Below are 57,671 nucleotides of genomic sequence, written 5' to 3'. Positions count from 1 at the left end.
AATAATGTTCGACTTTCCGCAACCGTTAGGACCCACAACACCGATCAATTGACCTGGCATTTCGAAATGGGTTGGGTCGACGAAGGACTTAAAGCCGGAAAGTTTGATGGATTTCAGTTGCACGGCGTACTTTGCAGGGAAAAAAGGGGTTTAAATAAGGGGGTAAAAATTATTATTAAAGTGGGAAGATGATAGCAAGCTTGGGGCTCCTCGCACGGGTTTTTGCCCCACCGATATAATGATTAATCTACATCCCGGGGCAAAACCCCTTAACAATCTGATAGTTAACTGAAAAGCATGAGCAAATCACCACAAAGCATCATCGACCAAGCCTGGGAAAACCGCGCAAACCTGTCTCCTGAGGCCGTTTCTGGGGAAATCCGTAACGCCGTGAACGCCGTACTTGAGGGCCTCAATACAGGCAGTATTCGCGTGGCTGAGCGCCGTAGCGTTGGCAAATGGGAAGTGAACCAGTGGGTTAAAAAGGCAGTTTTGCTATCTTTCCGCCTAGAAGACAACAAGCCAATGGGTGCTGGTGGCTATACACAGTTCTACGACAAGGTACCTAGCAAGTTCGAGAACTACACCGCCGAAGACTTCGCCAATGGCGGTTTCCGCGTAGTTCCCCCTGCAATGGCTCGTCGTGGCTCATTTATTGGCAAAAACGCTGTTTTAATGCCTTCCTATGTCAATATTGGCGCCTATGTTGGTGAAGGCACTATGGTTGACACCTGGGCAACGGTAGGTTCATGTGCCCAAATCGGTAAAAACGTTCATCTTTCTGGTGGCGTTGGCATTGGCGGTGTTTTAGAGCCAATCCAAGCTGGCCCAGTGATTATTGAAGATAACTGCTTTATTGGCGCCCGTTCTGAGGTCGTTGAAGGCGTGGTTATTGAAGAAAATGCCGTTCTCTCGATGGGCGTATACATTGGTCAAAGCACCAAGATTTATGACCGCGAAACCGGTGAGATTCATTACGGTCGCGTACCAGCAGGTTCTGTTGTAGTGCCAGGCTCCCTGCCTTCTGCCTGCGGTAAATATAGCCTGTACGCTGCGATCATCGTAAAGAAGGTTGATGCTCAAACTAGAGCAAAGACTGCAATTAACGAACTCTTGCGCGATTAAGCCAAAGCTATGAGCTCTACCCTTGAGTTAACTGAAGCCCTCATCTCCTGCCGCTCGGTAACCCCAGCGGACGGGGGCTGTCAGGAGCTCATCGCCAAGCGCCTTCAGGCAATTGGTTTTCATACTGAGAGCGTGATTAGTGGCCCGGAGAGTTTTCAGGTCACCAATCTGTGGGCAATCAAAAAAGGTAGTGCCGGAGATCAAGGTGAAGTCTTGATGTTTGCTGGTCACACTGACGTTGTGCCAACTGGCCCACTAGAAAAATGGACCAATGATCCATTCACTCCAACTATTCGAGATGGCATGCTCTACGGTCGTGGCGCTGCGGATATGAAAACCTCGCTTGCAGCATTTGTTGTTGCAACAGAAGAATTCGTCATCACCCATCCCAATCACAAAGGCTCCATTGCCTTTTTGATCACCAGTGATGAAGAAGGTCCAGCCAACGATGGCACTGTCATCATGTGTGAGCGCTTGCAAAAGCAGGGGCAGCGTTTAGATTATTGCGTCATCGGCGAGCCAACTTCAGTCGACCAATTGGGTGACATGATTAAGAACGGTCGCCGAGGATCACTCTCAGGCAAGCTTCGAGTTAAGGGCATACAGGCACATATCGCCTACCCCCACCTCGGCAAGAACCCGATTCATATTTCAGCACCAGCAATTCAAGCGCTAGTTGAGACTGAGTGGGATAAAGGTAACCAGTATTTCCAACCCACCAGCTTCCAGATTTCCAACATTCATGCAGGCACTGGTGCGAATAATGTCATTCCTGGTGAACTGGCAATTGATTTCAACTTCCGCTTCTCTACTGAGAGCAAGCCAGAAGAATTGCGTAGCCGCCTAGAAGGAATTCTCACTGCTGCTGGTCTCGACTTTGAGATTGACTGGGTCTTGGGTGGCAGTCCATTTATTACTGGTGATGGCGCCCTTGCTGGCGCTCTACGCAAAGCCATTAAAGCTGAAACCAAAATTGATACAGAACTCTCCACCACTGGTGGCACAAGTGACGGTCGCTTTATTGCCAAGATCTGCAAAGAGGTTGTGGAGTTCGGCCCACTCAACGCAACAAGTCACAAAATTGATGAGTGCGTGATTGTGGATGATGTTGTGCCACTCAAAAATATCTTTCGTAAGACCCTCGAGCACCTCGTTGCTTAAGACTGTTTAGTCAAACACTTCTTATAAAAAATCCTAATGGACCCTGCGCCCCAGCAATCTCTGACGCTTGATCAATGTATTAATCAAATTGCGCAACGACTAGAAGCTGCGGATTTGCACTATGGTCATGGTGCGATTGATGCCCAAAGCGAAGCGCTGTGGATTGCCAGCAAACAGCTAGATCTCAGCCCTACTGATGCACTAAATCACTTAGAGCAAGTCATCAGTGACAAACAAATCGCCAAAGCGTTTGAGGTTACAGAAACCCGCATCTCCACACGCAAGCCCTTAGCCTATATTTTGGGTGAAGCTTGGTTAATGGGTGTGCCATTCTTCTCCAGCGAACAAAGTATTGTTCCCCGCTCCTGGATTGCCGAGTTAATCGTTGATGGCTCACTGGAGCCTTGGCTACCAGCGGATGGCAAAGCTCTAGACCTTTGTACCGGCAATGGCTCTCTAGCGATTTTGCTAGCCTTAGCTTGCCCCGATATTCATGTCAGCGCTTGTGACATTAGCTTGCCTGCATTAGCGGTGGCATCACGTAATCTTGATCGCCATGGCCTCACTTCGCAAGTAGAGCTTTTTGAGGGTGATCTGTGGGATGCCCTTCCAGAGCCCCATGAAGACAATCTCTTTGATCTCATCATTTGTAACCCGCCTTACGTCAATACCAACTCCATGAATGCCCTTCCCGCTGAATACCATGCAGAGCCTGCTCTTGCATTGGCTGGTGGCTATGACGGCATGGATCTCATCCGCAAGATTATTGCTGGCGCCCCCGACTATCTATCTGAGCGTGGCGCCATTCTGATTGAGATCGGCAATGAGTATGAGCACTTTAAAAAAGCGTTTCCGCAGATTCCTGTTATTTGGATGGAAGTATCTGCAGGTGACGAGCAAGTTCTACTCATTCAAGCAGAAGACTTGCGCTAAGTTTTTATTGCTCTAACTGAGTTCTGCAGCCGCAGAAATAGCTTGATCAATTCGCTCTACTGGTATCACGCTTAATCCCGGAATCTTTGCCTTCGGCATATTGGCCTTCGGAATAATGGCAACAGTAAAGCCTAGCTTGGCTGCTTCTTTCAAACGTTCTTGGCCACGTGGGCATGGACGAATTTCCCCAGCCAAACCAACCTCTCCGAATACGATCAATTCCTTAGGTAGTGCTTTATTCCGAATTGAAGATTGGATTGCCAACAATACTGCTAAGTCAGCTGCTGGCTCTGAGATCTTTACGCCACCTACTGCATTTAGAAAGACATCTTGATCAAAGCAGGCGACACCTGCGTGACGATGCAATACCGCTAGGAGCATCGCTAAACGGGCCTGCTCCAAACCAACGGCTAAACGGCGTGGATTAGGAATATGCGCCGTATCTACCAAAGCCTGAATCTCTACTAGGAGCGGACGAGTACCCTCTTGTGTGACCAGCACGCAGGCACCAGGCACCATCTCGGCATGCTGGGATAGGAAAATGGCTGAGGGATTAGCAACGCCACGTAGACCTTTTTCTGTCATGGCAAATACACCCAATTCATTTACGGCGCCAAAACGGTTTTTAATGGAGCGCACCAATCTAAATGAGGAGTGGGTATCGCCCTCAAAGTAGAGAACGGTATCCACAATATGCTCAAGCACACGAGGTCCAGCTAAGTGGCCATCTTTAGTGACATGTCCCACCATCAAGACGCAGATACCGCTGGATTTAGCAGCCCGAGTTAACTGTGCAGCGCACTCTCGTACTTGCGCCACCGAGCCCGGAGCAGAGCTCAGTACTTCTGAATACAAAGTCTGAATAGAATCAACCACCAAAACCTGTGGTTTCACTGTATCCATGATGGATAGGAGCTTTTCCAACTGTATCTCAGCCAGCACCTCTAATTGGGGAGCATCCAATGCAATACGCTTTGCACGTAAAGCGATTTGCGCAGCAGACTCTTCACCACTACTGTAAAGAACATTCATACCTGCAGCACTCATCTCAGCAAGCGCTTGCAACAATAACGTGGATTTACCAATGCCGGGATCACCACCCAATAAAACAACTCCGCCAGGAACCAATCCACCACCTAGTACGCGATCAAATTCTTCTACGCCAGTACTAAAGCGCGGGAGATCTTCCGCGCTAATAGCGGAGAGCTTTTGACGTGGGAGAGACTGAGCTAGACCTTGAAAACGAGTATTCGAGCTCACCTCAGGCAAGCCCTCCTCCAGCGTATTCCACGCCTGACATGAAGGGCACTGTCCTTGCCACTTGGCAGAGGTTCCACCACATGACTGACAGATATAGATTGTTTTAATCTTGGCCAAAGTATTACCCAGTAAATTAGTGAAGCAGTAAAAATCAGTTAATCGAGCTGAGTGCCCGCTTTATTTTCTTGAGCACGCTTAGGTGCATCTTTGCGGCGCTGCTCCAGATCGGCTGCACGAGCAGCTGCCGCCTTTTGCTTCTCTTCAAATTCTTTTTGATTAGCTGAGCGCTCAGCAGCTTTTTCAGCAGAAGCGCGTTCGGCGATCTTAGCGGCATCACGTTGATCTTTAATGCTGGCACGCAATTTACGCTGGACTTCGTGTAACTCCACTTCCTGCACACGAATTGGGTCAATCTCTTTGCGGTACTCTGCACGAGCATCTTTCAGACAGCTATTCACCCAGTACTTTTGATAGCACTCAGAGTTGCTTTTCTCCCAGCGATATTTAGCCCAATCGCGTTGCAACTCCAGCTCGCCCTCAATCTTGTCGAGTTGTTCTAACTGCGCTTCTTCGGCAGGAGTGGCAAGCACCAAACTACTGAAGGAGCAAATCAGTAGGAATACTCCCAATGAGAACAGAGAGCGCAAGGTGACAGGCTTTCTCAAATCTCTACCTTTGCGCCGAGCTCAACTAAACGATTGGCAGGAATCTTGAAGAAGTCAGATTGGCGACCCGCGTTTTGGTACATCCAACAGAACAGGCGTTCACGCCACATCGCCATACCCGGAATTGCTGATGGGACGATCGTATCGCGCGATAAGAAGAATGAAGTATTCATTAACTCAAACTTCATACCAAAGGTTTTCTCGATCACATCGATGATGGAACCCATATCTGGAGTTTCTTTAAATCCATAAATGGCGCGTACCACATGGATATTGCCGCCAAGATCTTTCATGGTGATGCGCTCTTCATCGCTGACATAGGGCACGTCCCAAATGCTGACCTTCAAAAAGAAGACTCTCTCATGTAGCACATGGTTGTGCTTAAGGTTATGCAAGAAGGAAACTGGCAAGTAATCAACGTGGGCTGTGAGGAACACGGCGGTACCTTCAACCCGATGTGGTGGGTGCTTCAGCAAGGATTCAATGAAGCTGCCCAGCTGAATACCCTCTTCCATTGCGCGCTGACGCAGAATCTGACGGCCTCTGAACCAGGTGATCAGACAGGTAAAACACAACAAGCCAAGGGCTAATGGGTACCAGCCGCCATCCTTGATCTTAATTAAGTTTGCAGTCCAAAAAGCAAGGTCAACAACGAAGAAGGCGATCGTGATGAAACTCACTAGAAGGATGTTCATCTTCCACTCACGGAACATTACTACGGCCAATAGAATGGTAGTGATCAGCATAGTTGAGGTTACAGAAATACCGTAAGCCGCCGCTAGATTAACTGATTCCCTAAATTCAATGATGGTGACCACCACCATAAATAGCAATGCCCAGTTCACCATCGGGATGTAAATCTGACCCTGCTCAGAATCAGAAGTATGTTGAATGTTCATGCGCGGCATAAAACCAAGCAAGATAGCCTGACTCACTAGTGAATAAGCACCAGAGATGACAGCCTGAGAGGCAATCACAGTAGCTGCCGTTGCTAACCCAACTGTTGGCCACAAAGCCCAATCAGGCACCATTAAATAGAATGGGTTTTTAATCGCTTCTGGGTTTGATAGAACTAGAGCGCCTTGACCTAGGTAGTTAATTAATAAGCTGGGCAGTACGACAAGAAGCCACGCATAGCGGACTGGAGTGCGTCCGAAGTGCCCCATATCCAAATACAAAGCTTCGACACCAGTAACAACCAAAACCACGGCACCCATCACGATATAAGCAGTAGTTGGGTGCTGAATGATGAAGTTGACGGCATACCAGGGATTGAATGCAGCAATAATCTCTGGTGCATCGCCAATATTAATAATGCCCAAGGCAGCAAGAGTTAAAAACCATGCCAAAGTGATTGGGCCAAACAACTTACCAACAGCAGCAGTGCCAAATTTTTGAATTACAAATAAGGCGACCAAAATCACCAATGAAATCGGAATAATAAATTTATGTAGTCCAGGTGCAGCAATCTCAATACCCTCAACCGCAGACAAAACAGAAATTGCCGGTGTAATTACAGATTCACCCAGCAACATACATGCACCCAACATGCCTATGATCATGAAGAAGAAGTAGCTCTTTGACTTGCTATCAAATGAACGTAGAGCCAGGGCCATTAATGAGAGAACACCACCCTCCCCTTTGTTATCTGCACGCATCACGAATAGCACGTACTTCACCGTCACCACCAAAATGAGGGCCCAGATCATCATGGAGATGACGCCAAAGAGAGCCTCGGGTGTATATGCGATGCCATGATGGGGATCGAAACATTCCTTCAGCGCATAGAGTGGACTAGTACCGATATCCCCAAACACCACACCAATTGCCGCAAGCATCATTACGCCGAGGCTTTTTTTATGCTCGCCTCCTGATCCATGAACCTCAACCGGATTCAAAAGTGTAGAGCTAGAAAATTCTGGATTGCTAATGGACATCTCAAAACCTTAAGGTGATGTTGCACGGCAATATGTTACTCCTTATGCAGCCTGACTCGGGAGTGATATTTAGCTCTCAAAACCGCTTATTTAAGCTCTATTTAAAGGAATATCTCGACAGAGACCCTTAAAAAATGGTAGAATCTCAGCTTCAGACGCGGGGTGGAGCAGTCTGGCAGCTCGTCGGGCTCATAACCCGAAGGTCGTAGGTTCAAATCCTGCCCCCGCAACCAGTAATTCAGTACTAAGCCCTTAATTTTTAAGGGCTTTTTGCTTTTTTGGGATCCGGTAAGAGTTTAAAGGCATCCAATGAATTAGCCTTATGACTCCAAATCCCCCACTTTCATTGCTCCCGACTCAATGCTTTAATCAAAGCAAGCCCAATCAAGGAAATGAGTCATGACAGATAAATCCAATCCAGAGCATTTAGGAAAAGTGGGGGCTGAAAAGCCAACATCTTTAGCTAAGGACCCCAACAACGCACTCGCTGATACCGATGCATTTAAGGTGGGTGAAGAAAAGCATGGAATCAATCGCTCAACAAAAGCCGCCAAGAGTAAGCGTGAAATTATGGAAGAGTTAAGTCGTGCACGCTTTCCTTGGGAAGAGTAATTTTTTAGCGTTAGCACGAGGGATTGAGTTCGGTATTGCACCGGGCTCAATCCCTTCAGTTTTTGTTTGATCCGATCATGGTTGTAGTAATGGATGTATTCCCTTAGTTGCGCTTTAAATAATTCGATAGTCTCAAACTTCTGTTGGTAGAAGAACTCCGTTTTCATAATCCCAAACCAGTTCTCCATGACAGCGTTATCTAGACAGTTGCCTTTCCTGGACATGCTTTGGGTAATACCTTGTTCTTTTAATGCCTCCTGATAAAACCCCATTTGGTATTGCCAGCCCTGATCAGAGTGCAGCATTGGGCGATCCTTTTACGCAGTCTTTTAAAGGCGCTTTGGAGCATCTGCATCACCATATGGATCTGTGGCCTGTCAGCAATCTCATACGAGATAATCTCCTGGTTATAAAGATCCAAGATAGGCGAGAGGTAAACCTTTTCACCTTTGATATTGAACTCCGTGACATCGGTTACCCACTTTTCATTTGGTTTTTTAGATGCAAAGTGACGATTCAGTAGATTGGGGGCTACTTTGCCAACGGACCCTTTGTAAGACTGGTAACGCTTGGGCCTAACGGTCGACTTGATCCCCATCTGAGTCATGAGTTTTTGGACTGTCTTGTGATTAAGGTAATGGTTCTGACGCCCCAGCTCTGCCTGTACTCGCCGGTAGCCGTAGCGACCCTTGTGGGTATGGAAGATGGTCTTAATTTGGGTTTTTGCGTCCAGATAAGAATCGGGTTTACTACCAACACTGACCTGGTAGTAGTAGACGCTCCTAGGCATCTGAGCTGCAGTCAATATGGCTTGTAATGGGTACCGCTGCCTTAACTCAGTAATTACTTGGGTTTGTTCTTGCTTGCCAAGTGTTTTTGCTGGGCTAAGGCTTCGAGCTTTTTTAGGTAAGCGTTCTCCACCTCTAAATACTGCGCTCTGCACAGTAACTCCTCATGGGTGAGCTCGGTTAGTGGCTTAGCGAGAAGCGCCTTGATATTGCTCGGTTTGAACTTCAATGGTCGTCCAGTAGGTTTGGGGTTTAGAGCTATGACACCGTCCTTATTGTAGAGTTTTTGCCATACCCAAATCGTGCTGGGAGAGGCAATATTGAAGTGGGCTGCTGCTGACCTAGCGGATAGGTGGTGCCTAGCCATATATTGCAGAACTTGCATCTTGAACTGCGCAGTATGCATTTGGGGGCCAGGATTAAGTCCAGAAAGACCATGTGCCTGATAGGCTAGAGACCACTTACGAACATCCGAGTGACCGATATTAAACAAATAAGCAACCCGTTTTTGGCCGCCAAATTTTAAATACTCATTAACTACTTGGAGTTTGAACTCCGTACTGTATTTGCTCATAAAACATGGAGTTTGAACTCCGTACTGTATTTGCTCATAAAACAAAACCCCCTTGGTTGGACATAAGGTCCAACTTTTGGGGGTCAGTTCACGAAGGCGGTTTTTTACATTTCTTTACTTGTTTTTAGTGTGCATGACCTTGCGGGTTGATCGGCTTTTTATTGAAATTACCATTTGGCATATTTCTGCCATTCATCATTTGCTGATGTGCAGCCTTCATATCCTCATGCATTTCAGGATGACAGAACTCATGGTCAGCACTATTGCTGGTATTGCCCATTTGATGAGTGCTTGCCCCCTTGTAACCCAAAAGGGAGGGATCAAGCATGCCGGCAATCATGGCGATGTGCCCAAATACTAAAAATAATGCGACACAGATAGCATGAATTTTCAGTTTACCCATTTGGTCCATGGTTTTATTCACAAAACCAAACTCTTGCAACGCTATCCAAATTAGAGGCAAGCCCCCGATCAAATAACTAGCCACTGCAATTACGTCTATAGCAGTGCGCCATTCATCATTTTTGGTAATCGGGAGTACCGCAGTAGTTATTAAATAGGCGATGATGCCAATAAAATATAGGCCAACTGTCGTTCCTGAAAATCGATTCAAGTGATAAATAAAGCCATCAAATTTTCGGGTAAATAAGATATACAGTTCAGTGATTGCTAACGTTTCAGCGAGCACGATCGGTATCGCCATAAAGATTAAGAGGTTCCAAGGCTGATTGTCAGCCAATAGCTCCATGTAGTGAGTCATGTTCATTACTATTCTCCAAAACGGAAATTATCAAAAGGCATCTAAATGCCACAATCTAAAGTGATTACAGATAATTTCTGGGAGGCTTGTAAATGGACTCAGCAATATTAGATGCAGGTGTTGAAATATCGCCATGCAAGTACACGTCGACCAGCTTGGCCGAAGAAAATTCAGGTGAAGCAGTCAGAATCGCAACTACCGCACAGCAATAATGGGTAGCACTAGTATTGCCACTCATCTTGCCGCCCTCGGTATTACCGACCGATCCTGCCTCTTGGCAATGATCATGCAAGGAGATCATTACTACGGTGCTTGAAGCATTTAAATCGACAGGCATCATCGCAGCATTGATTTGGCTGACGAAGAGACTGATAAATAGAAATGCGACGAATTTCTTCATGCTCTCAGTTTACGCTTTTTTGAGACTTTCGATGCCAAAGACTATTACTATCCGCCCTCCAAAATAGTGGCCTACCCTGCTTTACATCGAGTCTGGCTGGAAATTCCCAAACCTGTGCGCCAGTAGTTGGTGTTTGGTGAAATGGAATACCCATACTTTGATATCGAGCAGTAACTGTTGGATGTGGATGTCCGTAACGATTGCGATATCCGTTTTGGGCAAATGCTTCGTCAGGGCTAAGCGCTAATAAGAGCTCTTGAGATGAAGATGTTTTGCTGCCGTGATGTGGCGCCATGAATACCAACGCTTTATCCTTCAAATGATTGAGGGCTGCTTGGGTTAAGCGCTCAGTAATTTCAGCCTCACCCTGCTTTTCTACATCACCAGTCAACCAGAATGAAGTTGTTGAGTTGCGCACCTCTAAGACACAACTCACTTCATTAGGCTTTCTGGGGTGCTGATCCTCAAAAATCGTATGCTCATGCGGATGCCATATATGAAAGTCCACCCCATCCCATGACCATTGCTGACCAAATCGACAAGGCATCGCGGGGATTTTTCTATCCTCTAAATTAGTAAGCAATGGATTAGTACTCGGCAAAGAACCCATCATCGAGTCAAAGTGAATTTCTTTAAGCAGGGTAGCAGCTCCTCCTATGTGGTCACTATCACTATGACTAATAACCATCCGATCAATATGATCAATCCCCCACCCTCTTAAGTAGGGTAGGATAATTCTTTGGCCAGCATTATCTTTTCCCTGAATAGGGCCAGTGTCGTATAGCAAACGTTTAGTTTTGGTTTCGATGAGAACTGCCGTACCCTGGCCGATATCGAGTACTGACGCCCGAAACTCGCCTTGCACTAAATTGAAATTCGCAATTGGCTGAACAAACAAAGTTGCACACAATATGAGGCCGCCAACTCTTGATGCCCAACTCTCTCGTATAGACCCAGGACGAATCGCAATAATGATGCCAAAGGTTGATAACACGATTGCCCACCAAGCAGGCTGACTAGACCAAGCAATTGCCCATCTCCAATTCGCCATCCAAGTCAGCATGATGGCCAAGTAATCCATTGTGGCATGTGCTGGCATCAGCAGCCATTTACCAATGAAGTCAGGCAATAAAGCGCCGGCAATAGCCAGAGGCGTCACGATATAACTCACCACGGGAATGGCAATAGCATTTGCTAGCGGGGAAACTATCGAGACTTGATAAAACCAATACAAGGTCAATGGCAGGAGCGCAATAGTGACAACCGCCTGCACACAACAAGCCTCTCTTAGCGCCTGAGTAAGTCTATGACGCCAGTCAACTTCCAACTCCCTGCCAGTGGGTAAACCTAACAAGCCATCGGAATTCTGCATCGCATACAAAATTGCCGCCACCGCCCCAAACGAGAGCCAGAATCCCGGCGTGTATGGCGCCATCGGATCAATCAGCAGAACAAGCAATAGGGCCCACCACCAAATATCAAACGATCGCGGATTTCTGCCGGACCATAGTGCAAATGCAACCACCCCCACCATATACATCGTTCGCTGCGCTGGAATCTGAAAGCCAGCCAACCAGGCATATACAAATGCCGTCAGAAATCCCACCGCCGCTGCAAACTTGCTCACGGGAATCCATAGCGGCAGAGTATTGCGACGCCATAAAAATCTGGCAAGCATGGCACCAAATCCAGCCAACATCGTGACATGAAGCCCCGATATCGAGATGAGGTGCCCAATACCGGTAGCATTAAATACACGCCAGTCCTCTTGGTCGATGGCATTTTGATCACCCATCACCAGCGCTGCAATCACACCACCATAACGCGCATCCCTCGAAAGCAGGTGCTGAATCTTGTCTCTTAATTTCCAACGCTGATACTCCATGGCTAGAGCGAACTCAGTAAAGCCGATATCTTTCTCGAGCAATAGCTTTCCCGACCTAACTGATCCACTGGCACCAAAGTCTTGATGAAAAGACCAACGTTCAAAATCAAAAGTGTAGGGATTGAGAGATCCATAAGGTCTTTTAATTTTGACTTTGAATTCCCAGCGCTGACCTGGAATGACTTGGGGAATATCTTGTGGATTGCGCCATGCAGGCTGCCAACTCAAATACACCTGCGGAGGAAAAGATTCAATTAATTCTTTACCCAAAAATGCCCGATCTACCTCAAATGAAAACTTCGCGCCACCAGGAGAGCTCTGCGGCAAAGCATTGACTCTGCCCTGGAGAATAAAGTCCTTTCCCTCATACTCGATTGAAAGGACATGAGCCAGTCGACTTTGTGCGTATTGCGCATTCCAAGCAAATCCAAAAGTAAAACAGCATGCAGTTAGTAATGCGCTACTTGCATGGCAATACTTCATGAAAGAACAATTAATGTAAATACCAGACAGGGAGATGAGGATAGTAGTTATACATATCCAACGCCAATACTCTGGCACAGCAGGCAAAAAAAGAAGAAGCGATCCCCCGGCGATAAACGCCGCAATATTGATTCGCAAGCTCTTAAGAAGCGGATTGTGGGTTTGAGTTGTTAGTCATTAGAGATGACCAACGGGGTAATGCTTGCATGGCATTTTGCCAAACTGCCTTTGAAAATACTTCTTCACTTACCCCGCGAGTGCCAGCTAGTTGCTGAGCGATTCTGGGAAGTAAAGCTGGCTCATTGAAGCGACCACCCTCCTCCTTGAGCCAGGCCGGCGGAATATCCGGCGCATCAGTTTCAGTAACGATGCTCTCTAGAGGCAATTCGTGCAAGAGGCGGCGAATCTGCAATGCTCGATCATAAGTTGCGGCTCCACCAAATCCCAGCTTAAAACCCAGCTCGATAAACTGCTCGGCTTGCTGATGGCTGCCATTAAAAGCATGCGCAATACCGCCCGGCACTTTTCTTTTGCGCAGCGCTTTGAGAATGGCATCTTGTGAGCGGCACACATGCAAAATGACTGGCAAATGGAATTGCTGGGCCAAATCGAGCTGCGCATGAAAGAAATACTCTTGGCGCTGAGGATCGAGTCCCTCAACAAAATAATCTAAGCCAATCTCACCAATACCTACAAAGCGAGGATCATCTAACGAGCGCTCAATTTGATGTTTAAGAGCATCGATATCACTCTCTTGTGCGCGATTGATATACAGCGGATGAATGCCTAGCGTATAAACCAATCCTGGTATTTGATTGCCATATTGGTTTGCTAAATTTATAGCTTGATCCCAATCAGAAGCCTGAACTGTGGGAAGCAAAATAGCCTTAACACCTTTATTCGCTGCGCCTGAAATAATCTCTGGAAGAGCATCCTTGAACTCCGGAGCATCTACATGGCAATGGGTATCAACCCATGCGAGTTCTTTACTGACTTCGCTCATTTGGCGAAGGTCTTTAGTACTCCGCGCTCTAAATGCAAAATTCGGTCACACCGTTTAGCGCGAATCGGATCATGAGTAACGATCACAAAAGCAGTACCCTGCTCACGTGCAATATCTAGCATTAAATCAAATACACCATCGGCAGTTTCGGTATCCAGATTGCCTGTTGGCTCATCTGCTAAGACGCAAGCAGGGTTACCTACTAAAGCACGGGCAACCGCAACACGTTGACGCTCACCGCCAGATAGTTCACCCGGAGTATGCTGCACTCGCTTTGATAGCCCAACTGCGTGCAACATCATATTTGCACGCTCCATAGACTCTTCATTGCTCAATCCACGAATACGCAGAGGTAGCGCCACATTCTCAACAGCACTAAATTCATCCAAGAGATGATGGAACTGATAAATAAACCCTAGGGTGTGATTTCGCAGTTGATCTAATTTACTTGCTGGTAATCTATGGAGATTCTCTCCAGCCAGAATGACCGTACCTGAGCTTGGCGTATCTAAACCACCCAATAAATGCAGCAAGGTACTTTTACCTGAACCAGAAGAACCAACGATAGCGACCTTCTCAGAGGCGCTCACTTGCAAATCAATTTCCTTAAGGACATCAACCGCTGTCTGTCCTTTACCATAGGTCTTTGCTAGACCTGATGCACTCAGAATGACATCTGCATTTAAGTCATTTTTTACATTATTCATAGCGCAATGCCTCCGCAGGCTGCACTTGGGCAGCTCGTCTGCTTGGGTAAAGGGTGGCTAATACAGAAAGGCCGAAAGCCATTAATCCGACAGTGACCACATCAGACAAGCGAACGTCCGATGGCAGCTCACTAATAAAGTACACATCGCGTGGCAAGAAGCGCACGCGGAAGATCGCCTCAATTGCAGGAACAATCACGTCAATATTTAAAGCAATGAGAAGCCCCAAGCCAACACCGGCGAGGGAGCCTAACAAACCAATCGCTAAGCCTTGGACTAAGAAGATCCGCTGAATGAGGGCTGGGCTTGCACCCATCGTTCTCAAAATGGCAATATCAGCCTGCTTCTCATTCACAGTCATCACCAAAGTAGACACCAGATTGAAAGCAGCTACAGCAATGATGAGTGTCAGAATGATGAACATCATCTTTCTTTCAGTTTGAACAGCAGCAAACCAATTGCGATTAGATCGTGACCAGTCGCTAACCCACAAAGCTTGTGGAACAACTTGGGCCAACTCAGAAGCAATCTCTGGCGCACGTTGCATATCATCCACCTTGACTCGTAAACCAGATGGATCTTGCAAGCGTAATAGAGCAGCAGCATCTTTCCAATGCATGATAGCTAAAGAACTATCGTATTCATAATGACCGCTATCCACAATTCCAAGAACTTGTAGCGTTCGCATTCTGGGCATAGCACCCGCAGGAGTCAGGTCGCTCTCTGGCACAATTAAATTCACTCGATCGCCAACACGTGCACCAACAATATTGGCAAGTTGCGCACCTAGGGCAACACCAAAAGTACCCGGCTTGAGATCCTCAATACTACCGGCAACAAACTGCTTTGGTAGATCAGAAACCTTACCCTCTTCACTTGGTAGCACTCCACGAATTGCAACGCCACGCATCACACTATCGCGACTTAACAAACCTTGCGAGCTCACCATGGGAGCAACCCCCACCACGTGAGGCTGTGCAGCGACCTTTAGAGCAATGGGCTCCCAATTCGCCAAACCATCAGGGGCGGTAATTTCGACATGAGAGAGTACGGACAGCATGCGGTCACGAACCTCTTTTTGGAAGCCATTCATGACTGAAAGCACCACAATCAGGGCAGCAACACCCAAAGCGATGCCTGCAGTGGAGATTCCGGAAATAAAGGAAAGAAAGCCATCACGCTTACCCACGGTCTTTCGACGCTTGGATCGGGTGTAGCGTAGGCCAATTTCTAGCTCAATAGGAAGTCTCAACATAGTTACAGTTTAGTGAATTAAACGAGCAAACTGATGGATTCTGTAAATGCCACCTAAAATCAGGGGAATGACTGCCAATTTAAGCCCCCGATCTAGCGCTTGGCGACGCTTTACCCTGATGGTGTCAGGGGAAGATGCTATTGATGATGGGTTAGAGCAAAATGCGCCCCCAAGTGGATTGCCACAAGAACGCTTCTTATTGGGAGACCGGCTACCCATTGCCTCAGTCTTGCTATTGGGTCAAAGTGATTTAGCAGTAAACCCAAATGAAACGATTGCCTGTCTTCAGCCAGTTCACCTTCACGCCACCCGGGATCATTTAATCTTAATGACCCAAAGTCAGATTGATCTGACAGCAAATGAATCTGCCAACTTGCTACAAGTTGCCCTACCCTTCATCGAAGAAGATTTTGGAAGCAAGATCTTGCTCCAAGGGCAGCGTGATTGGTTTATTCCAGCAGGTCCATTTGCAAGCCTTGCAACGCACTCGATTGATCAGGCGCATGGTCGCAACATTGATTGGTGGATGCCACGCGATACCAGCGAAGTTGGCATTGCTAAATTCTGGCGCAAACTCCAAAATGAAATTCAGATGCTCTGGCACATTGATCCAGTCAACGAAGAACGGGAACAACGCGGATATCCAAGCATTAATTCTCTGTGGATTAGCGGTATTGGCAAGCTGGCTGATATTCAGACGCCTCCATTGCTTGAGAACGTAAACCAGATATATGGGGATCACCCCCTGTTAGCTGGGTTAGCCAAATATCTTGAAATTCCACAGCAGGATGAAATTGATTTTTCAAATCTGAAAAATACCTTTGCATGGATTAATCGCCCCGAGAACATTTGGGGCAATCTGAGACAAGCTCTTCTAAATAGTAAGCTGGATGAAATTGAAATCATTGACTTTCCCAAGGGCCAAGCTCGCCACCGGATACTCACAACTAAAGACTTAAACAAAAAATCGTGGGCATTCTGGAAAAAATCAGAAGCCTTAACCTGGCAAGAAATCATTTCAGCATGAGCGTATTTTCTAGACGCCCCTTCTCTGATCGCACAGCCAGTTGGTTACAACAAAGTGGTCTACATCCATTACTGTCCAGGCTGTATGCAGCACGTGGCATTGACAAACCGGATGAACTCTCTTTAGATCTCAAGCAACTACTCTCACCAGTAGAGTTAAAAAACTGCATCAGCACTGCCACCCTACTCGCAGATATCCTCGAACGTAAAGAATCCATGCTGGTGGTTGCCGACTATGACTGCGATGGCGCCACTGCATGTGCCGTTGCACTCCGCGGTTTAAAGATGCTGGGAGGAGTAGATACCCCAATTCAGTTTTTAGTACCAAACCGTTTTACGATGGGCTATGGATTAACTCCAGAGGTGGTGGATCTAGCTGCCCAGCAAACTCCCAAGCCCAAATATTTAATCACAGTGGATAACGGCATTGCTAGCGAAGCCGGGGTAGATCGAGCCCGCGAGTTAGGGATGGAGGTGATTGTGACTGACCATCATCTACCAGGCGATCGACTGCCCAGAGCCACTGCAATCGTCAATCCCAATCAGCCTGGCTGTAGCTTTCCGAGCAAAGCACTCGCAGGTGTAGGCGTGATGTTTTATTTATTAGTTGCTCTACGTGCAGAGCTTCGTCAACGCGGCAAATTTACCGCTGAGACTCAACCCAAAATTGAGAATCTATTAGATCTCGTAGCCTTAGGTACCGTAGCAGACGTTGCACAGCTTGATCGCAATAACCGTATCTTGGTTTCCAACGGTTTGAAACGCATTCGTGCGGGAGTATCGCAAGCAGGTATGCAGGCACTGTTTCAGGCTGCGGTGCGGGATCCTCGCAAGGCCAATACTTTTGACTTAGGTTTCGCTATTGGTCCTCGATTAAATGCTGCTGGGCGCTTAGCGGATATGACTCTAGGCATTCGCTTATTGCTAAGCGATAAACCTGAAGAGGCTGTAGAGCTCGCTTATGAACTAGACCGCATCAATCGCGAGAGACGCGTGATCGAAGGCGGAATGCAAGAAGCCGCCCTCGCGCACCTCGCTGAAGATCAATTGGCGGGCACCATGGCTGATCGCTCAAGCATTTGCCTCTGGAATGCAGAATGGCATCAAGGCGTAGTTGGTATCGTTGCATCCCGCCTCAAAGAACGCTTTAATCGTCCCGCGATTGTCTTCGCACCCGCAGATGGCTCCAACGGAGAAGAGTTGCGTGGCTCCGGCAGATCATTAACAGGTTTTCATCTACGCGATGCCTTGGACATTGTTTTCAAACGTGAACCGGGTCTGATTCTCAAATTTGGTGGCCACGCCATGGCCGCAGGTCTGAGTATTAGAAAAGCGGATTTTGAAAAATTTGATGCGGTGTTTCAGCAGGTAGCTAATGAATTACTGAACGATGAATTATTAGAACGTCGCCATGTTCATGATGGTTCGCTTGATCTATCTGAATTCACACCCGAAACTGGGGATCTCCTTGCCGAAGAAATCTGGGGCCAAGGTTTTCCTCAGCCCATTTTTTATGGGGAATTTGAGGTTGGGCAGCAGAGCCTCATGAAAGAAAAACATTTGCGCTTGCAGCTTCGTCCGATTGGGGATGGTCAACTGGCTAGCAAACCATTTACAGGGGTCTGGTTCAACCGGACACAGCCATTACCAGCTAAGGCCAAACTGGCCTATCGCCTAGTGACAGACCGCTTCCAGGGGCAGGCACGCGTGCAACTCATGATTGAGGCTCACGACGAGGCCTAAGCTGCAATAACCCCCTTATAATTAGGGGATGGAAGCCGAACAACTCAATATTATTTCAAATACCCTGTCCGATCTGCTCACTCGTGAGCAAGCACTTCGGGGGTATCTTTGACTTCGAAGTAAAGTCACGACGCCTTACTGAAGTTAACTCTATTCTTGAAGATCCCACCATCTGGGATGATCAAAAGAAAGCCCAAGCTCTCGGCAAAGAAAAGAAATTGCTCGATGGCGTTGTTGCCACCCTCACCGATTTAAATAGCAATATCACTGGCGCCCTCGAATTATTCGACATGGCCAAAGAAGAAAGTGATTTTGAAACCATCGGCGCTATCGAACAAGACGTTGAGAGCTACAGCAAGATCATTCATGATCTTGAGTTTCGCCGCATGTTTCATAACGAAATGGATTCCTGCAGTTGCTTTATTGATGTTCAAGCAGGTGCTGGTGGAACAGAGGCTTGTGACTGGGCCAGCATACTCCTGCGCCAATATCTCAAATATTGCGAGCGAAAAGGCTATAAGACAGAAATCTTAGAAGAATCTGATGGCGACGTTGCTGGTATTAAGAGTGCCACTATTAAGGTAGATGGCGAGTACGCTTATGGGCACCTTCGCTCAGAAACTGGTGTACACCGCCTGGTACGTAAGTCGCCCTTTGATTCATCCAATGGTCGCCACACTTCTTTTGCCAGTATTTATGTGTACCCAGAAATTGATGACTCAATTGAGATTGACGTCAATCCGGCAGACATTCGTACTGATACCTATCGCGCCTCTGGTGCGGGTGGTCAGCACATTAATAAGACTGACTCGGCGGTTCGCTTAACCCACCTTCCAACTGGAATCGTGGTGCAGTGTCAGAATGACCGAAGCCAGCACCGCAACAGAGCTGAAGCAATGACGATGTTGAAGTCACGCCTTTATGAGCACGAGATGCAAAAGCGTCGTGCTGAGCAAGATAAGCTTGAGGCCAGCAAAACGGACGTGGGCTGGGGCCATCAGATCCGCTCATACGTGTTGGATCAAAGCCGCATTAAAGACTTGCGTACCAACGTTGAGATTTCCAATACACAGAAAGTATTGGATGGCGATCTTGACGCCTTTATTGAAGCCAGCCTGAAGCAAGGCGTTTAATTCCTTACCCCTATTCCAGTTATAAATATTCTATATGAACTATCAAGCGAATTCCAATCCTAACCAGGCTGCAGCCACTGAGGCTGTTGATGAAAATCACATCATTGCAGAGCGTCGCGAAAAGTTAGCTAAATTACGCGAAGGCGGAGTAGCCTTTCCAAACGACTTCGTACCTACCCACTTAGCGACAGATCTACATACCCACTACGACAGTCTTACTAAAGAAGAGTTGGCCGCCAAAAAAGTGCATGTCAAAGTTGCCGGTCGCATGGTGCTTAAGCGCGTGATGGGTAAAGCCAGTTTTGCAACTATCCAAGATCGTAGTGGTCAGATTCAGTTCTACATCAACGATGAAATCAGTGGTGCAGATACGCATGGTGCATTTAAGCACTGGGATATGGGTGACTTTATCTCTGCTGAAGGCAATCTATTTAAAACAAATAAGGGCGAGCTCTCAGTCGAATGTAGCAATCTACGTCTCCTGAGCAAATCTCTGCGCCCTCTGCCAGATAAATTCCATGGTCTTTCTGATTTAGAGACTAAGTATCGTCAACGCTACGTTGATTTGATTGTGAACCCAGAAAGTCGCAATACTTTCCGTGCACGCAGCAATACGATTGCCTCCTTGCGTCGCCACATGCTCGATGCCGACTTCATGGAAGTCGAAACACCGATGCTCCACCCTATTCCGGGTGGCGCTACAGCCAAGCCGTTTATTACTCACCACAATGCATTAGATATGCAGATGTTCTTGCGTATTGCACCTGAGTTGTATTTAAAGCGTTTAGTGGTTGGTGGTTTTGAGCGTGTATTTGAAATTAACCGCAACTTCCGCAATGAAGGTGTTAGCCCGCGCCACAATCCAGAATTCACGATGATGGAATTCTATGCAGCCTATACCGATTACCGCTGGTTGATGGATTTCACGGAGAATCTAATTCGTGCTGCCGCAATGGATGCACAAGGTACTGCAGTCCTAGCTCACCAAGGTCGTGAGCTCGATTTGAGCAAGCCGTTTCAGCGCCTAACCATTACTGAAGCCATCTTGAAATATTGCGGTCAGTCCAACAAGAGCTATGAGCCCGCTCAATTGGAAGATGCTGCATTTATTCGTACTGAGCTGAAAAAAGGTGGCGAGAATCCAGATAGCCCCACCCTGAAGAACGCGGGTATTGGCGCCCTTCAACTCGCTTTGTTTGAATTGGTGGCTGAGTCGCATCTATGGGAGCCAACTTACATCATCGATTATCCAATCGAAGTAAGCCCTCTCGCCCGCGAATCCGATACACGTCCGGGCATTACTGAGCGTTTTGAATTATTCATCACTGGTCGCGAGATCGCCAACGGCTTCTCCGAGTTAAATGATGCAGAAGATCAAGCCAATCGCTTCCGCAAGCAAGTTGAGCAAAAAGAAGCTGGTGACGAAGAAGCAATGTACTTTGACCATGACTTCATTCGTGCACTGGAATACGGTATGCCTCCAACTGGTGGTTGCGGCATCGGTATTGACCGCTTAGTCATGCTATTGACTGATGCGCCTAATATTCGTGATGTGATTTTGTTCCCACATCTGCGTCGCGAAGAAGAGTAATTTGCTTGATTACTGATTTCAGAAAAACAAAAAAGCCGCAGAATTGAACTTCTGCGGCTTTTTCTTTTTACGGAGTCGAATAACTCAGCTTGCTGGATATAGCTTCGTATTCTCGCTATCGATTACCGTGACATTAACTGGAATGCCCAAGCTAACACTAGAAGATACGGTGCAGAAATCCTGAAACTGAGCCAATACCCGCTCTAGGTTTTCCAGAGCATTTCCTGGCATACCAATACGAATTTCCACCGAAATTGCCAGAATACGCAAACGGTTTTCTGCATTTCTACCAATCTCACAGCTCGCCTTGGTTTCAATTGGCTCTGGATTTTGCTTAAACTTTCTAAGCGCAAAGAGGAGTGAATCAGATAAACAATTGGCCACACCAGCTAGTAAGAACTGAGATGGGGTTGCACCTTGGGATCTACCTAATGGCGGTGGCTCATCTCCATATATAGGCTCTCGCTCTTCATTGTAATAAATAGCAAATTGATAATCAGATTGCTGCACTAGGCGCACTGATGGAGATTCACTCATTTGGACTCCTTTTATGGTTACTGCGATTATTCAAACTTTACAGCCTCGGGTTTTGCAATTGGGTTTCCTGATTCACTCCAAGCATCAAAACCACCACTAATCGACTGAACATTCCGATATCCCATCTCATGCAAGGCTTTTGCAGCCAAGGCCGCTCTTCCACTTGTCTTGCAATAGAGCACAATCTTTAAATCTCGAACGCTCAATGCCGGATTGCCGCTTAACTTAAATTCCAGCATACCCCTCGACATATGAATGGCGTCAGGGATATGGCCGCTCGCATACTCATCCGCCTCACGGACGTCGAACAATACATCCGCATCCTGAATTGCCTGCGGCGCCTCTGCTAAGCCAACTTCTTGAATACTTCCCTTGGCGAGAGCAACTAAATCATGAGCTGTTTTCATTTGACTTCCTTTTTCATATATTCAATAACATTATATATAAATATATACTAATAAATGCCCGGTATCAACTTTTTAACTCTCAGCTGATACTCTTGATACTCAGGAAATCGATCTATCAACCAAACCTCCTCTCGCCTGGCCTTAATATCAAACAGGCCAAACAAAGCAATTGCATATGCTAATACACAGACCCCAGGAAAGATGAGTACCCAAGCAAATGCAGCTAACAGCACACCAAAATAGATGGGGTGACGAACAAAACGATATAGACCAGCTTGAATCAGCACTGCATTGTCTTTTGGGCAAGGCAATGGGGTGAGATTTTTACCTAGATTGATTGCTGCAATCACCATAATTAAACAGGCTAGCAAACCAATTGCAACACCACAGGATAGAAGAGTGGTGGCTAACAGACCTGCGGAGACCAAAGGGGGTCCTTTAGGCCCAAATAAGATCAGGCTAATCAAGATTCCCTGAATTAGGACATACAATCCCCCTCGTTGAATTATCGATTGATGGGGATCAGAATTCATGGCAATTACCTTGCAAAGACAATTGGGCAGTCTAGCCTGTTTTGAGAGTAATAAGCCTCAAATCCAAGAAAAACAGGGTCTAAGAAAAAATATCGCTTCATTCTATTGATTTTTATCAAGCAAATATTCTTGAATCTATAAAAAAGATTCAAGAATGAGGATAATTACAACTTCATTCTTACTGATTAAAAGTCACTATGGCAGCCTACAACACCGAAACTGTGCTCACCGTTCACCATTGGAATGACACTCTTTTTAGCTTTACCACCACCAGAAATAAAGGACTGCGTTTTCGTAGCGGCCACTTCCTAATGATTGGTCTTGAAGTTGAAGGAAAGCCATTGGTGAGAGCTTACAGCGTAGCTAGCCCAAATTATGAAGAGCATTTAGAATTTTTAAGCATTAAAGTCCAGGACGGCCCTCTCACTTCTCGCCTGCAAAAGATTCAGGTGGGCGACCCAATTCTGGTAAGTGAGAAATCTGTTGGTACCCTGGTTATTGATGACCTTAATCCAGGAAAACATCTTTATCTATTTAGCACCGGCACAGGTCTTGCACCCTTCATGAGCATTATTCGGGACCCTGAAACCTACGATAAATTTGAAAAAGTCGTTCTTATCCACGGCGTTCGCTTAGTGAGTGAGCTGGCATATGGTGACTACATTAAAAATGAGTTGAGTCAAGATGAATTCTTGGGTGAAATCATTCGCGAAAAACTGGTTTACTACCCAACAGTTACACGAGAAGCATTCAAGCATACCGGCCGACTGACAACTGCAATAGAGTCTGGGCAATTGTTCAAAGACATTGGCTTGCCACCGCTTGACCCAAGCATAGATAGAGCCATGATTTGCGGTAGCCCATCCATGCTCAAGGAGACCGCTGAAATGCTCGATGCGAAAGGTTTTAAGGTCTCTCCAAGTCTTGGTCAACTTGGCGATTATGTATTTGAGCGTGCCTTTGTAGAAAAGTAATTGGCCGGGGAAATATATCGAGAAGCGCTTTGGATGGAGGCTCTTAGCCCCTTATTTCGACCGTGAATCTGATAACAACCCGCGCTCTTGCACTTATTTAAATATGAGAAGGAATGCCAAGTTAAAAGCTGCATTTGCAATCAAGAGCCCCAAACAGATGCGCTTTAATGTGCCATCTGAAATTGTGTGGGAATTTAGAATTCTTTGAGCAAACCTCAAGCCCACCCAATATGAGGGTATTGCCAAGAGTAGATATGGCACCCATTCCAATCCTCCGCCCATCAAGCTTGCTGCCAGGATCGCAAATAAAGAGATCCCTGAAACAAAATGGGATAACAAAGAGCGAGTTCTATCAAATGCTTGAGTGGTTGAATTGAGATAGAGTGCGGCCGGCGGACCACCAATACCACAAGCACCCAACAATAGGCCCGAAAGACCCCCTGCTAAACCATCCAAAGCAGTAGAGTTGGTTAGCCGAAAATGGGGCTGCAATAACAAGTAGCTAGCAAAAAACAACACCACCGAACTCGTAGCTGTCTTCAGAGCCACCAGCGGAATAAGCCTACCCAACCAAATGCCGAGAGGTAAAAAAACTGCCGAAAAAAATAACATGAGACAAAGTCGTGAACGATCTTCTGCATGCACTTTCCATTGGCGGGAAAGCAAGACCCCGCCAAAAACCTCAGAGCACATCACAATTGGAATTAAGAATGGGATAGAGAACACCCACATTAAAAGAGGCGTCATAATAAGCGCCCCTCCAAACCCACTTAACCTTCGAATAAAACCCCCAAAAACTGCTGCGAATAGCAATATGCCAATCGCAGCTATGTTCTCAGGAATCAAACGGCCTCGCTAACATCATGCTCACCGGCAATGAGATCGCGAATCTGACGGCGGATTTCTAAATAGGCAGGTGTATCCTCAACCATGCGACGGGGCTCAGGAACGCGAATAATTTCTTTCACCCTTCCAGGGCGACGCGTCATCACCACAATTACATCCGAGAGATTAATGGCCTCTTCGATGCTGTGTGTAACGAGTACCACTGTCTTGCTTTCTTCATTCAAAATGCGAATCATCTCAGCCTGCATCATGGCTCGATTTTGAGCATCCAAGGCGGCAAATGGCTCATCCATCAAAAGAACAGTTGGATCAACCACTAGAGCACGCGCAATAGAAACACGCTGTCTCATACCACCAGAAAGTTGATGGGGGTAATGACTAGTAAATTGACTCAATCCAACCAGAGCAGCAAAGCGAGTAACAATATTATTAATTTCGGAAGAGCCTACGCCTTTGATCTTTAGGCCAAAAGCAATATTGTCATAGACGGTTAACCAAGGAAATAAAGCGTAGTCTTGAAACACCATGGAGCGATCAGCCCCCGGCCCTGTAACCAACTTACCGGCACATTCAATACGACCGGAAGTTGGCACCTCAAAACCTGCAATCAGATTGAGCAAGGTTGTTTTACCGCAACCACTATGACCTAAGATTGAGCAGAACTCGTTCTTGCTCACCTCCAAGGAAATATCTTCAATTGCAAGAACTTCTTTACCCTTAGCGTGCATCGAGGGATAAATTTTACGAATTTTTTCTACTTTAAGAGCTTGCATGGGTTTATCTATTTCTAATGAATAATTGGTTGGCAAATACATTAAGCATTGAGAGCTCTGGACCATGGCATCAGTCTTTGAGCTGTATAACGGATCAGCCTATCCAAACACAATCCAATGAGTCCAATAGCTAGCATGCCTACCAAAATATAGTCTGTACGCAAAACAGTTCTTGCATCATTAATTAAAAATCCTAGGCCTGAATTTGCACCCACTAATTCTGCTGCAACCAAGGCCATCCAACCTACCCCTAAACCAATCCGGATACCGGTAACGATTTGCGGTAGTGCGGCTCGTAAAACTACTCGCGTAATCACACCCCATGAACCGGCACCCAAACAACGAGCAGCACGAATCAAATTGGGTTCAACATTTTTAACCGCATCAATCGTATTCAAAAGAATCGGGAAGAAAATTCCCAAGAAAATGATAAATTGATTCTGAGTGTTACCCACACCAAACCACAAAATACTGAGAGGAATCCAAGCAATTGGCGGAATAGGTCGCAGAATCTCAACAATCGGATCCACTTGCTCGTTCACCCATTTAAAACACCCCATCACTATCCCCAAGGGGATAGCAACGGAGGCATAACAAAATGCTACAAACTCTCTGGATAAACTATCAAATAAATGCTTCCAGATTTCTCCGGATTTCATTAATTCATAGCCACCTTTAGCCACCCCCGAAGGAGGTGGCAACAAAGTAGCTTCTGTTTTATCTAGAAGAAACCGACTGGCGTATTCCCAGGCGGCAAGCAAAATAATCAAAAAAGCTAAACGACGAAATTGCTTGAAAAAATTTATTATTTGCATGGTTTATTTCTTGTAAGTCTTGCCATCGAAAGACCAATCTCTAGTGAGGTCACCTTTTTCTGGGAAAGCTTGAGGTGTAGATGTGGTCAACGGATTCATGTAAGTTGGATACGGGGTTTTATCCAATGGAGCGGACCAGCTTGCTGGCAAGAAAGGTGGTCTTGAGATAGTGGCCCATCCCAATTTGTCAAATGTCTTATCCATAAAACGGGTATCTACAGCGCGTGCAAAATCAATGCCGGTTAGCTTGTTCTGAATACGCTTGTTCTCATATAGCCATGTATAAATAGGCTCATTTGCACGACCCCAGAACACTGGAATTGGATAAATGTAGTTAGGCTTATTTAGCAAGTTGTATGCCGTGATTTGTTGCCGCAAGATTTCTTTTGAGTAGTTCTTCAAGTTAGGATCTTCTTGCATCACATCTACCGCAGCATCAGGATTTTTTCTAATCCACAATGTCGCCTCTGCAATTGCATCGGTGAATGCTTGCACTACATCAGGCGCATTATCAATTACCTCTTGGCGAACATAGAAAGTACCAGCATAAATGTTGTAAGGGTAGCTATCACTGATGATTCTTGCATTCTTACGCTCTTTAGCCATGATGGTTGGGGTTGGATCCCATGGCACTACAGCATCGATACCCTTTGGCATCGCCATTTGCTCACCTGGAGGCATGTTCTTCAAAATAATATCTTTACCAATCTCAATGCCATTAGCCTTGGCTGCAGCTTGAATGTAAAACTCAGCTGAAGAGCCGGTCACGATACCAATTGTGGCAGGAGGATTGGAGCCCTTGAAGTCCTTAAAGGACTTAATCTTGGAGTCCATTGGCACTAATACCGCATGCATCAAGTTGGTATTAATCACCGCAATTGTTTTAACAGGGATGTTTTTATCAATCAGTGATGTGAATGGGAAGTTACCGCCGTTACCAAACTGAAAGCGTCCAGAAATAATGACCTCATTGATAGCAGGTCCAGATGGGAAGGCTTGAAGCTTGGACTCAATGCCGCGCTTAGCTAAAAGGCCTTTTTTATCCATCACCAAGTTAACCGTGTTTTGACCGGACCATGGTGGTTGAAAGGCGATTTGTAATGGCCACCAGCCCTTTTCTTTGAGCCATGCCACAGACTTAGCCGAGACCTTTTCATCAGCACCCTCTGGCCAACCATAGTCATTGAATTTTGTAGCATTTTGAGCCATTGAAAGCATTGGGGCTCCGGATAGCATGGCTACAGCTAACACAGAAAATATACGACGTGATGCGCTAAATTTCTTCATTACGATCTCCTTAATCATGGAATTACTGCACTTAATACCAACAGCGGAACGTCAAAAAAAATTAACTCGTGAAACTTAATTCGATACCACCCAACTTAGTTTTAATATTTTTATATTCTTTTTTCATCACCAAATACTTCACCAACTCGGTGAAAGGTTGCAATACAAGGCCTTGCTGCAAAGCAGCCTGAGCACCATCTTTTAAGCCCAATGCTAGGTTCTCAGGATAAAAAGCATGCAGGCTTAACTGCTCCCTACTGACGGAGCGACCCCATTTTTTTCTTAAGCCCGGTAAGGCTGGGGCAATCAATTCACCCGGACGACGAGAAGCGTCGTAATCCACCTTGGCACGCTCCATGACCATAGCACTTGGCGTACCCGCCAATCTTCCATAATGTCCTTTGAGGTAGAGTTTTATCTCATCAGGGATCGTTTTATAACGCTCGCCCTGCATTACATTGAGAACTGCTTGTGTCACGATGTATTGTGCAAATGGGCTAACTAAGATGGGATAACCTAAATCCTCGCGCACCCTTGCTGTCTCCTCCAAAATCTCTGCCTCTCTATGAGAAATACCCATTGTGGCAAGTTGCGCCCTTAAATTCGAAATCATCCCACCAGGTATTTGATGTTCATACAAAGCCGGGTCATAGCTTGCCTTCTCGCCACGAGAAAAATTATCCCGCGCACAAAGCCAATCAAAATATTCATCTACTTTTTGCAAAGCAGATTGATTCATCTTTGGTGCGCGACCCAATTTTTGCGCGCTTGCATACACATCCAGCACTGATGGCAGTGAAGCACCATTCGCAAGGCAATCTGTTGCGACATAACCATATGCAAAGCCAGCCCTGATGGCCTCCTCATAAACTAATGGAGCTAAGCCAGATTGGCAGTGGGAATGTAATTTAATGGGAATACCAGCAGCTGCTGAGACGACCGCTGGAAAAAGAGATTTAGCGCGTTCAGGAGTTAATAGGCCTGTAGGGTCCTTTACGGAAATAAAATCTGCACCCAACTTGACCAACTCATGTGTACGCGCAATAAAGTAAGCATCATCATGAACAGGGCTTAAGGCATAGGTCAACATAGCGTTGATCAGCATGCCATTCTTTTTGCCAGCCTTAACTGAGGACTCGATATTGCGGTTATCGTTTAACGCATCATAGACAGTTAAGACCTTAACGCCGGACTGTGCCAATAATTCAATATTGAGCTCAACCACATCATCTGGAAATAATTCAAAGGTATAAATACTTTGTCCGCGAGTGAGTGCATCCGTTGGCGTACTCAGTTCCTTGCTAAGAAATGCCATGCGCTTCCATGGATCTTCACGCAAGAAGCGAACCATCACATCAAATACTGCACCGCCTAAAATGTTGATGTATCCATATCCAGCCTGATCAATATCCGCTAAGGCTGGATACATATGGGGTGTAGTCATACGAGTAGACCAAAGGCACTGATGGGCATCACGTAAAGTGACATCAATCATTTCGAATGGCTTCTTCTTAATCATCACGCAACCTCAATCACCATCAGAGCCTGACCAACCTCAATCGTTGCACCATCCTCAACCAAGATCCTCGAGACCTTACCAACGCATTCCGCCGGAATAGTATTTAGCAACTTCATTACTTCAACAATACAGACATCCGTGGTTGGCGTAACACTATCGCCAACCTCAACAAATGGAGGGGAGTTTGGACTTGGCCTGCGATAGAAAGTGCCGATCATTGGACTAACAATGACGCGCTCAGAAGAAGAAAGGGTTAGCGCAGGGCTAGAGGCAGGACTTGCGCTCACTACAGGAGCAGGCGCAAATGTTGGTGCTGCTACATACGCATTAGCAGGAGGCGCACTGCTCGCCCCTACTGAAATCTCAATTTCAAATTCATCCGTTTTATATCCAAACGTAGTGAAGGCGCCCGCATCTTTAATGAGGGCAACAATTTCCTTCACCTGTTTCATGGTGAACTCAGGCGGCAGCTTCACCTGTGTTGCAGGTTTTTTAGCTGAAACTTTTTTTGGCGTCCTTGGACTTACTTGCGCCTTAGGGGCGACTTTCTTTTTTGTTTGCACTGTCTCTTATTTTTAGTTAATATTTTCTCTAATGAAATTTAAAGTATCATCAGATGAAATGCTTTAAGGGTAAACACTTAAAAATGCAAAAAAATTGAAAAAATGATCTCTAAATGCCACAAAAGCTGTCTCGCATAACCCCTCCCACCGAAATAAGCGATGAATCTGCCAAATCCAGCATGGCAGAAAAAGTGTTGCTCATTCTCGAAACCATCGCTCAATCTGAATTTCCGCTAACCCTTGAGGCAATTTCTACGGGCACCGGCTTAGCAAAACCTACCGCATTTCGATTACTCAATACTTTAGTAACCCAAGGATTTATTGAACGCGATCCTAATGGACGACGCTTTCAGCCAAGTGCAAAACTTCGAATCCTGGGAATTAATATTCTTTCGGTCGACTCCATACGATCGCAGCGTGTTGCCGTGATGAAGCATCTAGTAGAAGAAATTGGTGAGACTTGTAACTTCAATATTTTGGACGGCAACAGAGTAATGTATCTCGATCGGGTTGAAACAAGTGCGCCAATCCGACTACACGTTGATCTTGGTATGCGCGTACCACTGCACTGCACTGCCAGCGGGAAATTATTTTTATCCGGAATGACTGAATTACAAGTTAAGAGATCACTTGGGAATGAGCCCTTTGAGCGCTATACGGATCGAACCATTACTGACTATAAAAGACTGCTTTTGGAGTTGGAAAAAATTCGTACGGATGGCTACGCCCTTGATGAATCGGCCTTCCTAGAGGGATTTATCGGAATCGCCGTCCCAGTCATTAATTCAAAAAATAAAACTTTTGCCACCATTACCGCCCACGGACCAGCCTCCCGCATGCAAGAAAAGTCAATTGATTTTTATGTTGCACCTCTTATTAAGGCTGCACAAGATATTCAAAGTAGCCTATCTGAAACCAGTAACTAACTTTAGGAATTGATATGACAAAACCCGTAATCATCACCGTAGCAATGACTGGCGCTATCCCTCGGAAAAAAGATTGCCCTGGTTTACCGGTAACTACCAGCGAGCAAATTGAAGAAACCCACAAGGCTTTTGAGGCTGGCGCAACTCTTGCACATATTCATGTGCGCAACCCAGATGAAACCCCAAGCTCAGACCCTGCTTTATATGCAGTAGTTCAAGAGGGCATACAAAAACACTGTCCAGGAATGATCATTCAGTTCTCTACCGGCGGTCGCGGTCGCGATCAGGCTGCTCGGGGTGGAATGCTTTTTCACAAGCCTGACATGGCCTCTCTAGCAACAGGGTCGGTCAACTTTCCTACTGGCATTTATGAAAACCCCCCGGAGTTCGTTGATGGGCTTGCAAGCGAAATGCTAAAGTACGAGATTAAGCCAGAAATAGAAATCTTTGACCTTGCTATGCTCTATAACGCAGCCAATCTGATTGAGCGTGGCCTCTTAAAGGCCCCCGCCCACGTACAGTTTGTCATGGGTGTTCCAAACGCCATGCCGGCTAGGCGCTCCATTTTAGAATTCCTCGTCTCAGAGTTAAAGGCGGTCATGCCGGATGCTACTTGGACTGCCGCGGGTATTGCGCGCTACCAACTACCAGTCAACGAATGGACTCTTGAGTTGGGCGGCCATGTTAGAACCGGCCTCGAAGACAATACGCGCTATGATAAAACCAGGGCGGCTAAAGATAATGCCGAATTAGTGGCCCGTTTAGCGGAAATGGCGCCAACCTACAACCGCACGGTCGCAACGCCAGCGCAAGCTCGTGAGATCTTAGGATTGAGAAAGCAATAATCGGCATGTCAAATACATCCTTCGATTACATTGTGGTTGGCGGCGGTTCATCTGGCTGTGTATTGGCCAACCGACTTTCAGAAGATCCGCAGAATTCAGTTTGTCTAATTGAGGCGGGGCCCAAAGATCGATCCCCGTGGATTCACTTGCCTATTGGTTATGCCAAGACAATGTGGGACCCCAAGCTCAATTGGAAATTTCAAACCGAACCTGATCCCGGGGTAAATAATCGACAAATTTATTGGCCAAGAGGTAAAACACTGGGTGGCTCTAGCTCCATCAATGGCCTCATTTTTATTCGCGGGCAAAAAGAGGACTATGACACCTGGCGAGATCTTGGCAATTCAGGCTGGGGCTGGGATGATGTCTTGCCCTACTTTAAAAAAGCTGAGGGCAATGATCGACTAGATGAGCCACTGCACTCGAAGACCGGACCATTAAAGGCCTCCTCCATTCCCAAAAAACATCCTTTAGTTGAATCATTTAAGAAGACTGCAAACGCTCTCGGCGTTCCCAATACAGATGACTTCAACAACCTCACCCAGGAGGGCGTTGGTTATTATCAGTTAACCACTCATAAAGGATTTCGTTGCAGCACTGCAGTTGCCTATTTAAAGCCCGCTAAGAAAAGAAAAAATTTAGAAATTCTAACTAATAGTCAGGCCTGCAAGATTATTTTTGAGAATAAAAAAGCAGTAGGCATTGAGATCAATCAGAATGGCGCTAGAAGAGTGGTGCGAGCGAATAAAGAGGTCATCCTCAGTGCTGGCGCCATCCAAAGCCCACAACTGCTTCAGCTATCTGGGGTGGGGCCGGCAAAACTTCTTCAGGAATTTAAAATTCCCGTGATACATGATCTGCCGGGGGTTGGAGAGAATCTGCAAGACCATCTTCAGCATCGCTTGATTTATGAGTTGAATCAACCTATCTCTACTAATGATCAACTCTCATCTTGGTTTGGGCAGCTAAAAATGGGCTTAGACTGGCTACTGTTTCGTGGCGGACCACTTTCAATTGGCATTAATCAAGGCGGATTATTTACCCGCGTCATGAAAGACTCCAAAACACCCGATATCCAATTTCACTTGGCAACCCTCTCTGCGGAGATGGCTGGTGGCAAGGTTCATCCTTTCTCTGGATTCACTATGTCGATATGTCAACTACGACCTGAGTCTAGAGGTTATGTTCGCATTCAATCCACAGATCCACTTGTACCTCCGAAGATGTTTGCTAACTACATGTCAACGCCCTATGACCGTGAGATCAGTATTGCTGCTGTCAAGTACGCTAGAAAAATTGCACAGACAGAACCATTGCGCTCCCTAATTGTGCGCGAGGTTAAGCCCAACAACGCTCAATCCGATGAAGAAATCCTAGAGTTTTGCCGCAATAATGGTGCCACGATTTTTCATCCAACAGGCACCTGCCAAATGGGTCCAGATAACGATCCATTGGCCGTACTAGATTCGTCCTTGAGAGTCAGAGGCGTTGATGGCTTAAGAGTCGTTGACTGCTCAGCGATGCCAACCCTACCCTCGGGTAATACCAACTGGCCTGCAGTCATGCTTGCCGAAAGAGCGTCCGACCTCATTCTAGGAAAGATTAAATCCCACTAATGCACTACCCAATTTTTTCACTTATCGGAGTAATGACAGGCCTCTTAATGGCTCTCTTTGGGATAGGTGGAGGAGCATTCATTGTTCCCGCCTTAGATGCGGCATTTCTGGCAGTTCCGGACTTAAATCACCCCCCTTTTCAACTTATTGTTATTGGAAGTTTGTCAACGATTGTTATTGGCTCCCTTCCAAGGGCCATTAATGTACTTAGGAAGAATAAGAGCGAGCGTATTACAGCAACAACCCTCATCATAAGTGCCGTACCTTTTATTCTATTGGCCAGCTTGATATCAACCCAATTAACTGATCAGTTTTTACGCCTTGGATTTTCAGCAACAATCGTATTAATAGGAGTATGGACGCTCCTTGGAAAATCACCAGCGAATTGCTCACCACATCATCTGATCAAGCCAAATCGCTTTAAATTAATTTCTGTAGGGGCTATTTCCGGGATCTCTTCAGCCTTATTTGGTCTTGGGGGTGCAACACTATTAATGCCACTTTTAACAATGTGGGTGGGAATACCCATTGCAGCATGCGTAGACATATCGATTCTTTTTGTTTCAGCAACATCTATAGTCAGCCTTGTGACTCTAAGCTCGGCTTGGATTGGTATTCATGGTGCTAATGGCATCGGTAACACCATGATTACTTTAATTCTTGTTTTAGGTATCAGTGCCGCCATTACCCAAACAGCCGCCGCTGGGAAAATACTAAAAATGAATGACAACTTAAGGCAAAGATTATTAGGCGCTTACCTTATCAGTCTGGGAATTTGGGTAATTGCACGCGCAATTATCTAGTAAAACTAAGTCTGATTAGGGATAACATCCAATAATTTTAAACGCTGAACTTTGCCAGAAGGGCCACGAGGCAGATCAAGCATGAAGAGAATAAATTTAGGCGTCCTAAATTTACCCAGCTCTTGTAAGCAAAAAGTGCGCATTTCATCCTCGGAGCATTTAGCATCCGGCTTCAAAACAATGCACACCATAATTTCCTGTCCATAATTACTATCTGGAATACCCACTGCTGCCGCATCTAGCACGGCTGGATGTTTTAAGACTGCCTCATCAATTTCGCGTGGAGCAATATTCTCCCCGCCTTTAATAATCAACTCTTTCAAACGCCCGGTGATGAAATAAAAACCGTCATCATCGCGCAATCCTAAATCACCAGTTTTTAACCAGCCTTCAGCATCAAAGGCCCTAGCTGTTTCCGCCTCTGCCTTGTAATATGCATTCAGAACATTCCCACCACGCAAGCAAATTTCACCCACTACATTACTACCAAGAAGCTTGCCTTCTGCATCAACCACCTTAGCCTCTACCCCGCAAGGTTGTCCTGGGCTACCGTAGCGCCTTGTCTCATCATGTGGGTTACAAAAGACCATTGAAGCAGACTCAGTCATCCCCATACCTTCGATGACAGTAATTCCAAATAGATTCTCAAATTCACGATGGTGCTCAGGAGGCAATGGTGCAGAGGCCGAGCGGCCAAAACGAATAGACTTCAAATCCTCGCGACTAGGCAGTGCTCCGCCACTCTTGGCAGCATTAATTAGATAGGCAATGATCGTTGGCACCATATTGATCCATGTACAACGATACTGGATCGCCAAATTCCACCAGTTAGAGACTGAGAAAGTATGTGGAGCAACGACTGAACCGCCAGATACAAAAGGAGTGATGGTGGATATCACTTGCCCATTAATGTGATAGATGGGTAAAGAGCTCAAAACAACATCATTTTGGGTGAGTGAATGCCAAGCGGCCATGGAGCGCGCAGCATGCAATAAATTAGCATGAGTCAGGAGAACGCCCTTAGGCGTACCGGTTGTGCCCGATGTATACATTAACAGTGCCGGCCTTAATGAGCCGACCTGAGGCAGCGTACCGGGACTACATTTCATAAAGGGGCCTTCAGGGGCATCCGGATCTAACTCTAAAAGCAAAAACTTTCTTTTCGTTTTCTCTAGCGCAGCAAATAAAGATTGCTTCTTATCCGGCGAGTAAAACAATGCTTCGATATCGCTATGATCTAACACCCAAGCCAATTGATCCGTCGGAGCCAGAAGATTTAGAGGGGTAATCACTCGTCCGCAAGACATGGCCGCCAGAAAAATAGTGCTAGTTTGGCGGCCATTTTGCATGTACAGGCCAACGTGAGCTCCATTACTGATTCCCTCCCGCTCTAACCATGAGGAAAAATGGCACGCCTCCTTGGCAAGCTGGCCATAAGTCAGTTCGGCACTAATTTCTGGCGCGTATAAAAACGGTTTTTCAGGTTGGGCTGCCTCCCAGTGCAAAAGCACTTCGCCTAAACTTTTACAAGAAGCAGTCATATTTAAATTTCGTTAAAAAAATTGAAAGCGCGAATCTAAATTAAGCCTTTGGAAAGCGACTAAAGTAATCCTTCAATAAATCCTCGACCTTAGGAACGTGCTCAGGGATAGGCCTTACCACCCTTGTGATATTGAGGTAATGACGATAATTCATATTGTCAGAAAAGTTATTTTTACCCCAAGTGCCGCAACCCATAGACAGGGAGAATGGCAAACCATTTTCAAAACTACCTCCAGTGGCGATCGCATGTGCTTGGTTCACAATAATCCTAGCAACTGGCAATTGTTGAGCTAGCGAAGCAGCTCTGGACTCCATGACCTCACCGCGTTGTGCGGTATGCAGGCCTACAGAATGTCCAGCCCCCTGGTAGCCATATACATTGGTTACAAGATCTTTTGCGGCATCAAAATTGGCGGCCTTCCATACGGTCAGAACGGGGCTGAGCTTCTCTCCTGAAAATGGCACATCCGGTCCAAATCCAGTCTCCTCAACCATTAAAAATTTAGCTGATTTTGCCTTTGGATTTTGTAATTGCGCACGCTCAGCAATCACCCCTGGATTTTGTGCCGTTAGTGTCGAGGTTAATTTGCCATTACTAAACATCACATCTTGCAGACGTTTCTTATCAGCGGAATCCAACAGTACTCCACCAACAGCCTCTAATGCGCTAATTGCTTGGCTGTAGACCTGCTCACAAATCACTGTGCCATTTTCACTTGAGCAACTTGTCGCATTATCAAAGGTCTTGGATTGCAAAATCTTATTAGCTGCAGATGCAAGGTCAGCATATTCATCAATAATGACCACTACATTACCCGCACCCACTCCAAATGCAGGCGTGCCACAAGTATAGGCCGCACGAATATTGGCCTGAGATCCGGTAGCAACAACTAGATCAGCTAAGCGCATTAATTCATTAGTAGCATCTTTAGTGATTGGTGAAGGAAGCATTTGTACCAAATCTCGCGGGGCTTTCACTAAATCTAGCTGCTGATGAACAAACTCCAATAGGCGAGCACATGTTGATAAACCTTTAGGTGAAGGAGCAACCACTACAGCGTTACGACACTTCAAAGCATTTAAGATTTTATTAATGGGGGTGGCACCAGGATTAGTAGAGGGCGTAATAGCTGCCACCACACCCACTGGACGAGCATACTCAGTAAGACCTGTCTTCAAATCCTCAGAAATGATGCCAACTGTTTTTGCACAACCTAAGTCGCGCACCAGCCCCAGGGTTTTTCTAAAGTTTTTCTTAAATTTGTCTGCTACATCACCAAGTCCAGTATCTTGAACGGCTAACTCTGCCAACTCTTGATTGCGCTTTGGTTCTAAGATCGCCCAAGCAACCGCTTCGACAACTAGATTGACTTGAGATTGGGTGTACTGCTCGTATACCTTTTGAGCAATACGCCCACGTTCAATGATGCTTTCTACTGGTGTCATAAGTATGCTTAGTTAATGTTATCAAAGGATAGAAAATTGTTACTCAACTTTAATGCCGGCATCTTTTGTAACCTTTTTCCACTTAACCAATTCTGACTTCACAATGGCGCCTAGTTGAGCTGGTGTACTGCCAACGGCTTCAGCTCCTTGAGCGAGCAACCTCTCCTTCACTGCTGGCTCTGCCAATACCTTGACAGTCGCATTGTAAAGAGTGTCAATGATGATTTGAGGAGTTTTGGCAGGAACAAACATGGCATACCAAGAATCAACTTCGTAATCTTTGAATCCCAATTCAGCCATAGTTGGCACATCTGGGAAGACTGGTGAACGCTTCACAGTAGAAACCGCTAATGCACGCAGCTTGCCGGACTTTACATAATTTGCAGCAGCAGGAATAGAAACCCAAAGCAATGGCACCTGACCGGCAATCACATCAGTAATTGCAGGGCCGCCTCCACGATACGGAATATGCATCATGGTGACTCCAGCTGAACCTGCCATCATGGCTCCTGCCAGGTGACCTGGCGAACCATTTCCAACGGAGGCATAAGAAATTGAATCAGGCTTTGCTTTTGCCATTTCAATCACTTCCTTCACACTCTTGCCTGGAAAGTCCATATTAGCAACCAGAATTTGCGGTAAGGAAGCCACCAAGGACACTGGCAAAAAATCTTTTTCAGTATCAAAAGCGAGTTTTGGATAAATCGCAGGATTGATCGTGTGCGAAGAGAGGGTAAAGAGGACTGTGTATCCATCTGCCGCAGATTTAGAAACTATATCGGTTCCGATCGACCCTCCCGCCCCACCTCGGTTATCGATGATGACCTGCTGACCCAACACCTTGCTAAGTGGGTCTTGCACGATACGGGCAATAACATCCGTACCCCCTCCCGGTGGATAAGGAACTACAAATTTAATAGGTTTTGTTGGCCAAGACTGGGCAGCGGCGGTTTGCATTCCCCCAACCAAACCTGCGAATGCAAAAACTCCGGATAAAACAGCGACTAATAGTTTGCTTATGCGCATAATTCATCTCCTGTTAATAACTACATTCATTTGGCTTATCTTAGCCTTTGTTATTGGATCAGACTAGCATAATTGATCTTATTAAACGGAACAAGTTGTTTCGTATAGGTAAAAATACTAACATTTACCCTTTAAATTACAAACTTGTTCTATTAGAATGAACAAAATGACACAATTCTTGAGATTTGACAACCATGCTTGAAACAGAAGCCAGCGACCAGCTAGACGCCCTAAAAAGGGATAATTCCGGCGAAAACTCCTCAATGCTCAAGGGTGTTGTCATATTGGAGGCCCTGGCAGCACTTCAACAACCCGCCACCCTCGCTCAACTCATGCAAATTACCGGAATGCCCAAAGCATCCTTGCATAGAACATTAGCGATATTTGAAGAAGCAAGATTGGTAGCTAGGGAGCCCGGCGGTAGGACCTACGCTCCAGGCGAGCGTCTTGCGCACCTAGCAATGACAACCCTCACACATGACACTGTTTCAGCCATTCGCCACACCATTCTCCGTAAACTAGTATCCGATCTAGGCGAAACCTGTAATCTTGCAGTCTTAAGGCGTGGCGAGCTATTTTATTTAGATCGAGTTGAAGCGGACTGGGCCTTACGCCTGCACCTACCACTAGGCACTGTATTGCCGCCGCATTGCAGCGCTAGCGGAAAGTTGCTACTGGCATACAAGCCTGTAGATGAACGTACTAAGATTTTAGAAAATCTTCCACTTGAACAATTTACCCATAGAACTATTACTGATCTCCATTTGCTGGAATCCGAAATGGAAAGAATTGTGGCTACTGGTTATGCGGTTGATAACGAAGAATATGTTTTGGGCGTATCTTGCGTAGCAGTTCCAGTAAGAGATTCTCTAGGCGAGGTGGTAGCAGCCATAGCAGTTCATGCTGCAACCGCAAGACTCCCTTTGAATCAAGCGATGGGGCATATTCCCAAACTTAAAGAAGCGTCTGAGCGCATTTCTCAAACCCTTTCCTGATTAGCAGAGAACCATAACCGCTTCATGACAAATCTAAACGTGAAATACCCACTCTTAGAAAAAATGATTGAGGAGGCTCGAAGCGATCTTCCTCTTGGGGTTGTCTACCCACTGAGTGCGCCAGCATTAGAAACTGTGTTTGATCTCATCAAGAGACGGTTATGCACACCAATATTAATTGGCCCCAAGAAAGAAATTGAAGAGCTCGCTGCCACAGAAGGCCTCTTATTAAATGGCATTCAAATTGTCGACACGCCTAACAACCCTATTCTAGCGACCAAGAAAGCCGTGGAGATGGTCAAAGAAGGAAAGTTAGCGGTATTAATGAAGGGCTCATTACATACAGAAGATCTAATGGGACCCATTGTCAGTCGCGATGGGCTTCGTACCGATCGCAGAACTAGTCATTTATTTTTATTTGAACTAGAACGCTACCCCAAATTACTAGGCATTAGCGATTGTGTAGTCAATATTGCACCCAATGCCGCTCAAAAAATACAAATTCTCAAAAGCAGCCTCGAGGCGCTTAGTAAGCTAGGAATAAAGCATACAAAAGTCGCGATCATTGCAGCTACCGAAGTCATCAACCCAACTATGCAAGCCACAACGGATGCCAAAGAGATTGTAGATGCCCATGCAATTAATCCCATCCATGTAGACACGATTATTGAAGGCCCTTTTGGTTTTGATAATGCTATCTCTGCTGAGTCAGCAAAAACAAAGGGCATTAAGTCAGTCGTAGCGGGTGATCCCGACCTATTGATCGTGCCTGATTTACAAGTTGGCAATATTCTCTACAAGTCTTTAATTTACATGGCTGGAGCTGAGTGCGCCGGTACTGTTTTGGGCGCTCAAGTTCCTATCATCCTCACATCAAGAGCTGACACCGTTTTTTCCAGAGTTGCATCCTGCGCGATGGCTATTATTCTTGCTAAAAATTCTCAATAACTGAGTAAATCTATGTTCAAAATATTCTCAAATGATCCCGTGCACGACCCCATCCATAAGCAGGCGCCTGCAACTGAAATAAAGAAAACTACTTGCTATATGTGTGCCTGTCGTTGTGGCATTAGAGCGCACTTACGCGATGGTGAATTGGTTTACATTGATGGAAATCCTGAGCATCCTTTAAATCAAGGCGTTATCTGCGCCAAGGGCTCCTCAGGAATCATGAAACAGAAATCGCCAGCGCGGATTACTCAGCCACTCTTACGCAAAGCAGGCAGCGATAGAGGTAACGGCGAATTTGAGCCCATCAGCTGGGAAAAAGCATTTGAAATTTTGACCGAGCGTCTTGCAAAAATTCGCGCTACCGATCCAAAGAAGTTTGCACTCTTTACTGGACGCGACCAAATGCAGGCGCTTACTGGCTTATTTGCCAGACAGTTTGGAACGCCTAACTATGCAGCTCACGGTGGATTCTGCTCTGTCAATATGGCTGCCGGGATGATCTATACCATTGGCGGAAGCTTCTGGGAATTCGGTGGACCAGATTTAGATCAAGCTAAGCTATTTGTCATGATTGGTACGGCTGAAGATCATCACAGTAACCCCATGAAAATTGCCCTCTCTAAATTTAAGAGGGCGGGCGGTCGCTTCATCTCAATTAATCCAGTCAGAACTGGATACTCTGCTATTGCGGATGAATGGATACCAATTAAACCTGGAACCGATGGCGCGCTCTTCATGGCCTTGATGCATGAACTCATTCGTCTTGAAAAATATGATGCCCCTTTCCTAAAGCGCTTTAGCAATTCAGCCCAATTAGTCTGCATGGATGCGGGACCAGAAGAAGGTTTATTCTTGTATGACCCTGACTCTGATCCAATAAATTTAGATTTACCGCACAATAAATATATCTGGGATGAAAAATCCCAAAGCACTAAACCTTGTTTTGCACAAGGCACATCGCCTGCTCTATCAGGCGAATACGTTATGGGTCCAGGGCCGCACCAAGGTAAAAAAGTGGTTCCCTCTTTTGAACTACTTAAACGTCAAGTGAGTGAGACCACTCCAGAATGGGCTTCTGCCATTACCAGCATTCCAGCAGAGCGTATTCGCAAGCTTGCCCTTGAGATGGCAGACACAGCATTCGGTCAAGAATTTGAATTGCCGATTCAGTGGACAGACTGCTGGGGCGAGAAACATGATTCTGTCACTGGTAGGCCTGTCGCCTTCCATGCCATGCGAGGTTTATCTGCGCACTCCAATGGCTTTCAGACTACTCGTGGCCTAGCAGTACTTATGTCATTACTCGGGACGATTGATCGCCCAGGTGGCTTTAGGCATAAGGCTCCTTACCCACGTCAGGTTCCGCCCAATGCGAAGCCACCTTCTTCTGAAAATGACATCAAGCCGAATACTCCATTGGCAAAGCCTCCATTGGGATGGCCAACTCAACCCGAGGATTTGGCTCTAGATTCCAATGGCAAGCCCCTGCGCATCGATAAAGCCTACTCATGGGAGCATCCTTTAGCGGCTCACGGACTAATGCATAACGTCATTACGAATGCAGTTAAAGGAGATCCCTACTCTATCGATATGCTCATGATCTTCATGGCAAATATGTCATGGAACTCCACCATGAATACGATGGAAGTTCGCGATCATCTAAATGCCAAGAATGATGATGGTGAATTCAAGATTCCATTCTTGGTAGTTTGTGATGCATTCCAATCTGAGATGGTGGATTTCGCTGACCTAGTACTTCCTGATACTACCTATCTTGAGCGTCACGATGTGATGAGCATGTTAGATAGACCTATTTCTGAGTTTGATGGTCCTGTTGACTCTGTCCGCATCCCCGTTCTAGATCCCTTGGGAGAGTGCAAACCATTCCAGGAAGTCTTAATTGAACTGGCTTCACGCTTAAAGTTTCCTGCATTTACTACACCAGAAGGTGGGAGGAAATTTAAGGACTATCCGGACTTCATTACTCGATTCCAGACTGCCCCTGATTCAGGCATTGGCTTCTTAGGCGGTTGGCGTGGCAAAGATGGTGACAAACCCTTAAAAGGTGAGCCCAATCCCAATCAATGGCAAAAATATGCTGAGAATAATTGTGTTCATCAGTACCATATGCCGCCAGAGCATCAATACATGCGCAACTGGAACAAGGGGTATTTAGACTTCTCCAAAGAGAATGCCTTGAGACAAAAAAATGATCCAATCATGATTGCCATTTACTCTGACATTCTGCAACGATTTAGACTAGCTGCTACCGGTAAACGTCCAGGAGCACAGCCTCCAGAACACCTAAAGGCACGGATCTATAAATATTTTGATCCGCTGCCTTTCTGGTATCCGCCGCTCGAGGATGAGGCAACCGATTTAACCAAATTCACACTCAATGCAATTACTCAACGTCCGATGGCAATGTATCACTCATGGGATTCACAAAATGCATGGTTACGACAAATTCATAGCCATAACTACCTATATGTGAACACTGCCACTGCACTGCAAAGTGGAATTGCTGATGGTGCCTGGATGTGGATTGAATCCCAGTGGGGTAAGGTCAGGTGCATGGCAAGACACTCTGAGGCTGTTGATCCAGGAACAGTATGGACATGGAATGCAATTGGTAAGGCCGAATCTGCTTGGAGCTTAACAAGTGATGCAGATGAGTCCAAAAAAGGCTTTTTATTAAATCATCTCATCACGGAAGAGCTTCCATTGGGCGGCTTTACTGTTAGCAATTCTGATCCGATTACTGGTCAAGCTGGTTGGTATGACGTCAGGGTCCGATTAGCACCCGCAGATGAGAATGAGCCAGAAGAAACTTGGCCACAAGTAAAAGCATTTGAAGTGCCTGGAATGGCCCTCAAAAAATCGGGGGAGACAAAATGAGTAAAAATAAACAACTGGCTCTCGTTATTGACCTCAATGTTTGCGTTGGCTGTCATGCGTGTGTGACCTCTTGCAAGGAGTGGAATACCTCTGGATCAGCAGGACCACTCACGGATCTCAATGCTTATGGTGCAAGTCCTAGCGGTACTTTTTTCAATCGCGTTCAAACCTTTGAGGCAGGAAGCTTCCCTAATACGCAAACAGTGCATTTCCCCAAATCTTGTTTGCATTGCGAAGAGCCTCCCTGCGTTCCTGTATGCCCTACGGGTGCGAGCTATAAACGCAAAGAGGATGGCATTGTTCTCGTTGACTACGATAAGTGCATTGGTTGTAGTTATTGCTCTTGGGCCTGCCCTTACGGTGCCCGAGAACTAGATCAAGAGCGTCAAGTGATGACAAAATGTACCCTCTGCGTAGATCGAATCTATAGCGAAACATTGCCGGAGTCTGAGAAAAAGCCTGCTTGCGTACTTGCGTGCCCTACCAGCGCTCGAATCTTTGGTGACGTTCACGATCCAGAGTCAGAGGCGAGCAAAGCCATTGAAGAACGCAAGGGTTATGCCTTGATGCCGGAGTGGGACACTCAACCAGCCAATCACTATTTACCCCGCTCCATTATGGAAACGATAGATGCAGCAAGGAACGACAAATAATGCGCCCACAATTTTCAATTATTTTCTTCACCACCTTGGTTGGAATGGCGCAAGGATTGCTATTTTTTATCGCCCTATCCAATTTATATAGCAAGGCTACCCCTAATGCATTTTTGACGAACCTAGTTCTTCCAGTTGCCTTTCTCTTGCTGTGTTTAAGTCTGCTCGCATCCTTTTTCCACCTCGGACATCCCGAGCGTGCGTGGCGTGCAGCGATGATGTGGAGGACATCTTGGCTATCTAGAGAAGTTATTGCTCTGCCTGCGCTGATGGCGGTAACAGTTGTTATCTACTCTTATGCGCTCATCGGTGAGGTGCCCCAATGGCTATGGCTAGCGCTTATCTCAGCTACCCTAATCCTGTGGATATGCACTGCAAAGATCTACCAATGCATTCGCTTTATTCAGGAGTGGTCACACCCTTCGACACTAACCAATTTCATTCTCCTGGGTTTGGGCTCAGGCTTAGTTTTATTAGAATTACTCATTACCCTGTGGGGCGACTCAGCTTTACAAATCATTGATGCCCCGCTATCCATGGTTGCCTTTCTCCTATTATTTTTAGCATTTAATTTGAAGCTCTGGATTTGGCGTCGGAATCGCAGCTTAAAACCAAAGTCAAATCTTGCTACAGCAACCGGCATTAAAGGCAACAATATCCGCCAAACTTCAATGGGCTTAATGGGTGGTAGCTTTAATACTCGCGAATTCTTTCATCATCAGACTGATCGCATGATTGCGAATATACGCAAGATTATCTTGCTTTGCGCTTATGTGCTGCCAATGATATTAATGGCTTACGCAATTGCCTCACCTAGTATGACGATCATTGCTTTAGCACTATTGATCAACTACTTAGGCCTTCTCGCCGAAAGATGGATGTTCTTTGCAGAAGCTAATCACCCACAAAATCTGTACTACCAAAGAGTGTCCTAGCCACCAATCTTGAGATGGATCACTTTGCCGAAAAACTTATACATGGAAGGACTCACATCTCTCCAAAAAGGCTTGGTGATCCAGGACCAACTCAGTCTCAGAAAGAAGCCATTCTTTTAGCGGCAAATGCAGCTCCTGATCATGGACGAATGGTGCCTTGGCGTTTTATAGAAATTCAAGAAAGTAGTCGCGCCAGCTTGGGCGAAGTGTTTTATCAGTGCCTACTAGAACGCGACCAACAAGCAACGCCTATCCAGCTTCAAGAGGCTCGCGAAAAAGCTTTTCGTGGGCCACTTCTTCTCTTGGCCATTGCCAACTATCGTGATGCTGGTAGCGATATCAGCAAACAAGAAAAGCTCATCTCTTTAGGTTGCGCTATCCAGAACATTCTTTTGAGCGCCTATGCCCTTGGCTTTGGCTCTGGACTATCCAGCGGTAGAGCTCTACAAAGCGATCACATTGGAGCCTTATTTCAGCTAACAACGGATGAGGAGCCCATCTGCTTTATTACGATTGGTACTGTGCAAAAAAATAAACCCGATCGCATTAGACCGGGTTTATCTCAATACTATTCTGTTTTTTAAGTCAAGTTAAAGCACCTCTACTGTTTGCTTTTTGGTATCAATACGCAATCGTGCACCACTTGTAATCGCCTGAGTAATGTCACAGTCAAAACCACTCAACATAGGAATGCCAGCATGTGCTGCGCCTTGTGCCAAGATTGGGTTAACTGCATTAAAAATAATGGCAGATGGGCACAAATTTCTTGATTTCATTTCATAAAGCATCCAAGCACTGGCAACTCCACCCTTTGCTGCATCCAATACTAGGATCTTATCTTTGTAAGATTGGCCAAACAGCTTATGCGCCGGACGTGAAAACACTCCTTTAAGACGATCTAAATCATAACGAGCTGAAAAGCCATCGGATGCACTTAGACACTCGCCTTCTAAACCCTCACCTTGAGCATGTTTAGCTTTATATATTTTTCCACTCACTTTAATCTCCCCGTCACTGCAGCCTGAACACAGTCCTCCATTGATGCCAACATTGGCGTGTAGCCATAACCTCCCAAAATATTGACAATCTTTGCGCTATTGGTTGCTAAGACTTTCCAACCATTGGTTTCTGCGATTTCTCTCGCATAGGACTGATAGAAGCACATACCTGAAAATACTGTCCCACCGGCACTTTCAATCATTTGGGTGTAACCCATGCGATCTGAGTCTGGTTTGACTTGTGGACTTGTCATGGCCAGCAAAGGCTTAATGAATTTCTTACCTTTACAAAGCTCTGCAATACTCTTCATTTCCATCAAACTTAATTGCGGCGCAGAAAATACCACTACGTCTATCTCTTCGGCAACACGATAGGAATTTTGTAAGCCCATAACCTCTTCTTTAGTGATAAACACCTCCGGAAGATGTAAATACTCTAAATCTCGGGCATGTAGCGCCTCAGGCGTAATACCCAATACATGAAACAGGGCTGTAGAACCAAAGCTTGCCATTGCTGCGCCAAAGTGCTTCATAGCATCAGAGCCAGGATGGCCTTCTATGCCTTCCAAAATCGGAACTGACCAATAGTTTCCTGATTTCTTTCCAATCAAGCCACCTAAAGCACCCCACTCATTTAATGTTTGAGGTGTCCACAATGTTTTAAAGCGGTGAGTTGGCTTGCGATGCTCATCAAGATGATAGCCATAGCGAGGCGTTCTACCAGTTAGACCAGCCGCCAATGCCGAGGGCCCACCCTCAAAGTTTGATCGAGCACCGCAAACACTATTGGAATAAATGACAACTCCAGTATCGCCAAATGCTAAATGCTCCCCAAAAACGGGTGCCATGATTGTTTGGTAATTAATACAAGTGTCTGTCATGGATACACCCATTTTGACAAACGCATCAATTGCACGCCTCTCAAGCTCAAGCATTTTTTCTGTTTGACCTAGCTGCTTTGCTTTACTGAAATCGGTCCCCCTAGGATCAGTAATAGTAGGGATGCATACCATGCGATCTGCCTCAGAGTTTCTTGCTAAACCCTCGAGCCACTCAACTCCAGACTCCCCCAGACTCTCGGTATCAGCCATGATGTGCGCTTGAGATACGGAGACTAAATCTTCAGCCCCAAAAAATTCGCCTACCTTGATTTGGTGTTGGATCGCTGTTTTTCTAACTGGGCCAAACTCTCCCGCTAACATCGCCTTTTCTTCTTCACTTAACTTCATCTTCTTCTCTTTATATTAATCAATCAATCGTGGCACCAGAATCACGAACTACCCTCCCCCACTTCGCAATTTCACTAGTTTGGAAGTTAGCCAGACTCTCTTTAAAGTCAGTATTTGGCTGAACTCCCAAGTTCCCCAGACGCTCTCTAAAGGCATCTGATTGAGCAACCTTCTCAGCTTCCATTCTTAACTTTTTAGTAATTGGCTCTGGCAATTTGGCTGGAGCAAATAAGGCCCACCAGGCGGTTGATTCAAATTGCGGATACCCAAGCTCAGCTACAGTTGGCACATTAGGCAGTAAAGGTGAACGTGTTTTGCTTGTAACGGCTAGAGCACGCAGCTTTCCTGATGTGATGTGCGGCAATACTGACTGAATAGGATCAAATGCTAATGGAATTTGTCCGCCTATCAAATCTGTTATTGCAGGCGCACTACCCTTATACGGAATATGCCTTAGCTTGATCTGAGTGGTGGACTCAAATAAGGCTGCCGTTAGATGCCCTGGGGTACCATTTCCAGCGGAACCATATGCAATAGTTTCAGGTTTGGCGCGAGCCTCTGAAATTAGCTCAGCAAGCGTCTTAATACGATCACTTGAATTCACTACAACGACAACAGGTGCTGTTGCCACCAAAGCGATCGGCGTGAAATCCCTAGTCATGTCATATGGTAATTGTTTGTACAAGCTGCCATTGATCGCATTAGTGCCTACAGTCCCCATAAATAAGGTGTAGCCATCTGGCGCTGACTTAGCAACAAGATCTGCCCCAATGGAACCGCCAGCCCCACCCTTATTCTCAATAATGACCTGCTCTTTCAAGCGATCTCCCAAGAGCACTGATAAGGGTCTAGCAACAATATCTGTTGGCCCTCCAGGGGGGAAAGGAACGATTAATTTAATTGGCTTATTTGGGTATATATCTGCCAATACATTGCTTGAAAGCAGCAGCAATCCCAAGCTAGCCAGAAAAAACTTAAAACCTTTCATTGCCGGTTTATTCATAGCGTCAGATCTCTGTTAGGTAGGAGGAATTTTCACTCTAACTGACCATTCATATAATGTATATTTATATTTAATTAACTAACATATAAGCAATTCTTATGAATGTAAAACAAATTGATTTGAGATTGCTGCGCAGCTTTCTCACCGTTTCTAGAGCTGAAAGCTTTGTCAAAGCTTCCGAAAGTCTCAACATCACGCAATCTGCTCTCTCTCAACAGATGAAAGAGCTAGCAAGCTATCTTGACCTACCACTTTTTGAAAAGAAGGGGCGCAGATTGGTTTTGACTAACCTTGGAAATGGGTTGCTACAAAAAGTAGAGCCATTACTGGGGCAGATAGAAGAAGCGCTTTTACAAAGCGTCAATGACAACCAAAATATTGTTGGCACCTTGCGTGTAGGTGCCACTAATACATACTCAAAAATAATTGCCCTGCCTACTTGTATGGCGATGCTTAAAGCAAATCCAAGCCTCAATATTGAACTCCAAGAATTGCCTGCCGAAAAAGTATTGAGAGGGCTTATGGAGGGTGCTATTGATATCGCCATTCTTCCAGAGGACTATCAATTTGCAGATCTCCACTGGGTTCGCCTCATTACAGAACAATTCTCGGCGATTGGGGCTCCACATGTAATTGAGAAACTACCCCGGAACCTAACTCTTAAAACCCTTGTTGCATATGATTTAGCGGCTCTAAATAGACAATTTTTGATGCGTCAAAAAATTGATGCTCAGGCTCGCATGGAGGGCGCCCTCCTTAACTTTCGTATGGAGACATCAACTATGGGGGATCTACTAGAGATTGCCAAGACTGGAGAGTTTTTAGCGTTAGGAAGCCCAATTGCTATAGCCAAAGATAGAAAATTAAGCTCAAGAAAAATTAAAGGTGACCTACTAACAAGAACTGCTGCAGTTTGCTGGAGAAAAACCAAATTCGTCACCTATGCAATGGTTGCATTTCAGGAAAATGCCGTTGCAATTTCAAGCTCAATTCAATCTGACATGAAAAAAAGAAAAGGTCCGGCTTAAGCGGACCTTTTCAATGTGGCTGTGAATAATTACACGTAATCTTTATACTTATCCAAGAAGCGAATTGGCTTAGCAAGCGCATCACGGCGGAATGGGTCACCGAGTTCACGAGTACACATAATCTCGATCACACAAGTCTTGCCTTCCTTCATTTGCATATCAATGGCCTTCTTCAGTGCTGGACCAACCTGATCAAGTTGGTCAACCACAATACCTTCAGCCCCCATCGATTGGGCAATCCCTGCGAAGCTAGGGCTTTCTAATTCACCTGCTACAAAGCGGCGGTTATAGAAGTCGACCTGGTTCTTTTTCTCAGCACCCCACTGACGGTTGTGGAACACAATCGCAGTAACAGGGATATCGTGGCGAACTGCAGTCAGAATCTCAACCATACTCATAGCCCATGCGCCGTCACCAGCGTAGGCAATCGCAGGACGATTCAGCGCTGCTGCTTTAGCCCCAATAATCGTTGGCAATGCATACCCGCAATTACCAAAACTCATTGGCGCAAAGAAACTGCGTGGCTTTTCGAAGCGAAGGTAGCTGTTAGCAACAGAGTTGATGTTGCCGATATCGGTTGACACCATGACATCAGCAGGCATTGCTTTCTCAAGCTCACGCAACACTTGACGTGGATGCAAGTAATGGCCACCTGTTGGTGTTACTTCTTTCTTCTGCTCTTCAATCATATCGAGACTGAATGCATCTTTTTCATGGGTCCACTCGTCAAGCTCTTTTTCCCACGCCGCTTTTTCTGAGGCGATTATTTGAGCTCGCTCTGCTTTCGTAGTGTCACAGGCCAATTTCTTGCCTTCGAGACGCTTAGTTAATGCAACCGCTGCAGCCTTGGCATCGCCACAAATTCCTACAGAGATTTTCTTAACCAATCCCAACATCTTGTTATCGGCATCGATCTGAATGATCTTAGCATTCTTTGGCCAGTAATCCATACCATGCTGTGGCAATGTTCCGAATGGTCCAAGACGTGAACCTAAGGCGACTACTACGTCAGCCTGGGCCATTAACTTCATCGCAGCCTTTGAACCTTGATAACCCAATGGACCACACCATAATGGATGACTCGCTGGGAATGAGTCGTTATGCAAGTAGCTATTGACAACCGGCGCACCAAGGCGCTCTGCAAACGCTTTACACTCTTCAACAGCATCGCCCATGACCACACCACCACCTGAAATAATCACTGGGAATTTTGCATTTGCCAATAGCTCAGCAGCTTCATCCAAACTCTTCTCACCGCCAGGACCGCGATCCAGTCTGTTTGGCTGTGGGATTTCCACTTCAATCTCACCATAGAAATAATCACGTGGAATATTTAATTGGGTTGGGCCCATCTCAGATAAAGCGCGATCAAAACAACGGCCGGTAAATTCAGCCATCCGTTTTGGATTATTCACGTGACCTTGATACTTTGTAAACTCCTCAAACATCGGAAGTTGGTTAGCCTCTTGGAAGCCACCTAAACCCATGCCCATAGTTCCAGTTTCTGGTGTAATGATCACTACAGGGCTATGCGCCCAATAGGCAGCTGCAATCGCTGTCACACAGTTACTAATACCAGGGCCATTCTGACCAATCACTACACCATGGTTTCCACTAACCCGAGCATAACCATCGGCCATATGAGCAGCACCTTGCTCATGAACCACTGGAATCAATCGAATTCCAGCTGGGGCAAAAATATCCATGGCATCCATGAACGCAGAACCCATGATTCCAAAAATATCCTTCACCTTATTGGCGACCATAGTCTCCACGAAGGCTTCGGAAGGGGTCATTTTTTGTGGACCGGTAGGTAAATTAGTGCCAGATTTAGACATAAAGCTCTCCTAGGTATTCAATTAAACGGAACAATTTGTTCTACAATCCAAATAATAATCGCTAAAATTTACCCAAGTCAAGCATATAAACCCGAATATGGAATATATTTGACAACATATTAAGACTTCTAAAGGCAAGAACATGGCTGAAAGTAGCGCTCCGATCGATTTATTGGGTTTAGCCCCCCAAAAAGAGGTTTCCTTACACCAAGCCTTTCCCGAGTGCCAGGCATTTGCGGACTTTAAAATCCCAGCCTTCGATAAGCCATCTGAGCTAGTTCCAGCTATTGATTCTGCTTATCAGTTAAATCCGCAAGCCACCCTAGCCATATTAGCGGGATTTGCATTTAATCGCAGAGTCATGCTCCAAGGAATGCATGGCACAGGCAAATCCACCCATATCGAACAAGTGGCAGCTCGCTTAAATTGGCCCTGCTTACGCATTAATTTAGATGGGCAAATCACACGAATGGATCTCATCGGAAAGGATCTGATCGCATTAGAAGATGGCAAGCAAATTACCCGCTTTCAAGAGGGGCTCATTCCATGGAGTTTGCAACGCCCCATTGCACTCATCCTCGATGAATATGATGCGGGCCAGCCAGATGTAATGTTTGTTATTCAGAGAATGCTAGAGCGAGAAGGCCGCCTCACCCTGCTCGACCAAAACAGAGTGATTAATCCCAATCCTGCCTTTCGAATCTTTGCTACCAGCAATACCGTTGGACTAGGCAACTGGAATGGCCTATACCAAGGCACACAATTACTAAATCACGGTCAAATGGATCGCTGGGACATCGTTGCAGCATTGAACTACCTAGAGCCACAGGAAGAGCAAAAGATTTTGCTCGCTAAAGTACCCGAACTTTCCGAGACCCAGGCAATAGCAATGATTGGCCTTGCCAATCTAACTAGAAATGGTTTTGCTGCAGGTGATATTTCTACATTAATGTCGACAAGAACTCTCATTACCTGGGGAGAAAACTGGCGCATCTTTAAAGACTTGCAGATTGCGTTCACTCTTGCATTTTTAAATAAATGTGAATCAGAGGAAAAAACCTTAGTGGCTGAATACTACCAACGCTGCTTTGCCAGCGAGCTTGAAATAAGCAATAAATAAAACTGGCGTAATCAAGCTTATCTTGCAAACCCAAACCCATCAAGACTTCGAGCAACAGCAGCAATATGGGGCAATGATTAGATCATTGTCTAGGGAAAAAAGTGTACAGATTCGGGATTGGCAACTCTTTCACAATTCAGTACCGCTCGAGTCAATCGCTCCACACCTCAATCTTGAGAACCTAAAAGCATCATGGGCTTACCCTCGGGGCATATTGGATGGCATTGGATTGCGTATGCGCAATTCAGATGCAAGCTTACATGCTTCACTCGCCCCAGAAGGAATGATTGAATCTTTGATATTTGAGGTTTTAGAACAGATTCGCGTTGAAAGTAACTGTACTGAGGAGCTTAAGGGATGCCGCCAAAATACTCAGATTCAATTTATAGCTTGGATGCAGCAATTTATTGCTAGTGATGGTGTTGAAGGAAGCATTGGCCTGCTACTAGTCACCATCTTTTCTACCGTATGGATGAAACTCAACAGTCAACCGGTGCCACAGCTTATGCAAGATATCGTAGAAGCTACGAGAGCCGGTATAGCTGAAAGTATGGGTCCGATTTTAGCCAAACTCAAAGTAAATCGCAATGATCAAGAAGCGTATGCACAGATAGCCTACGAGATCATTAAGCTAGCTTCTGGATTGATTGCTGATGAATATCGCAATAATCCTAGTATCCGCACTAAACGTAAAAATCAAAGTGCTACTCATCTCAAAATTAAATGGGTGCCTCCCCATGCTGAGAAAATTGCAGTCGATTTAAAGAGTCCAGCAAATCACTCAAATGAGCAGCATTATCTACTGAAAAAATCACTAGAAAAATATCATATCTATAACTCTAGCTATGACACTGAAGACGAGGCTAAGAAAAAAATTCGGTCGGCTCAATTAGCGATCTATCAAGATGAGTTAAATCATGAAATTGCGAAGCAAAATATTCCTTGGGCCAAGCTTATTAGAATCTATCAGCAAATCTTTTCCAGCCAACTACCAAGACGCTGGCAAACCACTGAAGCAGAGGGATTGCTAGATCGTCGTTATCTTACGCGTGCCGCGACCTCCCCGCTCCAATCACCTCTATACAAGCAACTTGCAACAAGCAGCAAAATCAACACCAGAATAACGCTTCTGATCGACTGCTCTGGGTCCATGAAAGAGCAACGCGTCAAAATTGCAAGCTGCGTAGATTCTTTGGTGAGAATATTGGATCAGGCTGGTATCAAAACGGAAGTGCTTGGGTACAGTACCAGTGCATGGCAAGGCGGAAGGCCCTTTAAAGAGTGGTGTAAAAATGGGCAACCCCCAAACCCTGGTCGCCTCAATGAACGAGCTCATTGGATTTTTAAAGACTTTGACACCAGCTGGAGAAGATCCAGAGCTGGCATAGCCGCTTTATTGCGTCCTGAAATTTATGCAGAGAGTGTTGATGGCGAGGCTCTCATTTGGGCGACTGAACGCTTACAAAATAGTAGTGATAACCAATATGTCCACAAGACGCTGATTCTATTTTCTGATGGCTGTCCAATGGATCGGGCCACTATTGAGGCAAATGGGGAAGAATTTTTGAAGAATCATCTTTTACAAGCCATCGCTTGGTGTGAGCAACAGCCTAATCTTCAGTTATGGGGCTGCGGAATTGGAGAAGAATTAAGACCATACTTTCCAAACCTCTTAAGCTGGGATCATGAAATACAGAATCTCAGTGAAAACCTGGTCAATTGGGCTAAAGAATTAAAGAACATAAAGACTAAGCAATTAACTCATTGAAGTATTCATGATGAGAAGTATTAAGCGTAGAAATACGCCATTCAATCGGCTCATCTTGAATATCTAAAGCTACTCTACGTATATGAAGCACGGGAGACTCTGGCTTTAACTTTAGCCAAGCCGACATTTGCTTTCCAGCCAAACCTGCACGTAATCTCTCATTTGTTTTAACTACCGACTGACCGTACCGGACTTGATAAAGCTGATAAATACTGCCTTCTCGCCTGTCAAAATCAGAACGGGTAAGATTCTTAAAACGCTTCTTATCTAAAGTAATGTGATCAATTATCACGCATTCATCCTCTAAATAGAGGCGGGTAACGATTCGCCAAACGGGGGCCCCCTCTTTAACGCTTAACTTAAGAGACTCTTCCTCACTTGCTTGTGATGCTTTAAAAGAGGCTGTTTCAACACGAGGATATGTTTTTTTATCAGCATCCCAACGCACTACATGGAAAAAATAATACAGTAGGCGTTTTGCATCATGTTCAGCTACATAGGTTCCTCTACCTTGACGGCGAACAACAATTCCCTCTGCGACCAACTCATCTACCGCTTTGCGCAAAGTTCCTATGGATACATCTAGTTCTTTAGCTAAATCCTTTTCAGCAGGTAAAGCCCGCCCCATAAGATAACGGCCCCTGACCAGATCTTCTGTGATCTTTTGCTTAACTTCTTGATAAGCGGTCAGGGACTTCATCTTTTAAGACTTAAGCAGACTCGTACAGACGGGTCATTACAAACTCACGATGGCCCAAAATCTCAGCCGCCGTTAATTCCCCATTTGCAGTTCTCAGAAGAGCATCGAGAAGCTTCTCACCTGCTGTATCCAGGTTCTCTTCACGGCGCAAAATACCAGAAACATCTACGTCGATATGCTCAGACATTGTCCGCACTGTTTTTGGATTTGCACATAACTTAATCACCGGAAGAATTGGATTGCCAATCACATTACCCTGTCCAGTTGGGAAGAGATGGGCTGCAAAACCAGCGGCTGCACAAAGCGTAACCATTTCAGCAGCAGCTGAAGATGAGTCCATAAAGTGCAAACCAGGAATAATCGGGGTCTCAGCCTTGTCTAACACACCATCCACAACGCATTTCTTGCCAATCTTCTGGATATTACCGAGAGCCTTTTCTTCAATCGTGGTTAGGCCGCCAGCAATATTCCCTTTGGTGGGTTGAGAATCAGATAAATCACTGGTTTTGTTTTTATCGATTACATCTTGGTAGCGATCAAACATTTCACGGAATTTTTTCTTCACCTCTGGAGTACGACAACGCGCTTCAACCAAATGCTCGCCACCAGTTAACTCAGTAGTTTCGCCAAAGACCAATGTAGAGCCGATTTCATACAGCTTATCAAATACATTACCAACCGTTGGATTTGATGCGCAACCAGAAGTAGTATCAGACTCACCACACTTGGTAGAAACCCATAACTCGGATAGTGGAGCAGAAACACGTTGCTGTTTAGAGGCGTGCTTCATCATAGAGTAAGCGGCCTTACTGGCACTGGCAATAGTTGCTGTATCGCCATTACCTTCAATCCAGAAACCTTCTACCGGTTTGCCAGACGCCTTAATTCCATCAACCACAATTTTTGTCCACTGTGGCTCAATACCAATCACTACCACTCCAGCTACGTTTGGATTGCAACCGGCACCAATCAAGGTTCTAAAGTGAAGTTCTAAGTCTGCGCCAAACTGGAGGCGTCCATAGGGATGGGGAATGGCAATCGTGCCTTTAATATTATTGGCAACGGCTTCACATGATGCATTTGATAAATCGTCCAAGGGCAAAATGACGACATGGTTTCGAATACCCATGCGACCATTTTCACGGCGGTAGCCCATAAAAGTTGCTTCTTTTAAATTAATCATTTTCTATCTCTCTTAATATCGTAATAAACAATCTTATCGGTTACCAACGCTTAGTTTTGACATTTTGCACATGGGTATGCTCACCCTTTTTAATCGGAGCAACAACCTTACCAATATCAACGCCATACTTAACAATGGTGTCCCCAGTCTTCATATCTTGTAGAGCAATCTTGTGGCCAATTGGAATATCGCTTTCAGACTTGATATTGACAGTGCTATCACCATCCATTACCCAGCCTATCAAATCGGTACCGGCTTTAACGCCTTCCACCACAACAACGCCAACAACGTCCCCTGGTTCATGCACGACAAAATGAATCATTTCTTTCTCCTTAATAATTCTGTTTAAACACTATCCACTCCATGACTGACGGATGCCAGCCTGAATTTCCTCTACAACTACATCAGAAACATTTACACCCTCTTTAAATCCTGTGGCCCTTTGTTTAAAGCGCCGCTGTCCCGGCAAACGGGTACCGGTATCGGCTGCTAACGCTTTTAAAAAGTCTTGCATCCTATTTGAAAAAATTTGACCGCCAGCTAAGCCTGGATCGATGGTGATTAGCAGCTGGCCAATACGTGGACGATTCCCTTTGGCATCAAAAAAAGAGTCAGCTTCGTATGAGAACCTACTTCCAGATAAACCCACCACCAACAATTCAATAATCAATGCCAGCAATGCGCCTTTATCTCCGCCTAATGGAACCATTAAGCCCTTTAATCCCTCTTGCGGATCTGTTGTTGGCCTTCCGTCCGCTGTTAATGCCCAGCCCTCAGGAATAGATTCTCCGTTTTTTGCAGCAACCAATAATTTGCCGCGCGCAACCGCGGATAAGGACATGTCAATTACTAAAGGATTATGATTGGCTATAGGAAATGCGGCGGCCAGAGGATTCGTGCCCAACATTGCCTTGTGGCCACCAACCATTGGCATAGCAGCTGGAGTATTACCAAACACTAAAGAAATATAGCCAGCACGTGCGGCAGCTTCAGCAAAATGACCAGCTACACCAAAGTGATGGCTGTTTGCAACCGCCACAAGACCTAGACCGCTCTTTGAGGCAAGGTTAACCGACAAATCTGTTGCAAACCGCAGGGCTGGAAAAGCTAAGCCATCGCAGGCATCAACCAACGCTGCAGAGGACTTGTAGGGGCGAACCTTTATTTTGGGAGCCAACTCAACCCGTCTATTTTTTGCATGACCTGCGTATTGTGAAACTCGAGCCAATCCATGTGAGGCTAGACCATCCAATTCAGCGAGCGCTAAAAATTGAGCCGTTTCAAAAGCCGCCTTTTCACCGATGCCTGCAGCCTTTAAACCATTTGCTGCTAATTGAACCATCTTTTCGTAGGTTAAATTCATTTCAAATACTCATAATTTTCATAAGAAAATAATTTAATATTTTGCACTGCAGCAATGAACGGGCCTTGAGCATCATATAGTTTGGATTTAAATGGGAAGTTATTTGAAGAACTTAGGGTTAATAGGAGTTGACTAAAAATGCGCTCAGAGGACAATATAAAGATATATCCATATCATATAGATGATTTAGATAACCTGCAATTTTTTTGATAGAAATTATGCTTACCGCTTGTAAATAGCATTGATCTAACAAAATGATCGGCAAAGTAAATACACTAATAAAACTGGAGGAGCAAGATGTTTAGTACAAAAATAACTAGCTTGATTAGATGCGCAATCATTGGCCTTGGAGCGCTGACGTGCATTGCCACCCCTTCAATTGCGCTCGCTCAGAGCTGGCCAGATAAACCCATTAAATTAATTATTCCCTTTGCTCCTGGTGGCACTACCGATATTCTTGGAAGAATTTTGGCCCAGCAGATGACTACTATTCTTGGTCAAAATGTCATTGTAGAAAACAAAGGTGGTGCTGGAGGCAATATTGGCGCCGAAGTCGTTGCGAACGCACCTCCCAATGGTTACACCTTATTGCTGGCCTCAGGCAGCATGATGACCGTCAATCCTTTTTTATATAAAAAACTTCCTTTAAATTACGCTACCGACCTGACTTATGTTTCAGCAGTGGCTGGCGGCCCAATGCTGGTATCAGTTAATCCTAACCTCCCTGTAAGCAACTTAAAAGAGTTGATCGCCCTAGCAAAAACTAAAGAACTGACTTTTGGCTCCGCTGGAATTGGTAGTCAAGTTCACATGGCAGGAGAAAATTTCATTTACTCAGCGGGAATTACCGCTACCCATGTGCCTTACAAAGGTGAGGCGCCAGCTCTAAATGATTTGGTTTCAGGGCAAATCGACTTTATGGTTGGTAACCTTCCGGCGGCGGCAGGCTTTGCAAAGGCTGGAAAGATTAAAGCTCTAGCCATTACCAGCAGTAAAAGAGTTCCACAATTACCAGATGTTCCCACTGTTGCAGAAGCAGCCATTCCAGGATTTGTTAATTTGGGCTGGTATGCGCTAGCTGCACCAACTGGCACTCCGAAGGCCATTCAAGAAAAGATCTATTTAGCAACTCAAAAGGCGTTGGGATCAGATGCAATGCTTAAAAGTCTCGAAATCAACGGACTCACGGCAATTACGAATACTCCTAAGGAGCAACTAGATATTCAAATTAAAAATGAAGCAGCCAACTGGGGAAAAGTTCTAAAGGCTCGCAATATCCAGGCCCAATAATGATTAGTTCAGGATACTTCTGAAGAGTATCCTGAACTTTTAATCATGGCTGTCGTAAAGCATATCAAAATAACTGGCGCACCAATAAAGCAGTTCCCGAAAAAAGTAAAATGGTGCCATAAGCTACCTGCATGGCCATCTTGTTTAACTTAGTATGAACGTGTGTTCCAGCCCAAATGCCAAGGAAAGTTGCAGGCATTAAGCAGATAGCCAATCCAAT

53 protein-coding genes, 1 tRNA gene and 1 pseudogene (1 of these 55 running past the window's edge) are annotated in these 57,671 nt (G+C 45.6%); 24 read left to right on the top strand and 31 right to left on the bottom strand.

Going from position 1 to position 57,671, the window contains the following annotated elements; all coding sequences use genetic code 11:
* Positions 1–123, bottom strand: the 5' end (the start) of a protein-coding gene (gene smc, locus B7X71_RS00275; protein WP_293597696.1) for a chromosome segregation protein SMC. It extends 3,399 nt beyond the left edge of the window; only the first 123 of its 3,522 coding nucleotides appear in the window; the start codon lies at positions 121–123; its stop codon lies off the left edge, out of view.
* 174 nt (positions 124–297) lie between these two features.
* Between smc and dapD the strand changes: the two genes are divergently transcribed.
* Genes dapD through prmB form a run of 3 tightly spaced genes read left to right on the top strand, consistent with a single transcriptional unit; the run spans position 298 to position 3,219 of the window.
* Positions 298–1,125 (top strand): 2,3,4,5-tetrahydropyridine-2,6-dicarboxylate N-succinyltransferase, encoded by an 828-nt coding sequence (gene dapD / locus B7X71_RS00270; RefSeq protein ID WP_215307856.1) that lies wholly within the window; start codon positions 298–300, stop codon positions 1,123–1,125.
* A gap of 9 nt (positions 1,126–1,134) precedes the next feature.
* Complete coding sequence (gene dapE / locus B7X71_RS00265; protein WP_293597695.1) at positions 1,135–2,286, top strand: succinyl-diaminopimelate desuccinylase; 1,152 nt, start codon at positions 1,135–1,137, stop codon at positions 2,284–2,286.
* Between the two features lie 36 nt (positions 2,287–2,322).
* Positions 2,323–3,219, top strand: a complete 897-nt coding sequence (gene prmB, locus B7X71_RS00260) for a 50S ribosomal protein L3 N(5)-glutamine methyltransferase (RefSeq protein WP_293597694.1) — start codon at positions 2,323–2,325, stop codon at positions 3,217–3,219.
* A 12-nt stretch (positions 3,220–3,231) separates the two neighbouring features.
* Here prmB and radA read toward each other — a convergent pair whose 3' ends face one another.
* The 3 genes from radA to B7X71_RS00245 are packed head-to-tail and all read right to left on the bottom strand — an operon-like array spanning position 3,232 to position 6,982.
* The gene (gene radA / locus B7X71_RS00255; RefSeq protein WP_293597693.1) at positions 3,232–4,596 is read right to left on the bottom strand and encodes a DNA repair protein RadA; all 1,365 of its coding nucleotides are present in this window, start codon (positions 4,594–4,596) and stop codon (positions 3,232–3,234) included.
* A 38-nt stretch (positions 4,597–4,634) separates the two neighbouring features.
* Positions 4,635–5,144 carry a hypothetical protein gene (locus B7X71_RS00250; RefSeq protein ID WP_293597692.1) on the bottom strand — a complete coding sequence of 170 codons (510 nt, stop codon included), beginning with the start codon at positions 5,142–5,144 and terminating at the stop codon, positions 4,635–4,637.
* Positions 5,141–6,982, bottom strand: coding sequence for a potassium transporter Kup (locus B7X71_RS00245; protein WP_293597701.1), 1,842 nt, complete (start codon positions 6,980–6,982; stop codon positions 5,141–5,143). Before B7X71_RS00245 ends, B7X71_RS00250 begins: the two co-directional genes overlap by 4 nt.
* Positions 6,983–7,237: 255 nt before the next feature.
* On the opposite strand from B7X71_RS00245, the gene B7X71_RS00240 reads away from it, so the two are divergent.
* Together B7X71_RS00240 and B7X71_RS00235 are read left to right on the top strand one after the other, a co-directional pair.
* Positions 7,238–7,314 (top strand) — tRNA-Met (locus B7X71_RS00240).
* A 166-nt stretch (positions 7,315–7,480) separates the two neighbouring features.
* Complete coding sequence (locus B7X71_RS00235; RefSeq protein WP_293600104.1) at positions 7,481–7,693, top strand: hypothetical protein; 213 nt, start codon at positions 7,481–7,483, stop codon at positions 7,691–7,693.
* Between the two features lie 8 nt (positions 7,694–7,701).
* Here B7X71_RS00235 and B7X71_RS00230 read toward each other — a convergent pair.
* The 7 genes and pseudogenes from B7X71_RS00230 to B7X71_RS00200 form a co-directional block, all read right to left on the bottom strand.
* Positions 7,702–9,055, bottom strand: a pseudogene (locus B7X71_RS00230) (IS3 family transposase); the annotation flags it as partial.
* Between the two features lie 124 nt (positions 9,056–9,179).
* Positions 9,180–9,821, bottom strand: coding sequence for a DUF6803 family protein (locus tag B7X71_RS00225; protein ID WP_293597910.1), 642 nt, complete (start codon positions 9,819–9,821; stop codon positions 9,180–9,182).
* A 58-nt stretch (positions 9,822–9,879) separates the two neighbouring features.
* Positions 9,880–10,215 (bottom strand): hypothetical protein, encoded by a 336-nt coding sequence (locus B7X71_RS00220; RefSeq protein ID WP_293597909.1) that lies wholly within the window; start codon positions 10,213–10,215, stop codon positions 9,880–9,882.
* Positions 10,216–10,219: 4 nt separating this feature from the next.
* Positions 10,220–12,661, bottom strand: coding sequence for a DNA internalization-related competence protein ComEC/Rec2 (locus tag B7X71_RS00215; RefSeq protein WP_293597912.1), 2,442 nt, complete (start codon positions 12,659–12,661; stop codon positions 10,220–10,222).
* 64 nt (positions 12,662–12,725) lie between these two features.
* A complete protein-coding gene (locus B7X71_RS00210; RefSeq protein WP_293597908.1) occupies positions 12,726–13,586 on the bottom strand; it encodes a TatD family hydrolase in 861 nt (286 codons plus the stop codon).
* Entirely contained in the window at positions 13,583–14,293 is a 711-nt protein-coding gene (lolD, locus tag B7X71_RS00205; protein WP_293597907.1) for a lipoprotein-releasing ABC transporter ATP-binding protein LolD, read from the bottom strand. The genes B7X71_RS00210 and lolD overlap by 4 nt, the downstream gene beginning before the upstream one ends.
* Positions 14,286–15,545: a lipoprotein-releasing ABC transporter permease subunit gene (locus B7X71_RS00200; protein ID WP_293597911.1), complete on the bottom strand. Its 1,260-nt coding sequence runs from the start codon at positions 15,543–15,545 to the stop codon at positions 14,286–14,288. The genes lolD and B7X71_RS00200 overlap by 8 nt, the downstream gene beginning before the upstream one ends.
* A 49-nt stretch (positions 15,546–15,594) precedes the next feature.
* On the opposite strand from B7X71_RS00200, the gene B7X71_RS00195 reads away from it, so the two are divergent.
* The 4 genes from B7X71_RS00195 to lysS all read left to right on the top strand — a co-directional run bounded on the left by B7X71_RS00195 (position 15,595) and on the right by lysS (position 21,041).
* Positions 15,595–16,575, top strand: a complete 981-nt coding sequence (locus B7X71_RS00195) for a hypothetical protein (RefSeq protein WP_293600102.1) — start codon at positions 15,595–15,597, stop codon at positions 16,573–16,575.
* The gene (gene recJ / locus B7X71_RS00190) at positions 16,572–18,317 is read left to right on the top strand and encodes a single-stranded-DNA-specific exonuclease RecJ (protein ID WP_293597905.1); all 1,746 of its coding nucleotides are present in this window, start codon (positions 16,572–16,574) and stop codon (positions 18,315–18,317) included. Before B7X71_RS00195 ends, recJ begins: the two co-directional genes overlap by 4 nt.
* Positions 18,318–18,345: 28 nt before the next feature.
* A protein-coding gene (gene prfB / locus B7X71_RS00185) for a peptide chain release factor 2 (protein ID WP_216180522.1) occupies positions 18,346–19,450 on the top strand; the annotation gives its coding sequence in 2 pieces (ribosomal slippage) (positions 18,346–18,426 and positions 18,428–19,450; 1,104 coding nt in all).
* A gap of 34 nt (positions 19,451–19,484) precedes the next feature.
* On the top strand, positions 19,485–21,041 hold the full coding sequence (lysS, locus tag B7X71_RS00180; protein WP_293597904.1) for a lysine--tRNA ligase: 1,557 nt from the start codon (positions 19,485–19,487) through the stop codon (positions 21,039–21,041).
* Between the two features lie 84 nt (positions 21,042–21,125).
* Here the strand turns inward: lysS and B7X71_RS00175 are convergent, their stop codons facing one another.
* The 3 genes from B7X71_RS00175 to B7X71_RS00165 are packed head-to-tail and all read right to left on the bottom strand — an operon-like array spanning position 21,126 to position 22,413.
* On the bottom strand, positions 21,126–21,578 hold the full coding sequence (locus tag B7X71_RS00175; protein ID WP_293597903.1) for an OsmC family protein: 453 nt from the start codon (positions 21,576–21,578) through the stop codon (positions 21,126–21,128).
* A gap of 26 nt (positions 21,579–21,604) precedes the next feature.
* Positions 21,605–21,985: a rhodanese-like domain-containing protein gene (locus B7X71_RS00170; RefSeq protein ID WP_293600101.1), complete on the bottom strand. Its 381-nt coding sequence runs from the start codon at positions 21,983–21,985 to the stop codon at positions 21,605–21,607.
* A 47-nt stretch (positions 21,986–22,032) separates the two neighbouring features.
* Positions 22,033–22,413: an isoprenylcysteine carboxylmethyltransferase family protein gene (locus B7X71_RS00165; RefSeq protein ID WP_293600100.1), complete on the bottom strand. Its 381-nt coding sequence runs from the start codon at positions 22,411–22,413 to the stop codon at positions 22,033–22,035.
* Positions 22,414–22,715: 302 nt separating this feature from the next.
* Here B7X71_RS00165 and B7X71_RS00160 point away from each other — a divergent pair, with 302 nt between their 5' ends.
* A complete protein-coding gene (locus B7X71_RS00160) occupies positions 22,716–23,492 on the top strand; it encodes a ferredoxin--NADP reductase (protein WP_293597051.1) in 777 nt (258 codons plus the stop codon).
* Between the two features lie 93 nt (positions 23,493–23,585).
* Here B7X71_RS00160 and B7X71_RS00155 read toward each other — a convergent pair whose 3' ends face one another.
* From B7X71_RS00155 to accB, 6 genes are all read right to left on the bottom strand, one after another.
* A complete protein-coding gene (locus B7X71_RS00155) occupies positions 23,586–24,305 on the bottom strand; it encodes a sulfite exporter TauE/SafE family protein (RefSeq protein ID WP_293597052.1) in 720 nt (239 codons plus the stop codon).
* A gap of 29 nt (positions 24,306–24,334) precedes the next feature.
* Positions 24,335–25,111, bottom strand: coding sequence for an ABC transporter ATP-binding protein (locus B7X71_RS00150; protein WP_293597050.1), 777 nt, complete (start codon positions 25,109–25,111; stop codon positions 24,335–24,337).
* Positions 25,112–25,152: 41 nt separating this feature from the next.
* A complete protein-coding gene (locus B7X71_RS00145) occupies positions 25,153–25,926 on the bottom strand; it encodes an ABC transporter permease (RefSeq protein ID WP_293597049.1) in 774 nt (257 codons plus the stop codon).
* A 3-nt stretch (positions 25,927–25,929) separates the two neighbouring features.
* Positions 25,930–27,213, bottom strand: a complete 1,284-nt coding sequence (locus B7X71_RS00140; protein WP_293597048.1) for an ABC transporter substrate-binding protein — start codon at positions 27,211–27,213, stop codon at positions 25,930–25,932.
* 61 nt (positions 27,214–27,274) lie between these two features.
* The gene (locus B7X71_RS00135) at positions 27,275–28,732 is read right to left on the bottom strand and encodes a pyruvate carboxylase subunit B (protein ID WP_293597047.1); all 1,458 of its coding nucleotides are present in this window, start codon (positions 28,730–28,732) and stop codon (positions 27,275–27,277) included.
* Positions 28,732–29,295, bottom strand: coding sequence for an acetyl-CoA carboxylase biotin carboxyl carrier protein (gene accB / locus B7X71_RS00130; RefSeq protein ID WP_293597046.1), 564 nt, complete (start codon positions 29,293–29,295; stop codon positions 28,732–28,734). Before accB ends, B7X71_RS00135 begins: the two co-directional genes overlap by 1 nt.
* 113 nt (positions 29,296–29,408) lie before the next feature.
* Here accB and B7X71_RS00125 point away from each other — a divergent pair, with 113 nt between their 5' ends.
* From B7X71_RS00125 to B7X71_RS00110, 4 genes are read left to right on the top strand one after another with little or no spacing between them, the layout of a single operon-like run.
* Positions 29,409–30,221, top strand: coding sequence for an IclR family transcriptional regulator (locus B7X71_RS00125; protein WP_293597045.1), 813 nt, complete (start codon positions 29,409–29,411; stop codon positions 30,219–30,221).
* Positions 30,222–30,235: 14 nt separating this feature from the next.
* Positions 30,236–31,066 (top strand): 3-keto-5-aminohexanoate cleavage protein, encoded by an 831-nt coding sequence (locus tag B7X71_RS00120; protein WP_293597044.1) that lies wholly within the window; start codon positions 30,236–30,238, stop codon positions 31,064–31,066.
* A gap of 5 nt (positions 31,067–31,071) precedes the next feature.
* Complete coding sequence (locus B7X71_RS00115; RefSeq protein ID WP_293597043.1) at positions 31,072–32,682, top strand: choline dehydrogenase; 1,611 nt, start codon at positions 31,072–31,074, stop codon at positions 32,680–32,682.
* 32 nt (positions 32,683–32,714) lie between these two features.
* Positions 32,715–33,485, top strand: a complete 771-nt coding sequence (locus B7X71_RS00110) for a sulfite exporter TauE/SafE family protein (protein ID WP_293600099.1) — start codon at positions 32,715–32,717, stop codon at positions 33,483–33,485.
* A gap of 5 nt (positions 33,486–33,490) precedes the next feature.
* On the opposite strand, the gene B7X71_RS00105 is transcribed toward B7X71_RS00110, so the two are convergent.
* From B7X71_RS00105 to B7X71_RS00095, 3 genes are read right to left on the bottom strand one after another with little or no spacing between them, the layout of a single operon-like run.
* A complete protein-coding gene (locus tag B7X71_RS00105; protein ID WP_293597041.1) occupies positions 33,491–35,026 on the bottom strand; it encodes an AMP-binding protein in 1,536 nt (511 codons plus the stop codon).
* A gap of 40 nt (positions 35,027–35,066) precedes the next feature.
* Complete coding sequence (locus B7X71_RS00100; RefSeq protein WP_293597040.1) at positions 35,067–36,473, bottom strand: aldehyde dehydrogenase family protein; 1,407 nt, start codon at positions 36,471–36,473, stop codon at positions 35,067–35,069.
* Between the two features lie 39 nt (positions 36,474–36,512).
* Positions 36,513–37,499, bottom strand: coding sequence for a tripartite tricarboxylate transporter substrate binding protein (locus B7X71_RS00095; RefSeq protein WP_293597039.1), 987 nt, complete (start codon positions 37,497–37,499; stop codon positions 36,513–36,515).
* 194 nt (positions 37,500–37,693) lie between these two features.
* Here B7X71_RS00095 and B7X71_RS00090 point away from each other — a divergent pair, with 194 nt between their 5' ends.
* The 6 genes from B7X71_RS00090 to B7X71_RS00065 are packed head-to-tail and all read left to right on the top strand — an operon-like array spanning position 37,694 to position 44,515.
* Positions 37,694–38,494: an IclR family transcriptional regulator gene (locus tag B7X71_RS00090; protein ID WP_293597038.1), complete on the top strand. Its 801-nt coding sequence runs from the start codon at positions 37,694–37,696 to the stop codon at positions 38,492–38,494.
* Positions 38,495–38,518: 24 nt separating this feature from the next.
* Entirely contained in the window at positions 38,519–39,442 is a 924-nt protein-coding gene (locus B7X71_RS00085; RefSeq protein ID WP_293597037.1) for a bifunctional enoyl-CoA hydratase/phosphate acetyltransferase, read from the top strand.
* Positions 39,443–39,454: 12 nt separating this feature from the next.
* The gene (locus B7X71_RS00080) at positions 39,455–42,343 is read left to right on the top strand and encodes a molybdopterin oxidoreductase family protein (protein WP_293597036.1); all 2,889 of its coding nucleotides are present in this window, start codon (positions 39,455–39,457) and stop codon (positions 42,341–42,343) included.
* Positions 42,340–42,996: a 4Fe-4S dicluster domain-containing protein gene (locus B7X71_RS00075; protein WP_293597035.1), complete on the top strand. Its 657-nt coding sequence runs from the start codon at positions 42,340–42,342 to the stop codon at positions 42,994–42,996. Before B7X71_RS00080 ends, B7X71_RS00075 begins: the two co-directional genes overlap by 4 nt.
* Complete coding sequence (locus B7X71_RS00070) at positions 42,996–43,931, top strand: DmsC/YnfH family molybdoenzyme membrane anchor subunit (protein ID WP_293597034.1); 936 nt, start codon at positions 42,996–42,998, stop codon at positions 43,929–43,931. The genes B7X71_RS00075 and B7X71_RS00070 overlap by 1 nt, the downstream gene beginning before the upstream one ends.
* Positions 43,932–43,945: 14 nt before the next feature.
* On the top strand, positions 43,946–44,515 hold the full coding sequence (locus tag B7X71_RS00065; protein WP_293597033.1) for a nitroreductase: 570 nt from the start codon (positions 43,946–43,948) through the stop codon (positions 44,513–44,515).
* Between the two features lie 6 nt (positions 44,516–44,521).
* Here the strand turns inward: B7X71_RS00065 and B7X71_RS00060 are convergent, their stop codons facing one another.
* From B7X71_RS00060 to B7X71_RS00050, 3 genes are read right to left on the bottom strand one after another with little or no spacing between them, the layout of a single operon-like run.
* Positions 44,522–44,929 (bottom strand): DUF126 domain-containing protein, encoded by a 408-nt coding sequence (locus B7X71_RS00060; RefSeq protein ID WP_293597032.1) that lies wholly within the window; start codon positions 44,927–44,929, stop codon positions 44,522–44,524.
* Positions 44,926–46,158, bottom strand: a complete 1,233-nt coding sequence (locus tag B7X71_RS00055) for an aconitase X catalytic domain-containing protein (RefSeq protein ID WP_293597031.1) — start codon at positions 46,156–46,158, stop codon at positions 44,926–44,928. The genes B7X71_RS00060 and B7X71_RS00055 overlap by 4 nt, the downstream gene beginning before the upstream one ends.
* A 19-nt stretch (positions 46,159–46,177) precedes the next feature.
* On the bottom strand, positions 46,178–47,161 hold the full coding sequence (locus B7X71_RS00050; protein ID WP_293597030.1) for a tripartite tricarboxylate transporter substrate binding protein: 984 nt from the start codon (positions 47,159–47,161) through the stop codon (positions 46,178–46,180).
* Between the two features lie 98 nt (positions 47,162–47,259).
* On the opposite strand from B7X71_RS00050, the gene B7X71_RS00045 reads away from it, so the two are divergent.
* A complete protein-coding gene (locus B7X71_RS00045) occupies positions 47,260–48,189 on the top strand; it encodes a LysR substrate-binding domain-containing protein (RefSeq protein ID WP_293597029.1) in 930 nt (309 codons plus the stop codon).
* A gap of 29 nt (positions 48,190–48,218) precedes the next feature.
* Here B7X71_RS00045 and xsc read toward each other — a convergent pair whose 3' ends face one another.
* A complete protein-coding gene (gene xsc / locus B7X71_RS00040; protein WP_293597028.1) occupies positions 48,219–50,027 on the bottom strand; it encodes a sulfoacetaldehyde acetyltransferase in 1,809 nt (602 codons plus the stop codon).
* Between the two features lie 142 nt (positions 50,028–50,169).
* Here xsc and B7X71_RS00035 point away from each other — a divergent pair, with 142 nt between their 5' ends.
* Both B7X71_RS00035 and B7X71_RS00030 read left to right on the top strand, forming a co-directional pair.
* Complete coding sequence (locus B7X71_RS00035; protein WP_293600098.1) at positions 50,170–51,147, top strand: MoxR family ATPase; 978 nt, start codon at positions 50,170–50,172, stop codon at positions 51,145–51,147.
* 73 nt (positions 51,148–51,220) lie between these two features.
* Complete coding sequence (locus B7X71_RS00030; protein WP_293600097.1) at positions 51,221–52,915, top strand: hypothetical protein; 1,695 nt, start codon at positions 51,221–51,223, stop codon at positions 52,913–52,915.
* On the opposite strand, the gene B7X71_RS00025 is transcribed toward B7X71_RS00030, so the two are convergent.
* The 4 genes from B7X71_RS00025 to B7X71_RS00010 are packed head-to-tail and all read right to left on the bottom strand — an operon-like array spanning position 52,896 to position 56,161.
* A complete protein-coding gene (locus tag B7X71_RS00025; RefSeq protein ID WP_293598562.1) occupies positions 52,896–53,615 on the bottom strand; it encodes a GntR family transcriptional regulator in 720 nt (239 codons plus the stop codon). The two genes, B7X71_RS00030 and B7X71_RS00025, sit on opposite strands and share 20 nt — an antisense overlap.
* Positions 53,616–53,625: 10 nt before the next feature.
* A complete protein-coding gene (locus B7X71_RS00020) occupies positions 53,626–54,798 on the bottom strand; it encodes a UxaA family hydrolase (RefSeq protein WP_293598563.1) in 1,173 nt (390 codons plus the stop codon).
* A gap of 40 nt (positions 54,799–54,838) precedes the next feature.
* Positions 54,839–55,120: an SAF domain-containing protein gene (locus B7X71_RS00015; protein WP_293598564.1), complete on the bottom strand. Its 282-nt coding sequence runs from the start codon at positions 55,118–55,120 to the stop codon at positions 54,839–54,841.
* A 30-nt stretch (positions 55,121–55,150) separates the two neighbouring features.
* Positions 55,151–56,161 carry an Ldh family oxidoreductase gene (locus B7X71_RS00010; RefSeq protein WP_293598565.1) on the bottom strand — a complete coding sequence of 337 codons (1,011 nt, stop codon included), beginning with the start codon at positions 56,159–56,161 and terminating at the stop codon, positions 55,151–55,153.
* Positions 56,162–56,458: 297 nt separating this feature from the next.
* Between B7X71_RS00010 and B7X71_RS00005 the strand changes: the two genes are divergently transcribed.
* Entirely contained in the window at positions 56,459–57,451 is a 993-nt protein-coding gene (locus B7X71_RS00005) for a tripartite tricarboxylate transporter substrate binding protein (protein WP_293598231.1), read from the top strand.
* Positions 57,452–57,671: the final 220 nt, after the last annotated feature.

Source organism: Polynucleobacter sp. 39-46-10 (assembly GCF_002282275.1).
Note: the sequence above shows the minus strand (reverse complement) of the source record. Positions and strands in the feature narration are given on the sequence as shown.

What these genes read in the sequence shown, in the direction of transcription:
- dapD (WP_215307856.1), top strand. Translation starts at nt 298, where the DNA reads ATGAGCAAATCACCACAAAGCATCATCGACCAAGCCTGGGAAAACCGC.
- dapE (WP_293597695.1), top strand. Translation starts at nt 1,135, where the DNA reads ATGAGCTCTACCCTTGAGTTAACTGAAGCCCTCATCTCCTGCCGCTCG.
- prmB (WP_293597694.1), top strand. Translation starts at nt 2,323, where the DNA reads ATGGACCCTGCGCCCCAGCAATCTCTGACGCTTGATCAATGTATTAAT.
- B7X71_RS00245 (WP_293597701.1), bottom strand. Translation starts at nt 6,982, where the DNA reads ATGCTTGCGGCAATTGGTGTGGTGTTTGGGGATATCGGTACTAGTCCA.
- B7X71_RS00235 (WP_293600104.1), top strand. Translation starts at nt 7,481, where the DNA reads ATGACAGATAAATCCAATCCAGAGCATTTAGGAAAAGTGGGGGCTGAA.
- B7X71_RS00225 (WP_293597910.1), bottom strand. Translation starts at nt 9,821, where the DNA reads ATGAACATGACTCACTACATGGAGCTATTGGCTGACAATCAGCCTTGG.
- B7X71_RS00220 (WP_293597909.1), bottom strand. Translation starts at nt 10,215, where the DNA reads ATGAAGAAATTCGTCGCATTTCTATTTATCAGTCTCTTCGTCAGCCAA.
- B7X71_RS00210 (WP_293597908.1), bottom strand. Translation starts at nt 13,586, where the DNA reads ATGAGCGAAGTCAGTAAAGAACTCGCATGGGTTGATACCCATTGCCAT.
- lolD (WP_293597907.1), bottom strand. Translation starts at nt 14,293, where the DNA reads ATGAATAATGTAAAAAATGACTTAAATGCAGATGTCATTCTGAGTGCA.
- B7X71_RS00195 (WP_293600102.1), top strand. Translation starts at nt 15,595, where the DNA reads ATGCCACCTAAAATCAGGGGAATGACTGCCAATTTAAGCCCCCGATCT.
- recJ (WP_293597905.1), top strand. Translation starts at nt 16,572, where the DNA reads ATGAGCGTATTTTCTAGACGCCCCTTCTCTGATCGCACAGCCAGTTGG.
- lysS (WP_293597904.1), top strand. Translation starts at nt 19,485, where the DNA reads ATGAACTATCAAGCGAATTCCAATCCTAACCAGGCTGCAGCCACTGAG.
- B7X71_RS00175 (WP_293597903.1), bottom strand. Translation starts at nt 21,578, where the DNA reads ATGAGTGAATCTCCATCAGTGCGCCTAGTGCAGCAATCTGATTATCAA.
- B7X71_RS00170 (WP_293600101.1), bottom strand. Translation starts at nt 21,985, where the DNA reads ATGAAAACAGCTCATGATTTAGTTGCTCTCGCCAAGGGAAGTATTCAA.
- B7X71_RS00160 (WP_293597051.1), top strand. Translation starts at nt 22,716, where the DNA reads ATGGCAGCCTACAACACCGAAACTGTGCTCACCGTTCACCATTGGAAT.
- B7X71_RS00150 (WP_293597050.1), bottom strand. Translation starts at nt 25,111, where the DNA reads ATGCAAGCTCTTAAAGTAGAAAAAATTCGTAAAATTTATCCCTCGATG.
- B7X71_RS00145 (WP_293597049.1), bottom strand. Translation starts at nt 25,926, where the DNA reads ATGCAAATAATAAATTTTTTCAAGCAATTTCGTCGTTTAGCTTTTTTG.
- B7X71_RS00140 (WP_293597048.1), bottom strand. Translation starts at nt 27,213, where the DNA reads ATGAAGAAATTTAGCGCATCACGTCGTATATTTTCTGTGTTAGCTGTA.
- B7X71_RS00135 (WP_293597047.1), bottom strand. Translation starts at nt 28,732, where the DNA reads ATGATTAAGAAGAAGCCATTCGAAATGATTGATGTCACTTTACGTGAT.
- B7X71_RS00125 (WP_293597045.1), top strand. Translation starts at nt 29,409, where the DNA reads ATGCCACAAAAGCTGTCTCGCATAACCCCTCCCACCGAAATAAGCGAT.
- B7X71_RS00120 (WP_293597044.1), top strand. Translation starts at nt 30,236, where the DNA reads ATGACAAAACCCGTAATCATCACCGTAGCAATGACTGGCGCTATCCCT.
- B7X71_RS00115 (WP_293597043.1), top strand. Translation starts at nt 31,072, where the DNA reads ATGTCAAATACATCCTTCGATTACATTGTGGTTGGCGGCGGTTCATCT.
- B7X71_RS00110 (WP_293600099.1), top strand. Translation starts at nt 32,715, where the DNA reads ATGACAGGCCTCTTAATGGCTCTCTTTGGGATAGGTGGAGGAGCATTC.
- B7X71_RS00105 (WP_293597041.1), bottom strand. Translation starts at nt 35,026, where the DNA reads ATGACTGCTTCTTGTAAAAGTTTAGGCGAAGTGCTTTTGCACTGGGAG.
- B7X71_RS00100 (WP_293597040.1), bottom strand. Translation starts at nt 36,473, where the DNA reads ATGACACCAGTAGAAAGCATCATTGAACGTGGGCGTATTGCTCAAAAG.
- B7X71_RS00095 (WP_293597039.1), bottom strand. Translation starts at nt 37,499, where the DNA reads ATGCGCATAAGCAAACTATTAGTCGCTGTTTTATCCGGAGTTTTTGCA.
- B7X71_RS00090 (WP_293597038.1), top strand. Translation starts at nt 37,694, where the DNA reads ATGCTTGAAACAGAAGCCAGCGACCAGCTAGACGCCCTAAAAAGGGAT.
- B7X71_RS00085 (WP_293597037.1), top strand. Translation starts at nt 38,519, where the DNA reads ATGACAAATCTAAACGTGAAATACCCACTCTTAGAAAAAATGATTGAG.
- B7X71_RS00080 (WP_293597036.1), top strand. Translation starts at nt 39,455, where the DNA reads ATGTTCAAAATATTCTCAAATGATCCCGTGCACGACCCCATCCATAAG.
- B7X71_RS00075 (WP_293597035.1), top strand. Translation starts at nt 42,340, where the DNA reads ATGAGTAAAAATAAACAACTGGCTCTCGTTATTGACCTCAATGTTTGC.
- B7X71_RS00070 (WP_293597034.1), top strand. Translation starts at nt 42,996, where the DNA reads ATGCGCCCACAATTTTCAATTATTTTCTTCACCACCTTGGTTGGAATG.
- B7X71_RS00065 (WP_293597033.1), top strand. Translation starts at nt 43,946, where the DNA reads ATGGATCACTTTGCCGAAAAACTTATACATGGAAGGACTCACATCTCT.
- B7X71_RS00055 (WP_293597031.1), bottom strand. Translation starts at nt 46,158, where the DNA reads ATGAAGTTAAGTGAAGAAGAAAAGGCGATGTTAGCGGGAGAGTTTGGC.
- B7X71_RS00050 (WP_293597030.1), bottom strand. Translation starts at nt 47,161, where the DNA reads ATGAATAAACCGGCAATGAAAGGTTTTAAGTTTTTTCTGGCTAGCTTG.
- B7X71_RS00045 (WP_293597029.1), top strand. Translation starts at nt 47,260, where the DNA reads ATGAATGTAAAACAAATTGATTTGAGATTGCTGCGCAGCTTTCTCACC.
- xsc (WP_293597028.1), bottom strand. Translation starts at nt 50,027, where the DNA reads ATGTCTAAATCTGGCACTAATTTACCTACCGGTCCACAAAAAATGACC.
- B7X71_RS00035 (WP_293600098.1), top strand. Translation starts at nt 50,170, where the DNA reads ATGGCTGAAAGTAGCGCTCCGATCGATTTATTGGGTTTAGCCCCCCAA.
- B7X71_RS00030 (WP_293600097.1), top strand. Translation starts at nt 51,221, where the DNA reads ATGATTAGATCATTGTCTAGGGAAAAAAGTGTACAGATTCGGGATTGG.
- B7X71_RS00025 (WP_293598562.1), bottom strand. Translation starts at nt 53,615, where the DNA reads ATGAAGTCCCTGACCGCTTATCAAGAAGTTAAGCAAAAGATCACAGAA.
- B7X71_RS00020 (WP_293598563.1), bottom strand. Translation starts at nt 54,798, where the DNA reads ATGATTAATTTAAAAGAAGCAACTTTTATGGGCTACCGCCGTGAAAAT.
- B7X71_RS00015 (WP_293598564.1), bottom strand. Translation starts at nt 55,120, where the DNA reads ATGATTCATTTTGTCGTGCATGAACCAGGGGACGTTGTTGGCGTTGTT.
- B7X71_RS00010 (WP_293598565.1), bottom strand. Translation starts at nt 56,161, where the DNA reads ATGAATTTAACCTACGAAAAGATGGTTCAATTAGCAGCAAATGGTTTA.
- B7X71_RS00005 (WP_293598231.1), top strand. Translation starts at nt 56,459, where the DNA reads ATGTTTAGTACAAAAATAACTAGCTTGATTAGATGCGCAATCATTGGC.